This window comes from Erwinia sp. (assembly GCF_049696395.1).
Taxonomy (GTDB): Bacteria; Pseudomonadota; Gammaproteobacteria; order Enterobacterales; family Enterobacteriaceae; genus Erwinia.
The window spans coordinates 1-55347 of the sequence record NZ_JBAVTT010000047.1 but is presented as its reverse complement, the minus strand read 5'-3'; the positions used below and the strand labels follow the sequence as shown (position 1 = coordinate 55347).

General features: G+C 55.1%; 50 protein-coding genes. 23 read left to right on the top strand and 27 right to left on the bottom strand.

Annotation, left to right across the window (positions count from 1 at the left end):
* Both treB and treR read right to left on the bottom strand, forming a co-directional pair.
* The coding region (gene treB, locus WCC56_RS06570; protein ID WP_424691608.1) for a PTS trehalose transporter subunit IIBC at positions 1–896 on the bottom strand (896 nt) is incomplete at its 3' end.
* 225 nt (positions 897–1121) lie between these two features.
* Positions 1122–2069 carry a trehalose operon repressor TreR gene (gene treR, locus WCC56_RS06565; protein WP_424691607.1) on the bottom strand — a complete coding sequence of 316 codons (948 nt, stop codon included), beginning with the start codon at positions 2067–2069 and terminating at the stop codon, positions 1122–1124.
* A 178-nt stretch (positions 2070–2247) separates the two neighbouring features.
* Between treR and WCC56_RS06560 the strand changes: the two genes are divergently transcribed.
* Entirely contained in the window at positions 2248–2589 is a 342-nt protein-coding gene (locus WCC56_RS06560) for a hypothetical protein (protein ID WP_424691606.1), read from the top strand.
* A 568-nt stretch (positions 2590–3157) separates the two neighbouring features.
* Entirely contained in the window at positions 3158–3421 is a 264-nt protein-coding gene (locus WCC56_RS06555; RefSeq protein ID WP_424691605.1) for a hypothetical protein, read from the top strand.
* A 94-nt stretch (positions 3422–3515) separates the two neighbouring features.
* Here WCC56_RS06555 and WCC56_RS06550 read toward each other — a convergent pair whose 3' ends face one another.
* A complete protein-coding gene (locus WCC56_RS06550) occupies positions 3516–4409 on the bottom strand; it encodes a LysR family transcriptional regulator (protein WP_424691604.1) in 894 nt (297 codons plus the stop codon).
* Positions 4410–4541: 132 nt separating this feature from the next.
* Between WCC56_RS06550 and WCC56_RS06545 the strand changes: the two genes are divergently transcribed.
* From WCC56_RS06545 to WCC56_RS06535, 3 genes are all read left to right on the top strand, one after another.
* Positions 4542–5054 carry an SRPBCC domain-containing protein gene (locus tag WCC56_RS06545; protein ID WP_424691603.1) on the top strand — a complete coding sequence of 171 codons (513 nt, stop codon included), beginning with the start codon at positions 4542–4544 and terminating at the stop codon, positions 5052–5054.
* Between the two features lie 167 nt (positions 5055–5221).
* A complete protein-coding gene (mrdA, locus tag WCC56_RS06540) occupies positions 5222–7117 on the top strand; it encodes a penicillin-binding protein 2 (protein ID WP_424691602.1) in 1896 nt (631 codons plus the stop codon).
* Between the two features lie 216 nt (positions 7118–7333).
* Positions 7334–9487, top strand: a complete 2154-nt coding sequence (locus WCC56_RS06535) for a putative bifunctional diguanylate cyclase/phosphodiesterase (protein WP_424691601.1) — start codon at positions 7334–7336, stop codon at positions 9485–9487.
* 10 nt (positions 9488–9497) lie between these two features.
* Here WCC56_RS06535 and WCC56_RS06530 read toward each other — a convergent pair whose 3' ends face one another.
* The 5 genes from WCC56_RS06530 to WCC56_RS06510 are packed head-to-tail and all read right to left on the bottom strand — an operon-like array spanning position 9498 to position 15580.
* A complete protein-coding gene (locus WCC56_RS06530; protein WP_424691600.1) occupies positions 9498–10277 on the bottom strand; it encodes a heme ABC transporter ATP-binding protein in 780 nt (259 codons plus the stop codon).
* Positions 10270–11235 (bottom strand): FecCD family ABC transporter permease, encoded by a 966-nt coding sequence (locus WCC56_RS06525; protein ID WP_424691599.1) that lies wholly within the window; start codon positions 11233–11235, stop codon positions 10270–10272. Before WCC56_RS06525 ends, WCC56_RS06530 begins: the two co-directional genes overlap by 8 nt.
* Before the next feature lie 32 nt (positions 11236–11267).
* Entirely contained in the window at positions 11268–12086 is an 819-nt protein-coding gene (locus WCC56_RS06520) for a heme/hemin ABC transporter substrate-binding protein (RefSeq protein ID WP_424691598.1), read from the bottom strand.
* Entirely contained in the window at positions 12083–13120 is a 1038-nt protein-coding gene (locus WCC56_RS06515) for a hemin-degrading factor (protein ID WP_424691597.1), read from the bottom strand. Before WCC56_RS06515 ends, WCC56_RS06520 begins: the two co-directional genes overlap by 4 nt.
* A gap of 57 nt (positions 13121–13177) precedes the next feature.
* Positions 13178–15580, bottom strand: a complete 2403-nt coding sequence (locus tag WCC56_RS06510) for a TonB-dependent receptor domain-containing protein (RefSeq protein WP_424691596.1) — start codon at positions 15578–15580, stop codon at positions 13178–13180.
* Between the two features lie 263 nt (positions 15581–15843).
* On the opposite strand from WCC56_RS06510, the gene WCC56_RS06505 reads away from it, so the two are divergent.
* Together WCC56_RS06505 and WCC56_RS06500 are read left to right on the top strand one after the other, a co-directional pair.
* Positions 15844–16125, top strand: a complete 282-nt coding sequence (locus WCC56_RS06505; RefSeq protein WP_424691595.1) for a SelT/SelW/SelH family protein — start codon at positions 15844–15846, stop codon at positions 16123–16125.
* Positions 16126–16295: 170 nt separating this feature from the next.
* On the top strand, positions 16296–17510 hold the full coding sequence (locus WCC56_RS06500; RefSeq protein ID WP_424691594.1) for an MFS transporter: 1215 nt from the start codon (positions 16296–16298) through the stop codon (positions 17508–17510).
* A gap of 63 nt (positions 17511–17573) precedes the next feature.
* Here WCC56_RS06500 and WCC56_RS06495 read toward each other — a convergent pair whose 3' ends face one another.
* A complete protein-coding gene (locus WCC56_RS06495; protein WP_424691593.1) occupies positions 17574–18761 on the bottom strand; it encodes an MFS transporter in 1188 nt (395 codons plus the stop codon).
* Between the two features lie 110 nt (positions 18762–18871).
* On the opposite strand from WCC56_RS06495, the gene WCC56_RS06490 reads away from it, so the two are divergent.
* Positions 18872–19846 carry an AraC family transcriptional regulator gene (locus tag WCC56_RS06490; protein ID WP_424691592.1) on the top strand — a complete coding sequence of 325 codons (975 nt, stop codon included), beginning with the start codon at positions 18872–18874 and terminating at the stop codon, positions 19844–19846.
* A gap of 29 nt (positions 19847–19875) precedes the next feature.
* Here the strand turns inward: WCC56_RS06490 and yghX are convergent, their stop codons facing one another.
* Positions 19876–20763, bottom strand: a complete 888-nt coding sequence (gene yghX, locus WCC56_RS06485; RefSeq protein WP_424691591.1) for a YghX family hydrolase — start codon at positions 20761–20763, stop codon at positions 19876–19878.
* 237 nt (positions 20764–21000) lie between these two features.
* On the opposite strand from yghX, the gene WCC56_RS06480 reads away from it, so the two are divergent.
* From WCC56_RS06480 to WCC56_RS06445, 8 genes are all read left to right on the top strand, one after another.
* Positions 21001–22041: a dipeptidase gene (locus WCC56_RS06480; protein ID WP_424691590.1), complete on the top strand. Its 1041-nt coding sequence runs from the start codon at positions 21001–21003 to the stop codon at positions 22039–22041.
* Between the two features lie 182 nt (positions 22042–22223).
* Positions 22224–22295 carry a pyrroloquinoline quinone precursor peptide PqqA gene (gene pqqA, locus WCC56_RS06475; RefSeq protein ID WP_071822147.1) on the top strand — a complete coding sequence of 24 codons (72 nt, stop codon included), beginning with the start codon at positions 22224–22226 and terminating at the stop codon, positions 22293–22295.
* 55 nt (positions 22296–22350) lie between these two features.
* Complete coding sequence (gene pqqB, locus WCC56_RS06470; protein ID WP_424691589.1) at positions 22351–23262, top strand: pyrroloquinoline quinone biosynthesis protein PqqB; 912 nt, start codon at positions 22351–22353, stop codon at positions 23260–23262.
* Positions 23263–23272: 10 nt separating this feature from the next.
* The gene (gene pqqC, locus WCC56_RS06465; RefSeq protein ID WP_424691588.1) at positions 23273–24040 is read left to right on the top strand and encodes a pyrroloquinoline-quinone synthase PqqC; all 768 of its coding nucleotides are present in this window, start codon (positions 23273–23275) and stop codon (positions 24038–24040) included.
* Complete coding sequence (gene pqqD / locus WCC56_RS06460; RefSeq protein ID WP_424691587.1) at positions 24040–24324, top strand: pyrroloquinoline quinone biosynthesis peptide chaperone PqqD; 285 nt, start codon at positions 24040–24042, stop codon at positions 24322–24324. The genes pqqC and pqqD overlap by 1 nt, the downstream gene beginning before the upstream one ends.
* Positions 24311–25450: a pyrroloquinoline quinone biosynthesis protein PqqE gene (gene pqqE / locus WCC56_RS06455; protein ID WP_424691586.1), complete on the top strand. Its 1140-nt coding sequence runs from the start codon at positions 24311–24313 to the stop codon at positions 25448–25450. Before pqqD ends, pqqE begins: the two co-directional genes overlap by 14 nt.
* Positions 25450–27996, top strand: coding sequence for a pyrroloquinoline quinone biosynthesis protein PqqF (gene pqqF / locus WCC56_RS06450; RefSeq protein ID WP_424691585.1), 2547 nt, complete (start codon positions 25450–25452; stop codon positions 27994–27996). The genes pqqE and pqqF overlap by 1 nt, the downstream gene beginning before the upstream one ends.
* Before the next feature lie 127 nt (positions 27997–28123).
* The gene (locus WCC56_RS06445; protein WP_424691584.1) at positions 28124–29788 is read left to right on the top strand and encodes a methyl-accepting chemotaxis protein; all 1665 of its coding nucleotides are present in this window, start codon (positions 28124–28126) and stop codon (positions 29786–29788) included.
* A 37-nt stretch (positions 29789–29825) separates the two neighbouring features.
* Here WCC56_RS06445 and WCC56_RS06440 read toward each other — a convergent pair whose 3' ends face one another.
* A complete protein-coding gene (locus tag WCC56_RS06440) occupies positions 29826–30761 on the bottom strand; it encodes a LysR family transcriptional regulator (protein ID WP_424691583.1) in 936 nt (311 codons plus the stop codon).
* 96 nt (positions 30762–30857) lie between these two features.
* Here WCC56_RS06440 and WCC56_RS06435 point away from each other — a divergent pair, with 96 nt between their 5' ends.
* Positions 30858–32072, top strand: coding sequence for an MFS transporter (locus WCC56_RS06435; RefSeq protein ID WP_424691582.1), 1215 nt, complete (start codon positions 30858–30860; stop codon positions 32070–32072).
* Between the two features lie 106 nt (positions 32073–32178).
* Here WCC56_RS06435 and WCC56_RS06430 read toward each other — a convergent pair whose 3' ends face one another.
* The gene (locus WCC56_RS06430) at positions 32179–32391 is read right to left on the bottom strand and encodes a helix-turn-helix domain-containing protein (protein ID WP_424691610.1); all 213 of its coding nucleotides are present in this window, start codon (positions 32389–32391) and stop codon (positions 32179–32181) included.
* Positions 32392–32517: 126 nt separating this feature from the next.
* On the opposite strand from WCC56_RS06430, the gene WCC56_RS06425 reads away from it, so the two are divergent.
* Entirely contained in the window at positions 32518–32736 is a 219-nt protein-coding gene (locus WCC56_RS06425) for a helix-turn-helix domain-containing protein (protein ID WP_424691581.1), read from the top strand.
* A gap of 203 nt (positions 32737–32939) precedes the next feature.
* Here WCC56_RS06425 and WCC56_RS06420 read toward each other — a convergent pair whose 3' ends face one another.
* The 6 genes from WCC56_RS06420 to WCC56_RS06395 form a co-directional block, all read right to left on the bottom strand.
* Entirely contained in the window at positions 32940–33245 is a 306-nt protein-coding gene (locus tag WCC56_RS06420; protein WP_424691580.1) for a hypothetical protein, read from the bottom strand.
* 10 nt (positions 33246–33255) lie between these two features.
* Positions 33256–34521 (bottom strand): PTS sugar transporter subunit IIC, encoded by a 1266-nt coding sequence (locus WCC56_RS06415; RefSeq protein ID WP_424691579.1) that lies wholly within the window; start codon positions 34519–34521, stop codon positions 33256–33258.
* Positions 34522–34569: 48 nt separating this feature from the next.
* Positions 34570–34869, bottom strand: coding sequence for a PTS sugar transporter subunit IIB (locus WCC56_RS06410; protein ID WP_424691578.1), 300 nt, complete (start codon positions 34867–34869; stop codon positions 34570–34572).
* 80 nt (positions 34870–34949) lie between these two features.
* Positions 34950–35393 (bottom strand): PTS sugar transporter subunit IIA, encoded by a 444-nt coding sequence (locus WCC56_RS06405; RefSeq protein ID WP_424691577.1) that lies wholly within the window; start codon positions 35391–35393, stop codon positions 34950–34952.
* A gap of 229 nt (positions 35394–35622) precedes the next feature.
* On the bottom strand, positions 35623–36216 hold the full coding sequence (locus tag WCC56_RS06400; RefSeq protein WP_424691576.1) for an AAA family ATPase: 594 nt from the start codon (positions 36214–36216) through the stop codon (positions 35623–35625).
* The gene (locus WCC56_RS06395) at positions 36209–37150 is read right to left on the bottom strand and encodes a tagatose-bisphosphate aldolase (RefSeq protein ID WP_424691575.1); all 942 of its coding nucleotides are present in this window, start codon (positions 37148–37150) and stop codon (positions 36209–36211) included. Before WCC56_RS06395 ends, WCC56_RS06400 begins: the two co-directional genes overlap by 8 nt.
* Before the next feature lie 271 nt (positions 37151–37421).
* Here WCC56_RS06395 and WCC56_RS06390 point away from each other — a divergent pair, with 271 nt between their 5' ends.
* Together WCC56_RS06390 and ftnA are read left to right on the top strand one after the other, a co-directional pair.
* Positions 37422–38321: a sugar-binding transcriptional regulator gene (locus WCC56_RS06390; RefSeq protein ID WP_424691609.1), complete on the top strand. Its 900-nt coding sequence runs from the start codon at positions 37422–37424 to the stop codon at positions 38319–38321.
* 289 nt (positions 38322–38610) lie between these two features.
* Positions 38611–39120, top strand: a complete 510-nt coding sequence (gene ftnA, locus WCC56_RS06385) for a non-heme ferritin (protein ID WP_424691574.1) — start codon at positions 38611–38613, stop codon at positions 39118–39120.
* Positions 39121–39211: 91 nt separating this feature from the next.
* Here ftnA and WCC56_RS06380 read toward each other — a convergent pair whose 3' ends face one another.
* The 4 genes from WCC56_RS06380 to WCC56_RS06365 all read right to left on the bottom strand — a co-directional run bounded on the left by WCC56_RS06380 (position 39212) and on the right by WCC56_RS06365 (position 44283).
* On the bottom strand, positions 39212–40510 hold the full coding sequence (locus WCC56_RS06380; protein WP_424691573.1) for a c-type cytochrome: 1299 nt from the start codon (positions 40508–40510) through the stop codon (positions 39212–39214).
* Positions 40511–40525: 15 nt separating this feature from the next.
* Complete coding sequence (locus WCC56_RS06375; protein WP_424691572.1) at positions 40526–42304, bottom strand: GMC family oxidoreductase; 1779 nt, start codon at positions 42302–42304, stop codon at positions 40526–40528.
* A 3-nt stretch (positions 42305–42307) separates the two neighbouring features.
* On the bottom strand, positions 42308–43036 hold the full coding sequence (locus WCC56_RS06370; RefSeq protein WP_424691571.1) for a gluconate 2-dehydrogenase subunit 3 family protein: 729 nt from the start codon (positions 43034–43036) through the stop codon (positions 42308–42310).
* A gap of 323 nt (positions 43037–43359) precedes the next feature.
* Positions 43360–44283 carry a LysR family transcriptional regulator gene (locus WCC56_RS06365; protein WP_424691570.1) on the bottom strand — a complete coding sequence of 308 codons (924 nt, stop codon included), beginning with the start codon at positions 44281–44283 and terminating at the stop codon, positions 43360–43362.
* Between the two features lie 271 nt (positions 44284–44554).
* On the opposite strand from WCC56_RS06365, the gene WCC56_RS06360 reads away from it, so the two are divergent.
* The 3 genes from WCC56_RS06360 to abgT all read left to right on the top strand — a co-directional run bounded on the left by WCC56_RS06360 (position 44555) and on the right by abgT (position 48938).
* Complete coding sequence (locus WCC56_RS06360; RefSeq protein ID WP_424691569.1) at positions 44555–45871, top strand: M20 family metallo-hydrolase; 1317 nt, start codon at positions 44555–44557, stop codon at positions 45869–45871.
* A complete protein-coding gene (locus WCC56_RS06355) occupies positions 45871–47319 on the top strand; it encodes a M20 family metallopeptidase (protein WP_424691568.1) in 1449 nt (482 codons plus the stop codon). Before WCC56_RS06360 ends, WCC56_RS06355 begins: the two co-directional genes overlap by 1 nt.
* Before the next feature lie 86 nt (positions 47320–47405).
* Positions 47406–48938, top strand: a complete 1533-nt coding sequence (abgT, locus tag WCC56_RS06350) for a p-aminobenzoyl-glutamate transporter (RefSeq protein WP_424691567.1) — start codon at positions 47406–47408, stop codon at positions 48936–48938.
* 65 nt (positions 48939–49003) lie between these two features.
* Here abgT and WCC56_RS06345 read toward each other — a convergent pair whose 3' ends face one another.
* From WCC56_RS06345 to WCC56_RS06325, 5 genes are all read right to left on the bottom strand, one after another.
* Positions 49004–50275 (bottom strand): acid phosphatase, encoded by a 1272-nt coding sequence (locus tag WCC56_RS06345; RefSeq protein ID WP_424691566.1) that lies wholly within the window; start codon positions 50273–50275, stop codon positions 49004–49006.
* Positions 50276–50388: 113 nt separating this feature from the next.
* Positions 50389–51459, bottom strand: a complete 1071-nt coding sequence (locus tag WCC56_RS06340; RefSeq protein WP_424691565.1) for an MBL fold metallo-hydrolase — start codon at positions 51457–51459, stop codon at positions 50389–50391.
* Entirely contained in the window at positions 51447–53186 is a 1740-nt protein-coding gene (locus WCC56_RS06335; RefSeq protein ID WP_424691564.1) for an ABC transporter permease, read from the bottom strand. Before WCC56_RS06335 ends, WCC56_RS06340 begins: the two co-directional genes overlap by 13 nt.
* Positions 53187–53190: 4 nt before the next feature.
* Entirely contained in the window at positions 53191–54168 is a 978-nt protein-coding gene (locus tag WCC56_RS06330) for an ABC transporter substrate-binding protein (RefSeq protein ID WP_424691563.1), read from the bottom strand.
* Positions 54169–54190: 22 nt separating this feature from the next.
* Positions 54191–55264: an ABC transporter ATP-binding protein gene (locus WCC56_RS06325; RefSeq protein ID WP_424691562.1), complete on the bottom strand. Its 1074-nt coding sequence runs from the start codon at positions 55262–55264 to the stop codon at positions 54191–54193.
* Positions 55265–55347: the final 83 nt, after the last annotated feature.

Below are 55347 nucleotides of genomic sequence, written 5' to 3'. Positions count from 1 at the left end.
CTTCCGGTCATCACGAATTTGACTACCCAGGCTACGCCATCACCGATCGCTCGGCCAAAGGGCCCAATCAACGCATGGGCCAGCAACACCGCCAACAGCAGAGATAACAGCGGCACCAACACCAGATACAGATAAGCAGGAATGATCCTTTTAAGCTGAAGTTCGATCCAGGCGAGAGCCATTCCGGCCAGCATTGACGGGATGACCTGAGCCTGATAACCGACTTTTTCAATGGAGAACCAGCCAAAGTGCCAGGCTTCCGGCAGCTGTTGCCCCAGCAAATAAGAGTTCATCAACTGTGGGGAGACCAGTGTGATCCCTAAAATAATGCCGAGTACCGGTGTTCCACCCATCTTGTTCACCGTTGACCAGCAAACCGCTACCGGCAGGAACATAAAAATGGCCTCGCCCAACAGCCAAAGGAAATCGTAGATATTTTTCCAGGCCGGATGCATCTGAGCCAGCGTTTCTCCCCCTGACATCGGGATATCGCCAATAATATTGCGAAACCCCAGAATCAGCCCGCCGCTGATCAGCGCAGGCAAAAGCGGAAAGAAGATTTCAGCAAAGTGTGAAATGGCCTGCTCGCCCCAGCTCATATTCTGTCGTGCAGCCTTTTTTGCCTGCTCTTTATCAGCCTCATTGATCTGGCAGGTTTTGATTAACAGTTGGTAGTAATCTTCCACCTCAGGCCCAATCACTACCTGAAATTGCCCGGCATGGGTGAAACACCCTTTGACCATCGGTAAAGCTTCGAGCTGGTCTGTACGGGCCAGATTTGGATCATTAAGAACAAATCGCAAACGGGTTATGCAGTGACTAACCGTAGCAATATTTTCACGCCCGCCCACCAGCCGGATCAGGCTGTCGATAGCCTGTTGCTTGATTTTACTCATCAATAAGTCCTTTTATTTCGTTTTAAATACAGATAATTATATAAAAAACGTCCTTATCCCTTTTTCACTCCCCTGCTCAACCAAACCCAGAGTGAAGATGGCCGGAGCTTAGCGGCTCCGCTTTTTCAAATAAAAGGGAACGTTCCCAATCTGGAGTGGAGATCACAAAATGAATGATTCTTAAGCGTTTTCATTCTTGTTAAACATGGCGGGTGAGGGAGAAAATCAGGCGAGCTTGCTGGGAATCTGAAGGTCTTTAATGCCAGACTCGCCTTTTAACTGGGCCAGTAATTGTTGAGCTGCCTGTCTGCCTGCCTGGTCATAACCGAATTCCACGGCAAGGGTTTCAGGGAATAAAAAGCCCAGCAAAGGCGTGTTACCCATCGCGCAGAGTTGAATGCCGGTGATTTTTTGCTGCTGAAGATATTTGATAGCGCCCAGTGCAAGACTGTCTGAAGCGCAGACCAGCGCGGTGGTCTCAGCGGTGATCACATTGGCGACCAGATCAAAGCCATCCTGATAGCTCAACTCACCGAGAACGGCGTTGGGGGTAATTTTTAGCCTCGCACAGGCGGCGAGATAGGCCTGATAACGACTGGAACCCGTCGTGGCATCGCGTTGATCCACACCAAGATAGCTGATATGGCGATGTTGCTGCTGATGAAGGTGATTCAGTAGCAGATCGACCGCGCCCTGATCATCGTAACAAACGGAAGAAAATCCCGAGTATTTCCGCACCATCACCACCAGCTTATCCTGCCAGTTGCTGAGCATCGATTCGGTCAACTCATTGAAGCCAAACAGGATCACCCCATCCACCTGTCGCTGAGCCAGCATATGCAGATGCTCCCGGACCCGTTGCGGATCGAACTGGCTTTCCATCACAATCGGATCGTAACCCTGCTGATACAGCAAAGGTAACATGGTCCGCACAGCCTGATTTTCTGCCGGTGAATCCAGACGAGAAACGATAATGCCAACCACTTTATCGCTCTGGCCGCGCATCGCCCGGGCTGATTTTGAGGGAGTAAATCCCTGCTGCTGAATGACCGCCTCAACCCTGATGCGGGTTTTCTCACTGACGCTTCCTTCACCGTTCAACACGCGAGACACGGTAGACTTGCCTACCCCACTAAGTCGGGCAATATCCATGATAGTGAGGCGATTTTGCATGGGTGCGGGATCATCTGGTTGGCCAATTCAATAGCGCTGAGGGTAACTCATCTCTGCCTGAAAATCCGCATCAGAAGTCAGCAGTTATCGCCCGGCTCAACAAAGTCGATTTTTAGCTGGCAGCCTGCCTGGTCACACGTTAAGCTCTGCGCAAATTTTTACAGCCAGAACCTTCACCATGAAAACCAGACTGCTTGCCATCCTGATCTTAGTCGTCATCGCCATTGGGCTTTACCTTGCACTTAAGCCCCATAAGCAGAACCCTCACTATTTTGCTGCCGCCTGCGTGATGATCAATGACATCGGCCAGCCTAAGGATCAGCAGGAATTTATGGCGAAATTGCAGGCGGTGATCATTAATGAAAACTCCTCCTATGCCTTTGATAAAGTGGAGTTCGATCGCCACTCTGCTCAGGGTGCCAGCGATCGCTACTTTGCGTTGAGCAGCGCACAACAGGCAGAAACCCACAAAAGTCTGGAGGCCTGTCTGGCCGTGATGTTGCCGAAAGCCAAACCGTAATCGCCCAAAACGGACAGGTCAGGATGGCTAGCTGGCCTGTCATTTTTATCCCCCACCCCTGCAAACATAAATTTAATTTATTAGTATTAAAATACTACTGCATTAGGCTGATTTCTCGCCGCTATTATCAATGACGATAAACTGTAATGTTATTATTAATCTGTCACGTTCTTCTGTTTTTATCTCCACCGGGATTCTTCTTATTAATATTTACTGGACTTAATAACGCTCTGCCTGCCAACATGAATTCCTTTAAATTCAGTAATACCAGCGTCTCCTTTTCAGAATAACCCTGCCAACGACCCGCCAGAATTTTCTTTATTAATGACAGATTTCAATGCGTTATGAAAGTAACCCGGGTCTATTCCCGGTAGCCTGAAAAGGGAGTAAATATCAGCAATTCACATCAGATAATGGCGAAATGTTTACCCTGCCTTAACTACTGTGTCAGGGCATATTCTGTAAATTCCAGCCGGGCTGGCTAAGCGAGATAGAATACCAGTTAAACAAAACCAACCCAAAAATGACTGCCATGCCATCCAGACCTTTTTATGACGGAAGCGATCAAATGCCTGCTGAGTATTATTATGTGACACAGCAAAAAGATAAGTCCGATTTTTATATGCTGCATCGAGCCGGATGTCCTTCCCTGCCCAGAAAAGAGACGCTGAATTTTATCGGCAGCCTCTATGATGTCTCGCAGGCCGTGACCGTGGCGCAAATGCGTTATGGCAAGAATATCAAAGCCTGTTACCACTGCTGTCGCCAAAAAAACGAGGGCGATAAGCCCCTGCCAGAGAAGATGCTGTCTCGCCTGCATTCGGGCAAATGACTCCCCAGCCAACTTCTCCGACCCCCAACGCAGAAGCCACCGCTTTTCTCCAGCAGCATTTTTAGTCTGAACACGGGGACAAGACGTTAGTGACTCATAAAAACGTCTCGAATAGCTGCTGCCGCAGCCAGCGGTGGCCGGGCGCGGTGTGAGTTCGCTCGTGCCAGGCGACGGTTTTAGTAAACCCAGGGATCGCTAACGGCGGGGGAAGCAGCGTCAGCCCTTCGGTGTTAACGGCCAGCCGTTTTGGCACCACCGCGATCAGATCGCTGTAGCGCAGGATTTCCGGCAGCACCAGAAAACTGGTGACTGACAGCGTCACCTTGCGCCTTAATCCTGACGCCATCAACGCACTGTCTGTCACCCCGGAAAACAGCTCGCCTTCGTAGGACACCAGCGCATGATCCAGTTCGCAAAAGCGTTTTAAGGTCAGCTTCTTCGCTGTTGCCGGGTGTCCCTCTCGCAGCATACAAACATACTCTTCATCGAACAGCCTGCGTGCGTGGAGCTCTGTTGGCGTGCTCTCCGGCGTAACAATGGCCAGATCAATCTCTCCACGTTCCAGCTGCTGCTGCAAATGCCGGTTATCTACCGGCCTGACGGCAATTTTCAGCCCCGGAGCCAGAGTCCGTAATCTGGCGAGGAACGGAACCACGACGGCACGCAGCGCATAATCCGTTGAGGCTATCGTCAGCTGCATCTCACTTTGCGCCGGGTCAAAAGCGGAGGGTTGCAGCATACCGTCAATGTCCCGCAGAATTTTTGCCACCGGCTCCGCCAGCTCCAGCGCGCGCGGCGTAGGCACAATGCCGTGCTGAGCCCGGACAAACAGCGGGTCGTTGAAGCTGTCACGCAGCCTGGCCAACATCCCACTCACCGCCGGTTGCGTCAGCGACAGACGACTGGCGGCTCGGGTGACATTGCGCTCCTCCAGCAGAACAGAAAAAGCTTTCAGCAGATTAAGATCCAGCGTTCTGATATCAGCCACAGTGATAACCAAAATAAAAAACGGTGATTAGATTTATGTCAGTCTGACACGCATGCTGTGGGTTATCCACTCGCTGCTCACAGAACCTTTTACCGTCAGCGGGTAACTCACTACTGATAACAGGAAATCCCCATGCTGAACGCTATCATCTGGCCTGAAGGCTACCTGCCTGGCACCACCGATAACACCGTCTCTAACGAAATCATTGTGGCTGGTCTTACCGCTGCTGAAGTCTGGGCACAGCTGAACAACACCGCGCTGTGGGCCAGCTACTACAGCAACGCTGAAGAGATCCGGTTCCACGAGGGAACTGGCCCTGAATTAAGCGGCGGCGCACGCTTCCGCTTCACCACTTTCGGTTTCCCGGTTGAAGCTGAAGTGACCGAATACGTCCCTCCGGTGGCTGGCGAAGCGGCACGCATTGCCTGGCATGGTTGGGTTGAAGGGGGAGCGGATTCACGTCTGGACGTTCATCACGCCTGGTTGTTCGAAGATTTACCGGGCAACCGTGTTCGCATCCTGACTCAGGAAACGCAGAACGGTAAACCGGCGCAGGAGCTGGCACAAACCCGCCCTAACCCAATGCTGAATGCGCACCAGGAATGGATTGACGGACTGGCTTCAGCCGCGCTTAAAGCACAATAAACGGCAACAGGGCGCTACAGTTGGCCTGAGTTAAGATGTCCTTTCTGTAACATCTTCAACAAATGTCACACTTTAGTGCCCGCATATGCATCTTTCGTGTCGTGATTTGGCCGGTAATCTCTATCATGAATCGGGAAAACGACTAAAAATAATGCGATTGCCGGTTAATGAAATTTAGAGATTTTGAAGAAGAAGAAAAGCTTTTTGTTCGCAGGGCCTTAGTAGCCTTTGGAATAGTAGTGGCAGGTTTTATCACGCTGGTGATCAATCTGTACCACCTGCAGATTGAGCAGAATCAGTATTATCAAACCCGCTCCAATCAAAATGACATCAAAATGATCCCTGTCGCCCCGACGCGAGGGATCATTTTCGATCGTAATGGCATTCCGTTGGTGAAAAATGTCACCTGGTATGACATTGAAATCATTCCTTATAAAGTGCAGGACATGAAGGCACTGGTGGCTGAACTGACGCCCATTGTCGATCTGTCTCCTGACGATATCGAGACGTTCTATCACGCGCTGCGTGCCGGAAGTCGTTATAAACCCGTGGTGCTTAAAACCGAGCTGTCTGATGAAGAAGTGGCTCGTTTTTCCGTTAATCAGTACCGGTTTACCGGTGTAGACGTCAGCAGCTATGAAGACCGCCAATATCCTTATGGTCCTGACCTGGCTCATGTGATTGGTTATGTGTCTAAAATCAACGATAGCGACTATAAACGCCTTGATAAAGAAGGTGTTAGTGAGAACTATGCCGCTGACCACAACATCGGCAAGCAGGGGATCGAAGGCTATTATGAGTCGGTGCTGCACGGTAAGACCGGTTATCAGGAAGTCGAAGTGGATAACCATGGACGCGTGATCCGCGTGCTGAAAGAAGTGCCGCCTGTTGCGGGCAAAAACCTCTACTTAACGCTGGATCTGCATCTTCAGCAATATGTTGAGACCCAGCTGGTCGGCCAGCGTGCGGCGGTACTGATTGAGAACCCAAAAGACGGCCAGGTGCTGGCTATGGTCTCCAGCCCCAGCTATGACCCGAACCCATTTGTGAAGGGCATCAGCTACAAAGCCTACAAAGAACTTTTAGCAAACAAAGACCTGCCGCTAATCAACCGCGTGACGCAAGGTTTGTATCCGCCTGCTTCCACGGTAAAACCTTATATGGCGATGTCCGCCCTGCTGACCCACGTGATTACGCCGCAAACCACTTTCTTCGGCGCATCAACCTGGACACTGCCGGGCACACAGCGTAAGTATCGCGACTGGAAAAAAACGGGCCACGGCACGCTGGATGTGACCCGCGCGATTGAAGAGTCTGCGGATACCTTCTTCTATCAGGTGGCCTTTATGATGGGCATCGATCGTATTCATACCATGCTCAGCCAGTTCGGTTATGGTAAGCCCAGCGGCATCGATTTGAACGAAGAGTACAGCGGCCTGCTGCCAAGCCGTGAATGGAAGCAGAAGGTGCATAAAAAGGGCTGGTATCAGGGCGATACCGTGGCTGTCGGCATTGGCCAGGGTTACTGGATAGCCACGCCAATCCAGATGGTCAAAGCGCTGGATACGTTGATTAATAACGGTCGGGTCATTCAGCCGCACCTGTTGTATGAAGCTAAACAGGGGAAAAACATCACCCCGTGGAAACAAACGCTGCCTGAGCAACAGATTGGTGATGCCAAATCGCCTTACTGGAGTCTCGTCCGCCATGCGATGTTTGGTATGGCGAATGCGCCAAACGGGACGGGGTATAAATACTTCCACACCGCGCCTTACGGCATTGCGGCGAAGAGTGGCACCTCTCAGGTCTTCGGCCTGAAGCAAAACCAGGTGTATAACGCCAAAATGATCCCTATTCGTCTGCGCGACCATATCTTCTACACCGCGTTTGCACCGTTTAACGACCCGAAAGTGTCGATGGCGATCATCCTGGAAAACGGCGGCGTCAACGGTGTGACCGCAGCGCCTTTGGCAAGAAACATTCTGGACCATATCTTCCTGCCGCCAGATATTGCACCGATGCCGGTCACAGCTGACCCAAGCAGTAACGTTACCGCACAGTAACCGGCTCTGTTTCTGCCCCCATCAGCCCTTAGCTGACGGTGTTTACACACCGTCAGCCTCCTTCCAATCATTTCCTGTAATTTCCAAAACAACCCTGCGCCTAAATTCTCCATTAAAGAAGGTGTTACCTCGTGCCGATAAACGACAATGAGGTAATGTCTTATCTTCGTGAGGCCAGCGTTAACTGGCGACTGAATCGGTTTTGCTGGAAAGTAAATGACTAACGACATAAGCCTCCCGAACGGGCTGCAACGCCACTTTATCCGTCACGTTCTCACGCCGATGATTGTGGGGGTCCTGTTCACGTTTCTTGCCTGTGGCTTTACGGCCTGGTGGGTGACCACCAGCAGCAACGCCAGGGCTCAGGAAAAGCAGCAGCAGGTGATTGAAAACGTCTTTACTCAGCATCTGGCGGATTATCTGCACCAGCACCACAAGCTGCTGGGCTCCGGGCAACTGTTGCAGCAATTAAGCGCCAACCCGGCAGTAAGCCTCCCTTTTGGACACTGGCTGAATACGCTGGCCGGTGATGATGAGGTGTATCTGTTAGATGCACAGAACCGCCCTTTAGCGGTCTGGTTTGCCGGTGAAGAGGTCACGACCGAGCGTTACCAGGCGCTGAAAGACCAACTCAGCCCGTGGCTGGAGAGCCTTAACCGCCTCTCCCTCATTTCTTCGCCAGCCTTTACCGGCGACTTTATCCGGGTAAACGGCCGCGTGGCAGAAGTGGCGCTGGGAGAGGTAGCGGGCAGCGGTGGCAACAAACTGATCTTCCTGCGTTATCTGCATTACAGCTTTGTTGATTTTCTGGAACACCGTGGCGTAGTCACCGAGTTTCGTTTTACCCCCAGTTCGCAAGATCACCTCAACAGCGCCGGTTTTCTGTTGCAGTCGCACCTTAAAATCCCGGTGAGCTACGTCTCCTGGCAACCGATGCGGCCAGGCAGCCAGATGCTGATGATGACCGGCCCACTGGTGCTGCTGGCAATGCTGGCGATTACCCTGATGTGCATCAAGATGACCCGCCGCCTGTGGACCTCTTCCCTTAAACTCTCCGACTCGATAGAGAAACTGGCAGCCAGTGAAGCTCAGGCTAAACAGCTTGCCCTGCGTGATGTTCTGACCGGATTACCCAACCGCGCCGCAATGGAACACAAGCTGACGGAGCGGTTAAGCAAGCTGCCAGCAGAAGGCGAAAACGTGGGTCTGCTGTTACTGGATCTCGACCGTTTCAAAATGATTAACGACACCTACGGACACCACACCGGCGACGATTTGATTGTAGAAATTGGTCAGCGGCTGTCAGCGCTGCTGCGCCCGGAAGATGCCGTGGGACGACTGGGCGGCGATGAGTTTGTGGTCATGGTGAACGATCTGCAAAGCGATAAGCCGATCGCCCAGCTTTGTCAGCAGATTATTACGCACCTCACCGCGCCGGTCATCATACAGGGCAACCGCTTGTGGGTTGGCGTCAGCATCGGTATTGCGCTTGCGCCGCAGCATGGCATCGAACGGCAGGAACTGATGCGGAAGGCCGACATTGCTCTTTACGCAGCGAAAGCTGAAGGTCGCGGTCGCTACCATCTGTTTGTTCCGGCGCTGGGGGAAGCCCTGATGAAGCGCCAGCAGCTGGCAGAAGAGTTGCGGCTGGCGCTTGATAACGCCTGTGGTCTGGCGCTCTGGTATCAGCCGATTATGGATATCAGCGGCACCAAAATGCTGGGCATTGAGGCGCTGTTACGCTGGCAGCATCCGAAGCTGGGCCCGATTTCTCCAGCCGACTTTATTCCCATTGCTGAAGAGACCGGGCTGATTATTCCGCTGGGCGACTGGGTACTCCAGCAGGCCGTCAAGCGGGCAAAAACCTGCCCGCACCTGAATATGTCGATTAACGTGTCACCACTGCAATTCCTGGCGGGAGACTTTATTGCCCGCGTGAAAGATATCGTAGCGCTTTATGACGTAGACCCAAGGCAGATTGAACTGGAAATAACAGAAGGCGTGATGCTGGAAGACCAGCAACAGGCGCTGCATACCCTTCAGACGCTGCGTGCGGCAGGCTTCAGAATCGCGCTGGATGACTTCGGCACCGGCTACTCCAGTCTCAGCTACCTTACGCAGTTCCCGGTAGATACCCTCAAAATCGATCGCTGCTTTATCCAATTGCTGGGAATTCAGGAACATGCCGACAAGATTGTCTCTTCGGTCATTAAGCTGGGGCATTCACTGGGCTTAACGGTGACGGCGGAAGGCGTGGAAACCGAAGAGCAGCGGCTGGCACTGGCCGCTGCAGGCTGCGATAAGCTGCAGGGCTTCCTGCTCAGCCGCCCGCAACCAGCGGAGGTGCTGTTTGCGGCACAGGCTGTTTAATGCGTAAAGATTAACGGCGCAGAACGATTTGCGGAACCGCATCCTGACTGTGGTGGTGAACCTGCAGATCGGCCTGATACCAGCGCGTTAAGGTGGCTTCGGTCATCACTTCAGCAGGTGTGCCTGCGGCAACCAACCTGCCCTGATGCAATAACAGCAGACTGTCGGACCACAACGCCGCCAGATTCAGATCGTGCAGCACACAGCATACCGTCAGCTGGCCTTTGCGGGTTAACTGATGCAGCAGGCGTAAGGCGTGCTGTTGATGATACAAATCCAGTGCTGAAGTCGGTTCATCCAGAAACAGCCAGCCACGCGGGCCATCTTCATGCCAGAGCTGAGCTAACGCCCTGGCAAGCTGTACCCGCTGCTGCTCCCCGCCAGACAGATGACGATAATCCCTGTCGGCAAGCGTGTCGCTACCGGTTAATGCCATCACCTCTTCGACTACCGCTTTGGTGCTGTGGCTGGGCCAGGGCGCGCGGCCCATCGCCACCACTTCACGCACGGGCAGAGGAAACTCAACGTGGCTTTGCTGGCGCATCACGGCGCGGGTTTGCGCCAGACGCTCGCGCGACCAGCTGGCCAACGGCTGGCCCCCCAGCAGGCAACCTCCGGCCGCCGGTTGCAGGTAGCCAGTCAGCAGCCGCAGCAACGTCGATTTACCCGCGCCATTTGGGCCAATCAGCGACACCATTTCACCAGAGCGTAAACTCAGCGAGACGTCATCAATCAGCAGCCGATGCCCCACGCGCCAGCTGAGGTTTTGCCCTTCAAGCAGATCAGTCATGACGGCCTTCCTGGCGACGTAATATCAGCCACAAAAACCACGGCGCACCCAGCAAACTGGTCAACAATCCCACCGGCATTTCCGCAGGCGCTACCACGGTTCTCGCCAGCGTATCGGCAATCAGCATCAGGATCGCTCCGGCAAGTCCTGCGCCTGGCAACAGCCAACGATGGTCGCTGCCAATGCACATCCGCATCAGATGCGGCACCACTAAACCCACAAAACCAATCACGCCGCTAACGGCCACCGCAGCCGCCACCATCAACGCGCTGAGCACCAGCAAAATTCGCTGAGTGCGCTTTACATCAACGCCCAGATAATGCGCCTCTTCATCGCCCAGTTGCAGTAAGTTCAGCCGCCTTGCCTGCCACTGTGTGGCAACCATAACCGGCAGGACGATCGCCGCACTGACGATAACCGTTGACCACTGCGCCTGCCCCAGCGAGCCCATTCCCCATAAGGAGAGCTGGCGAAGCTGCTGATCGTTACTGATCCAGGAGAGCACACCGACCGCCGCGCCGCACACGGCATTGATCGCAATTCCCACCAGCAGCAGCCGTGAAAGCGTGCTGCTGCCGTAACGACTGAGGCTGAAAATCACCGCCGTAACCGCCAGGCTGCCAATAAAGGCCGCCAGCATCGGCCACCACAGCGCCAACATCGCCGGTAACGACAGGGGGATCACCACGGAAATCGCCACCATTAACGCGGCACCGCTGCTGATGCCTAACAGACCCGGATCGGCCAGCGGATTGCGGAACAATCCCTGCATCACGCCGCCAGAGAGCGCCAGCGCCGAGCCCACCAGCACTGCCAACAGCACGCGCGGCAGCCTGATGTTCCACCAAATCTGCCAGATCATGCTGTCGCTGGTCGCCTGCCAGACCCTCGGTAATGACAGGCGCATCGCCCCGACGTTGGCGGCGAACAACACGATCGCCACCATCAGAAGTGCCATCAACAGCAAACTTCGCGGAACGTTGTGCGTCCTCATTGCGCCAGTGCTTCCGCCGCTTTACGCAGTTTGGCAATCGCACCAGGCGTTTGCAGGCCAAAGCCCAGCAGCGCCATTTCATTCACTATCAGCACATTTTGCTGCTTACCGGCCGGTGTCAGCGCCAGGCCTGGCAACGTCCACAGGTTCTCTTCCCCGCCCATCGACTTCAGGCCGTCCGCACCAATCACTATCAACTGTGGCGCGCTGGCCACAATACCTTCCTGGGTCAGCGGCTGATAATGCGGAATATTGCCCAGCGCATTTTGCAGCCCGGCCCCCCGAATAGCGCCATCCGCTGAGGTGCCGCTGCCTGCGCCCATCGCTTTCATGCCGCTGTGGTTAAGGATATACAGCACCTTCACCGGCAACGGTTTATCAGAGATGCCAGCCAACTGTTTATCCAGCTTCTCTTGCAGCGCTTTGCCCTCATCTTCACGGTGCAACGCCGCGGCGATGGTGGCAATTTTGCTGTGAATGGCGCTGAGTTCAGGCTTGCCGGTGACGGTAATCACTTTGACACCCGCCTGTTCAACCTGCTGTAACGCAAGAGAAGGTTTGGACAGCTCGCTGGCGATCACCAACGTGGGCTGCATTGCCAGAATGCCTTCGGCATTGAGCTGACGCATATACCCCACGTCCGGCAGTTTGGTCGCCACGGCCGGTTGCAGACTGGTGGAATCACGGGCGACCAGGTTTTGCTGTGCATCCAGCGCATAGATGATCTCCGTGACGTCGCCGCCTATCGACACTACACGCTCCTCGGCCAGCAGTGAAAAAGGCAGCGCCAGCAGCGCAATCAGCCAGAGTTTCATGCCGCTTCTCCTGCACCCGTCAACTCGGCCAGCTGTTCACGCCAGCGGGTTTGTTCCGGCTGGCCTTCGGTACGCTGACCGAACAACTGGGCGATTTGCGTGCCGTCGGCGGCAAACAGTTCCAGGCTGGTCACGAAGCCGTTCGCCGTTGGCTTGCGGGTGATCCAGCTTTCGCTGATAGTGTTTTCCATCAGGTGCAGGGTGAAGGTCGGGTTGAAGATATTGACCCAGTTTTCCATCGGCATCAGCTTCTCAACCGCACCGGTAAAGATCTGCACGCAGCCACGGTTGCCGATAAAAATCATGATTTCATTGCCGTCGGTCTGGGCCAGTTTCAGCAGCTCGCTCAGCGTGCCGTTATCCACTTTCCGCGCCAGGTCGCTGGCAACCGAACGGAAAGCCTGCTGACGGGAAATATTGTGGCGTTTCAGTAAGCCGAAGAACTGATGCACATCCGTCATGGCACGCCATTCCTGCTCGATTACCGCAGCATCGGGTTCGCTGGCATGGCTGACAGGCTCAACTGCCGTCACCTTCAGAGCCGGGGTTTCGTCCAGCCTGAAGGCCGCAATCAGCGAGGCCCACTCCGGCATATTGGTCTCAGCCATGGTGTAAATTTTCAGGACCGCATCGCCGTGCGCATCAAAAATCTGAATGCTGTGACGGTCTCCGCGTTCGGTTTTTTCTACCAGAGAAAAAGCGCTTTTCCACTGGGACGGGAACAGACGCTGATCAAGCGCACGCGGGTTAAGGATCAGCCCTGCGTGGCCGCCAAGGTGCAGGTTTTCATACCGTCCAACCTGCTCATGTACCGCATAAGCATTACGGGTGATCGATTTGGTTTCGCCAACGGCTTCCAGCGCCGGGAGCAGTTCGCTGAAGTCAGGACGCAGCGCCACCGCCTCGTTCAACGTTCTGGCGTGGGTCAGTTCCGCTTCACTGAGGGTCATCAGATCCGCCAGGTCACGGGCATACTTTTTCGGGTATTCAGCTTTTAACGACAGATAACGCTGATAAAGGGTAGTGCTGTCCATTTGCTCTCCTTGAAGCCCCGCACTCGGTGCAGGGCAATGGGTAATAACACAGGGTAATCAGAAGTCGACGTTTACGCCCAGTTGGAACGTCCGGCCAGGCATGACCGCCAGCGCTTTATCATAAGCATCCTGGTTGGTGCTCTCCGTCAGCTCACGGCTGCTGAGGTAGTCCCAGTATTTACGATCAGTCAGGTTATAAATCCCGCCGCTGACTTTGACATTTTTGCTAGCCTGCCAGTAAGCGGTCATATCCACCATACCGTAACCCGGTACGCGCAGATATTCCTCACTGGACTCCGTTAACGAGGTGCCGGCATTGTTGGTATAGGATTCACGGTTGGTGGCCGTGGCTTTTTTCCCTTTCACGAAGGTCGCTGTCACTGCCGCGCCATAGCGTTTAGCAGGATCATCCCAGGCTACACCCACGATCGCTTTCATCGGCGCTACGCTGTCCAGATCTACATAACTGTCGCCGGAGTAGCTGGACTTCGATTTACCTTCGCTGTACCCCAGCGCAAAGGTCGCGCTCAGGCCGTTAACCTCTTCAAACCAGGTGCCAAAGTTCACTTTGGTGGTCACTTCACCGCCATAGATATAGGCTTTATCACGGTTTTCTGCCTGGTAAACAGTGTAGATATTTGAAGGAACATTGGTAAAACGGGCCGGGCTGGCTGCGCGGGAATAACGCGTGTAAGCAATAAAGTTTTCATAGGTGTTGTAGAACATCGCGGTCTTCAGCGTAATGCCGTCAACCACCTGCCCTTTCATCCCCCATTCCACGTTGTTGCTGGTTTCGGTTTTCAGGTCGCTGTTACCAATCAACGCATACTGCGCCGTTCCGGCATAGCTGGATCCCAGGTTCCAGGAGCCATACAGCTGGCTGGGGTTAGGGAACTGCGCGCCACGCTTATACTGAACATAGGTCATCAGCGATGGCGTGATGTCGTAGTTAAAGCTCAGAGACGGCAGAACCTGCGTGTCGGAGTTCTCTTTGCCATACAGAGTATTCAGCTCAGATTCATCCAGCACGGCGCTGCCGGTAGTCAGGCTCGACAGGTTTTGTGGCTTGGTGGTTTGATGCGCAACGCGCAAGCCAGGCACGACAGAGAAGCCGTGACCGTCCAGATCGAACTGGATAGTATCCTGCACAAATCCACCCAGCGCGTAGCTGCGGCTGTCGGACTCAGGTTGCATGATCGCGGTATAAACGCTTGGCGCGGGTTCTTCACGGAACGGACGTTGGGTTTCAGTCACGCGTCCGTTAAGACCTGCGCTCAGCTCATGGCGACCCAGCGTTTTGCTCAGCTGGGTTTCAAAGCCGTAAGTCTCCACATCGTAATTCGAGTAGACACGTTCCGTGCTGCCGGTGCTGGTTGGCATCAAGGTGTTGTCGTGCGCCTGAGTCTGCTGGTAATAGACTTTGTTGCTGAGGGAGTCGATAAAGGCATTGGCTGGCGTCCACTCATCCTTCAGGCTGACGCCCCAGCGGCGGGTATTACTTTGCTGCTCTGCAGTGCCCAGAATGCTGCTGCCCGCCGTGTTCCAGGTATCGTAGTGCGTGTGGTTGGTTTTGTCGTAATAGTCGACGGTGCCGGTGAGCTTGTGCTCATCGTTCGGCTGCCAGATCGCCGAGCTCATCAGCGCATTGGAGTGCCAGTTAGCCGGGTAAGCATCAATCGTGCCGCTGTTATTTCGGGTTTGCTGGCCGTCGCGGCGGCTGTAAACAAACACGCCGCGCAGGGTTTCATCGCCTGCTGCTGCGGTAATACCGTTATGCCAGCTGCGGTTGGCCGAGTCGTAATCTGTCTGATAACCGAAGGAGGTCGACTTGTACGGCGAAAGGTAATCATCGGCAGATTTAGGCTGGAAAGAGACCGAGCCGCCAATAGCGGTATTGGCGTTGGCCGTTGAGGTCGCGCCTGATTCAATATCTACCTGGCCGTACATATACGGGTCCAGATAATCACGACCGATGCCGAAGGTGTTCAATCCGGCGCGGCTGACGTAGCTCCGGCCAGTGGCATCCGGCTGGGGAATACCGTCTACGTCCAGTCCCACCCTGTTACTTTCCAGGCCACGAATGTTGTAGCCGGTGTAGCCGCTGCGATCGAAGCCACTTTTCCCTGATGAAGAACCGCCGCTGACGCCAGTCGCGCTGATCAAGGGCTCATAGCGCATCACCGATCCAAAGTCGTTAGTGCCCTTTTTCTGCATCTCTGCAGCGGTAATAGTGGTTTTGCTGCCCGCCTTTTTTTCACTCTGTGGTGCGGTAACCGTCATCACGGCTTCCGACTGAGTGGTTTTTTTCTCTGAAATTGCCAGTGGCGTGCCGGTGGCAGTGGCTTCAGGGAGCAAAGCGGGAGAGCTGGTTTCAGCAGCGATGCTGAAACCGGTGGTGACCAGCGTGCCAAACAGCACGGTTTTCTGGACAAACCCCTGGTAATTGAAAGCGTTGCGCATTTAGTAAGCCTTTATTCTTTATTAGTATCGACTCATACATTGCGGCCGCAGCCCAACCAGGCTGCGAAAGAACGTGACGCATCCGGCGCTGTGTAGGTCATTCCCTGACAACCATTAAACGCGAATGATAATGAGATCGATTCTCTATATCAATAACCTCCACAATTAATTCACAATGTTAAGAAAGTGATCGAAGTGTAAACTTGACAGCCAGCTAACAGACGCCGGAAGATTAGCGCCTGTTTTTAGAGAAGGACTTTGCGATGAATACCGCCCCTGTTATCACCATTCATTACTGTTCTCAGTGCAACTGGCTGCTGCGAGCGGGCTGGATGGCACAAGAGTTACTGCACACTTTCAGCACCGATTTGGCCTCGGTAAACCTGGTGCCTGGCACCGGCGGGATTTATCAGGTGTTAATTGATGGGCACATTATCTGGGATCGCAAAACCGAGGGTGGCTTCCCGGAAGCGAAAGAGCTAAAGCAGCGTGTGCGTAACTTCTGCTTCCCGGAGCGGGAACTGGGCCATATTGATACCAAATAGCGCCTGAATGGCGCTTCGTCCTCCTTGTGTCATCCAGCGCGTTCACTGTAAACTGCGCGCTGCGTCACAATAATAAGATAAAACCTTCACTTACCTCCCTGCCTGAAGACCTGCGCTCCTGCCCGTGGCTGGAGTAACTTCTCATCGTTAAATTAAGTGCACCCTTTTCTATGGATACAGTAGATTCAGCTACACCTGTGCGTGGCGTCGGCCCGCTGCTCTTTTCCCTTGCGCTGGGCGCCTTTGCCATCGGCCTGAGTGAGTTCGTGATCATGGGACTGCTGCCGCAGGTTTCCAGCGCAATGAATGTCAGCCTGGCGGAAGGCAGTAAATTCATCAGCTATTACGCCCTTGGCGTGGTGGTTGGTGCCCCGTTGTTTTCACTGAGCACCGCGCGGTTGTCCCGTAAGCATCAGCTGATGATTTTCATCTCCCTGTTTCTGGTGGGTAACATCAGCAGCATGCTGGCGAGCAATGCGCATATGCTGGTGATTTCACGCTTCCTCAGCGGACTGCCGCACGGAGCTTTCCTCGGTGTAGCCGCGCTGGCTGCGGCTTCTCTGGTGGAAGAAAACCGCCGTGGACAAGCAGTGGGCAGAGTGATGCTGGGCCTGACGCTGGCGTCCTTGCTGGGCAACCCAGCGGCGACACTGCTGGGCGAGCACCTGGACTGGCGCTGGGCATTTGCCTGCGTTTCGGTCCTGTCGCTGGTTGATGCGCTGCTGATCTTTAAGCTGTTCCCCGTGCAGAAAGACCTTGAGCAGAGTTCACCGTTGAAAGAGATCCGTGGGTTGGCAAACCTTCGTCTGTGGCTGACGCTGGGAATTGCGGCGATCGGATTTGGCGGAATGTTTGCGGTGATCAGCTATATCACGCCGATCCTGACCATGGCAGCGCACCTCTCCACCTTCTGGCTCCCTTTTGTGCTGTTCGCCTTTGGTCTGGGTATGGTGTTGGGAAATCTGGCCGGTGGCCGGATGGCTGACGGCAAAATCATGCTGTCGATCTTCAGCATTCTGGCGTGGAGCGTGGTGGTTCTAACCCTCTTCCCATTGATGATCGGCACCGTTACCGGTCTGATGCTGGGCTCGTTCCTGGTCGGCACCAACCTGGCACTCTGCGCACCGCTACAGGTGCGTCTGATGCAGGTAGCTGGCAAGGCGCAAACGCTGGCCGCCACGCTGAACCATTCGGCATTTAACATCGCCAATGCGTTGGGCGCATTCCTTGGCGCTTATGTGGTGCAGCAAGGGTATCCGATGACGCAGACCGCCACTTACGGCGCTATTCTGCCGGTGCTGGGGATGATGATCTTTATCGTTGCGCTACTGAAAGAAGTGGCCGATCGCAAAAATACCGGCGTTGGATCGACTGATTTGATCTGATGCGGTGAATGGCCAGGCGCGCTGCCTGGCCATGCGGTTCCCTTCAGAACCGTTCAACACGGCTTATGCTACGGCGGGTTTGGTTCTTAAGGCCGCATAAATGGTCAGCGTGCCAATTAATAACGCCACAGCACTGCCCATAAAGACGCCTTTAGCACCGGTAATAGTAAAGATCATCCCGCCTGCTGCAGCCCCAATAGTAATGGCTAACTGAATAGAGGCGACCAACAACCCGCCACCGCTTTCAGCCTCATCCGGCATGGTACGAGTGATCCAGGTTGACCAGCCAACCGGCACGGCACCAAACGCCATGCCCCACAGCGCAACCAGCACCGCATCCACCAGCGGAGCCGATCCCATCACCACCAGACCAACGCCCAGCAGCCCCATTGCCAGCGGCATACCGATCAAGGTGCGGTGCAAGTTACGCTCCAACAGCAGCCCGGCAATCAGGGTTCCGGCGAAGTTCGCCACCCCAAAGCCCAGCAGGATAACGGACAGACCGTTGACGCCTACGCCAGTGACACTTTCCAGGAAAGGACGTAAATAGGTGAAGAACGCGAAGTGCCCGGAGAACACCAGAAGGATCGCCAGCAACGCAGTCTGCATGCCTGGACGACGGATCAAAGAGAAGAGCGAACTGCCTTTACCAGAATGATGAGCGGCCATTTTTGGCAGGGCTACCATCTGCCAGACCAGCGCCAACAGGCCGATCGCCGATGCGGCTACAAACACGTTACGCCAGCCAATCAGATGGCCAAAATAACTGCCCATCGGTGCGGCAACGATAGTCGCGACGGACACCCCACTAAATACTATCGACAGCGCTCGCGGGATCATCGCTTCCGGCACCAGTCGCATAGTGGTAGCGGCGGCCAGCGTCCAGAATCCCCCAATAGCGATGCCTAACAACACCCGACCAACGAGGATAAAGGTCAGATCAGGTGCAAAGGCCACCAGCAGATTCGAGACGATCAGCATCACCGAAAACACCAGCATCACTAAGCGGCGATCCAGATTACGGGTCGCTGAGGCGATGAAGAAACTGGTCAGCAAAGCGAACACTGCCGTAATGGTCACCGCCTGTCCGGTCACGCCTTCAGTAACGCCAAGACTCGCGGCCATTGGCGTTAACAGGCTGGCGGGCAGAAATTCTGCCGTCACCAGTCCAAACACGCCAAGCGCCATCGAAAATACCGCGCCCCACTGGGGCTTTTCCTCTGCCATGCCGGCCTGTTGGAGTGTGTTCATTGCATGCATTCCGTAAGAAGAAGTGAGCGTACAGAGTAAAGGGCTGGACCCGGATGGTCTATGATGTAAAATCCGCAATTATTGATTATCCGTCCGGAAGGTGCATAACCATGATCACAGAAACCCACGATCTCGCCAGCGAACTGTTGCTGGGCATGCGCCTGATGGGCGTACAGTACAAGCGTATTGAGCTGGCTGCCCCGTTCGGCGTGGGCTTTATCCATGCCCCCGGACGTGCACAGTTTCATTTTGTCAGCCGTGGGCCAGTGATGCTGCGCACCCAGGGCGGCAACCTCTACTCCCTGAATACCGGCGATGCACTGCTGCTGCCCCAGGGAACCGATCATATGCTGCTCTCTTCGCCGGATGTGCCCTGTCAGGACGTGCGCTCGTTTGAGTCCACGCCGGTTTGTGGCAATGTCTGCTGCGTAAAATCCTGCCCGCAGGAGCTGCCAGAAGCCTCTTCCGTGCTGATTTTCAGCGGCACGATGGAATTCGATTTGGGCGGCATGCAGATGTTAATCACCGCCATGCCGGAAGTGCTGCTGGCCGACACGCTGATCCATAAATACCCTGAAGTACAGTCAATGCTGGACGCGATGGAGCGCGAGTCGCTGAGCCGCAGAGCGGGCTACGCAGGCATTCTTTCCCGGCTGGCAGATGTGGTCGCGTCGTTTATCGTGCGCGGCTGGGTAGAGTCTGGCTGTGGTCAGGCCGGTGGCTGGCTGGAGGCGCTGCGCGATCCGCGTCTGGGTAAAGCGCTGGTTGCCTTACACCGCGAGCCGGGTAAAAACTGGACGGTGGCGCAGTTAGCCGCTGAGATGGGCAGCTCCCGTTCGGTGTTTGCCGAACGCTTCCTCGCCGTTACCGGTATGACGCCAGTGCGCTATCTGACAGAGTTACGCATGCAGCTGGCCGTGCAGTGGATAGGACGAGATGGCGAAGCGATTGAAACCGTCGCGTGGCGGCTCGGCTACGGCTCGCTGGCCGCTTTCAGCCGGGCCTTTAAGCGCACGGTAGGCAAAACGCCTGGCGCCTTGCGCACTGAGATAGGTGGGCGGCTGGCGGCTCAGGATGTGGCCTGATGAAGCAGCATTGGATAATCACCTAATGGTTACACCAGATACTTATTGAACCAGCCAATCGTTCTTTCCCAGGCCAGGTCGGCCGCTTTTTTGTCATAACGCGGGGTGGAGTCGTTATGGAAGCCGTGATTCACCTCCGGATAAATATGCGCTTCGTAAACCTTGTTATTCGCCTTCAGCGCGGCCTCATAAGCGGGCCAGCCTTCATTGATGCGCGTATCCAGCCCGGCGTAATGAATCAGCAGCGGAGCGTTAATGCGTGACACCTCTTTTGCATCAGGCTGGCGCCCATAGAACGGCACGGCTGCGGCCAGCTCCGGATAGGCTACGGCAGCGGCATTGGCCACACCGCCACCATAACAGAAGCCGGTAATCCCTACCTTTCCGGTCGTTCGCTCGTCCTGCATCATAAATTCGATAGCGGCAAAAAAGTCGTTCATTAATTTAGTGGGATCAATTTTCGCCTGCATCTCCCGCCCTTTCTCATCGTTGCCAGGATACCCACCCAACACACTCAGTCCATCCGGAGCCAGCGCGATAAAGCCGGCTTTTGCTACCCGCCGGGCCACATCTTCAATGTAAGGATTCAGGCCACGGTTCTCATGCGCCACGATCACAGCAGGCAGCTTCCCGGTGGCTTTAGCTGGGCGCACAAGATAGCCACGCACGGTTTTATTGCCGTTGGGCGAAGGGTAATGAATGTATTCGGGCAGAATGTCCGGGTCGGTGAATTCCACCTGTTCGGCTAAGGCATAGTTGGGGCTGAGCGAAGTCAGCAGCGTGGCCGCGGTCAGCCCACCGACGGCGAACTTGCCGGCCAGTGAAAGAAACTCACGCTTATTTATTTTGCCGTGAACGTAGTAATCGTAAATTTCGAGCAGTTCCGGGGAGAAATCTTTCGCGGTCAAACGGGACATATCAATGCTCCTTACACGCCAGAGAAGGGAAATGATGCTCAGTAACAGTCATTCACATTGCGCCCTTCGTCAAGCCGCCTTCACTGATGTGCAGACCTAATCAGCAGATCTCACCTTATCTTTACGTTTTATCTTCATTTCACCGCACATTTTAACGACGCAGCCGCGGGTAAACTGCGTATGATCGTCATCAGTTTCCCCTTTTTGCCACAGCCACCGAGCCCTGAACTGACTGCCATGACTGAGACTGCTTCCCTGACGCCGATTTTTGACGGCCACAACGATCTGCTGCTGCGCCTGTGGATGCCTGCTGAGCAGGATCCGGTGACGCAGTTTTTGCACGGCACGTTACCCGGCCATCTGGATATGGCACGTATCCGTCAGGGCGGCTTTGCCGGTGGCCTGTTTGCCGTCTTTATCCCGCCAGTAGAGTTTGTACAGCAGAGTAATAAAGCTTACAGCGAAGCGCTGCACGATCCGTTGGCCATCACCGAAGCTCAGATTGCGTTGCTGCACAGGATTGAAGCCGACTCTGCAGGCAAAGCCAAAATTTGTCGCACAGCGGCCGAAATCCGCCACTGTATCGAACAGGGTATTCTGGCGATGGTGCTGCATATTGAAGGGGCCGAAGCGCTGGACGATCGGCTCAGCCAGTTGGATAGCTGGATTGAGGCTGGCCTGCGTAGCATCGGCCCATTATGGAATTTAGCCAACCGTTTTGGCGTTGGCGTCACCGGCAGTTTCCCCGGCTCGCCCGATACTGGCGAGGGTCTGACGCCGTTAGGCCTGGAGCTGCTGCGGACCTGTAATCAGAAAAAGCTGCTGATCGACCTGTCGCATATGAATGAGAAAGCCTTCTGGCAAACGGCGAAGCACAGCACCGCGCCGCTGGTTGCCACCCATTCCAACGTCCATACAATCTGCCCTCAGCCCCGTAACCTGACTCCCACCCAGCTGCAGGCGATTGCCGAAAGCGACGGGTTTGTTGGCGTAAACTTCGGCAACGCTTTCCTGCGAACCGATGGCAAACGCGACAGCGACACGCCACTCGGCGAAATTCTGAGGCATCTCGAAGGATTGATGGAACGGCTGGGGGAAGATCGCGTGGGTCTGGGATCGGATTTCGACGGCATCAGCGTGCCTGAAGCGCTAAAAGACGTGGCCGGACTGCCTCGCCTGGTTGAAGCGATGCGCTCAGCAGGCTATTCGCACCAGTTGGTCGAAAAAATTAGCTGGCGCAACTGGTTAGCTGTTTTACAGAAAACATGGGGAGAATGAACCACCTGGAACATTTTGGTGGGTTTTCTCTTAGTACCCCTGCTGCTTACAGGGTTGATATCAACAAGGCTTAGGCGCAACATTTGCACGCCAAATCTTTCGATATTTGACAACAAGCGTATTACCTGCCGAACTGACTGAGCAGAGTTCTGTAATTTTCATAACACCCTGAGGATCCCACTATGTGGACTAAACCTAAATTTGTTGATTTGCGCTTAGGTCTGGAAGTGACGCTGTACATCTCCAACCGTTAATCCCTTATGCCCACAGCCTGCTGTGGGCATCTTCTCTTTTATAGCTGGTCTACACATGCAGATTAACGTTCTCGGTTCTGCGGCGGGTGGTGGCTTCCCTCAGTGGAACTGCAACTGCAGGAACTGTCAGGGCGTGCGTAATGGCACCCTGAAAACCTCAGCCCGTACGCAATCCTCTATTGCCCTCAGTGATGATGGCATCAATTTTGTGCTGTGCAACGCTTCGCCAGACATCGCTCATCAGCTGGCTGCTACGCCTGCGTTGAGTAAAAAAGAGGTGCTGCGCGGCACGGCTATCGGCTCGATTATCCTGACCGACAGCCAGATCGACCACACTGCCGGATTGCTCAGCCTGCGTGAAGGCTGCCCGCATCAGGTGTGGTGTACACCAGAAGTACATGACGACCTGACGACCGGTTTCCCGGTGTTCACCATGCTGACGCACTGGAACGGCGGGCTGATTCATCATGGCATCACGCCTGGTGAAGCCTTCTCGGTTGCCGTTTGTCCGGCGCTGAAGTTCACGGCTATTCCGCTGTTGAGCAACGCTCCACCGTATTCGGCCTACAGAGGTAAGCCGCTGCCTGGCCACAATATCGCGCTGTTTATTGAAGACACCCGCACCGGTAAGACGCTGATGTACGCGCCCGGCCTGGGTGAGCCGGACAGCGAGCTATTGGGCTGGCTGCAAAAGGCCGACTGCCTGCTGATTGACGGCACGTTGTGGCAGGACAATGAGCTGGCGAACACCGGCGTGGGCCGCAATACCGGTAAGGATATGGGGCACCTGGCGCTGGCGGAGGAACAGGGGCTGATTGCGCTGCTGGCCTCATTGCCGGCTGAACGCAAAATTCTTATTCATATCAATAACACCAACCCGATCCTTGATGAAGAGTCCGCAGAACGTCAGATGCTGACGGCGCTGGGCATTGAAGTCAGCTGGGACGGCATGGTCATTGACGTTTAACGAGAAACAGATGAAACCCGATAATTTCCCGGCCCAGCCGATGACGCCTGAAGCCTTTGAACAGGCGCTGCGCGATAAAGGCGCTTATTACCACATCCATCACCCTTACCATATTGCGATGCATAACGGTCAGGCCACGCGTGAGCAGATCCAGGGCTGGGTAGCGAACCGCTTTTATTACCAGACCAGCATTCCGTTAAAAGATGCGGCGATCATGGCGAACTGCCCGGACCCGAAAACCCGCCGTAAATGGGTGCAACGTATTCTGGATCACGATGGCAGCGAAGGGAGCGAGGGCGGTATTGAAGCCTGGCTGCGCCTGGGTGAAGCCGTTGGTCTGGATCGAGATGTGTTGCTCTCCGAGCGGATGGTGCTGCCCGGCGTGCGCTTCGCTGTTGATGCCTACGTCAGCTTTGCCCGCCGCGCCGTCTGGCAGGAAGCGGCCTGTAGCTCCCTTACCGAGCTGTTTGCTCCGCAGATCCACCAGTCCCGCCTCGACAGCTGGCCGCAGCATTACAAGTGGATTGAGGCTGAAGGGTACGGGTATTTCCGTGGCCGTTTAAGTCAGGCAAACCGCGACGTTGAGCATGGCTTACAGCTGGCGCTGGCGTATTGCACTACCGTTGAAAAGCAGGAGCGTATGCTGGAGATCTTGCAGTTCAAGCTGGATATTCTCTGGAGCATGCTGGATGCGATGACCCTGGCTTATGAGCTGCATCGCCCGCCTTACCACACCGTGACCGACAAAATGGCCTGGCACAAAGAGAGATTACTGTAATGGACATTACCGAGCAGCAGATCCCCTCCTTCCGCCGCGGCTACCGGTTGCAGTGGGAACAGGCGCAGGACTGCCATGTGATCCTTTACCCGGAAGGCATGGCAAAACTGAACGAGAGTGCCACGGCTATCCTGCAACTGGTGGATGGCGTGCGCTCTGTGGCCGCCCTGATCGCTGAACTTAACGCGCAGTTTCCGGAAGCCGGTGGCGTGGGCGACGACGTCAAAGAGTTTTTCGGTCAGGCTTACGAACAAAAGTGGATAATTTTCCGTGAACCAGCTTAATCCTCAGGTCAATCCGCCGCTCTGGTTGCTGGCTGAACTGACCTATCGCTGCCCGTTGCAGTGTCCCTACTGCTCTAATCCGCTGGACTTTGCCCAGCAGGAGAAAGAGCTGACTACGGATCAATGGATTGAGGTGTTTAAACAGGCGCGCCAGATGGGCGCTGTTCAGCTGGGCTTCTCCGGCGGAGAACCGCTGGTGCGTAAGGATCTGCCTGAGCTGATCCGTGCAGCAAGGGATCTGGGGTTCTACACCAACCTGATCACCTCCGGCATTGGCCTGACAGAGAAGAAGATCGATGCTTTTGCCGAAGCGGGTTTGGATCATATTCAGATCAGTTTCCAGGCGAGTGACGAGACGCTGAACGCCGCGCTGGCCGGATCGCAAAAAGCGTTCCAGACCAAGCTGGCCATGGCGAAAGCGGTGAAAGCGCACGGCTATCCGATGGTGCTGAACTTTGTGCTGCACCGCCATAATATCGATCAGATCGATCGGATCATCGAGCTGTGCATCGAGCTGGAAGCGGACGACGTGGAGCTGGCAACCTGTCAGTTCTACGGTTGGGCGCAGTTAAACCGTGAAGGCCTGCTGCCAACCCGTGAGCAGATCGCCAATGCCGAAGCCGTTGTGCATCAATACCGCGAGAAGATGACCGCCAGCGGCAACCTCGCTAACCTGCTGTTCGTCACCCCGGATTACTACGAAGAGCGGCCAAAAGGCTGCATGGGCGGCTGGGGAGCCATCTTCCTTAGCGTGACGCCTGAAGGCATGGCTTTGCCTTGCCACAGCGCGCGCCAGCTGCCCGTTGAGTTCCCTTCGGTACTGGAAAACACGCTGCAGGAAATCTGGTACGACTCGTTCGGCTTCAACAAGTACCGCGGTTTTGACTGGATGCCGGAACCTTGCCGCTCCTGCTCTGAAAAAGAGAAGGATTTCGGCGGCTGCCGCTGTCAGGCCTTTATGCTGACCGGCAATGCGGACAATACCGACCCGGTCTGCTCGAAGTCACCGCATCACGGCAAGATCCTCGAAGCCCGTGAGCAGGCAAACTGCACCAATATACAGATCAGCCATCTGCAGTTCCGTAACCGCACCAACTCTCAGCTGATCTTCAAGACTGAGGCCTGATGAGTCAGGCAGCGTCCGGCAGGCAAATCACGCTAGCGAACGGATTGCGGGTTAATCTACTCCACGATCCCTCTGCCAGCCGGGCCGCTGCTCTGCTCCAACTTTCCGCAGGAAGCCATGAAGGGCCAGAACAGTGGCCAGGACTGGCGCATCTGCTTGAACACGTTCTGTTTGCTGGCAGCGCCCATTACCAGGGCGATCAAAGGCTGATGGCCTGGGGGCCGGCCAACGGGGCCCGGCTCAACGCCACCACTCATGCCCATCACACCGCCTGGTTTTTTGATATCGCCGTCGGAGGCTTTGAGCAGGGTTTGCTGCGCCTGGTGGATATGCTCGCCAGGCCATTGCTAACCCTCGGGTCGATTGCTCAGGAAGTGAAGGTGATCGATGCCGAGTTCCAGATGCTGACCCGCCACACGGACACATTATGCGAAGTCGCACTGAGCCAGGCTGTTGCTGAGCCCCATCGCCTGCATGATTTTCATGTCGGCAATCTGCCTGCTTTTGGTACCGATACGTTGGCCTTGCAGCAGGCGCTAAGGGAGTATCATCAGCGCTTCTTCCGGGCTGATAAGCTGGCGTTGTGGCTGCAAGGGCCGCAGTCTCTGGAAGCGCTGGCTCAGCTGGCTGAGCAGATTGCGGAGGCGTTCTCTCCTCAGCCAACGGAAGGCGGAGCCAACAGACGTCAGGAAGATCATGCGGAGGCTGCTCATCAGGAGGCTGAATCTGCTGCGATGCTTCCGGAAGCCAAACCTGCCTCCCCTTTAACGCTGACGGCTCAGCGCCACTATGGTCTGCACAGTCAGTCAGCCTGCCACCTGCAACTGAGCTTTGTCGTCTCTTCCTGCCACAGGAACATGCTGTCGGTGTTCAGCCAGTTATTGACGGATAAAGCGGAGCACAGCCTGCTGGCAACGCTGCGTGACCTTGGGCTGGGTGAGGCGATACAGCTGCTGGAGCCTTACCGCAGCCAGCAACATTCGCTGATCGGCGTGCGGGTTGAACTGTGCGAGGCGGCCAACCCGGCCAGCATTGAAGCGGTGTTCAGCCACTGGCTAAAAGACTCAGCCAGCCTGAGCAGTGAGGCGCTGGCGCATTACGCCAGGCTGGCACGGCGCCACTTCGCCCAGCTTTCCGGCCTCGACCAACTTCGGGCGCGGGCCTTCGGTTTTACGCCGCCAGAGAGTGAAGCCCACCTGGTTGAAGACTGGCAAAAATTACTGACCGAGCTTCAGCCAGCGGCGATGACGCGGTTGTGGGTTGCCCCTTCGGTAAACGTTAACAGGACTAAGGTTCAGGGATTTACCCTGGAAGCTGGCGCTATAGCCTGGGGCAAAGAGCCACCCGGCCGCGTACCGAAGATGGCATTTTACTCGCCAGGCGAACCGCTACGGCTTCCTGAGTTACCCGCAGAAACCGCCCCGCTGACTTGCATTGCCGCTTCCGGTCAGCCTTTGCTGTTGCTTCATCCACTGGCTGGTAAACCCTTCTCCCGCAGGAGCGCAGCGCTGATCGAAGCCGCGCTACAACCGGTTATTGGCCTTTGCCAACATCATGGCGGCGAACTGAGCTTTGCTCAACGCCAGGGAATAGGGCTGATCCAGCTAAGCGGTTCACCAACGTTGATGCAGAACAGATTGGCCGCGATTATCGACGTGCTTAGCCCGCCTTCAGCTGCCGTGATTGCCCAGGGCGAAAGGCTGTACCGCAAAGATTGTCAGTCAGAACGTGCCGATATTGCGATCCGCGTGCTACTTGCAAGGCTTCCTGAAGTCCTGACAGAAATCGCCCTCGATCGGCCGCTACTGCGTCAGTCTGCTGAGCGTTCCTCTCTGACAGGGTCCTCGTCAGAGCAGATCGTTGATGAGGTCATCCTGCGTTCCCCGCCCTGGCAGGCAACACTTTACGGTGGTGAGAGTAGTTTGCAGTCTGCTCTTTCTCAGCTTTTATCTGGCTGGCCTGCAAAGTGCGTTACGCCGGGGGAAGCTCACCCCAGTTCAGTTCCTCAGCATGCTCACTATGCCTTCCCCACCGCCAGTAAAGAGGCCGCCGTCCTGCTGTTCTGTCCGCTGACAGAAAACAGGGCAGAATGCCTGGCCGCCTGGCAAGTGCTTGCGTCGCTGTTCGAACCGCGTTTCTTCCAGAAACTGCGCGTTGAGCTGAATATTGGCTATGTGGTGAGCTGCCGTTTCCATCAGTCCGCTGGCGTGGCTGGAATTCTGTTTGCTTTACAATCCCCCACGCAAACTCATCAGCAACTTTCACAGCTTATTACCGACTTTATTGCCGACATGGTCGACATTATCGACACAATCACTGAAGATACCGTCAGCGAGAAAACGTCACTGTTGCTGAATGCGCTCCCAGCCACCTACCCCAAATCACACGCACACGCTCTTAATCACTGGCAGCAAATGCAGCTGACTTTACCGCCCCTGTCCGCGGATATTTTCGCGGCGCTGTCTGTTGAAAAAATTCAGCAGTATTACTCCGCATTAGCCACAGAAAAACAGCGCTGGTACTGGCTGAATAACTCAGCAAAATAACCTCAACCTCTGCAATAACAACGCCCTTCCCTCAGGCCCGGATCCTCTTTCAGCAACGGTTTAAAGTTAAACCACTTTGTACCGATAACCTTTCTATCAGGTTAACCCTCCCTACAGAGTGCGCACTATGCTTAAAAATATTAAAGTCGTCACCAGCATCATCATTATGTTGATTGTGTTCAGTGCGTTACTGCTGCTCTCCAGCGGGCTGTCGTTTAACGCCATTAATCAGGATAAAAACAACTTTATCCGCGCCAGCGTCCTCACCCAGCAACAGGGGCAACTCAGCGATGCCTGGCAAACGCTGATCAAAACGCGCGTCACCATTAACCGTGCCGCCATCCGCATGCTGAAAAAACAGACCGATCCCGCCTCGCTGGCTGGGATCACCAAGCTGCTTGCCACCGCCAGCACTACGCTGGACGATGCCGCTTTCCATTTTTCCAACTATACAAAAGCTCAGCAGCAGAGCGGCCAGAATCCTGAGTTAGCCGCGACCGTGGCCAAAAATTATCAGCAGATGTTCGACACGATGAAAATGTCGATTCAGTATCTGGGTGCCAACAATTACGAAGCTTACGGCAATCTTGAAGCGCAGAAAGCGCAGGACGATCTTGAAAACAGCTACGACAGCTGGCGCGAGCAGAACAGCCAGCTTTTAGCGGTTGGGATGAGCGAAAACCAACAGGGCTTTAACCACATGATGTGGACACTGGCGACCGTGGTGCTGGTGCTGGTACTGCTGGTAGTCTCCGTTTGGGTGGTCATTAAACGGGTCCTGCTGACACCACTGAAACAGGTGCTGGCGCATATCCAGCGTATCGCAGCTGGCGATCTTTCTAAAACGCTGGTAGTGGAAGGTCGCAGCGAAATGGGCACGCTGGCGAGTAATCTGTCTGAAATGCAGCAGTCACTGATTGTCACCGTGGGCCATGTGCGCGACAGCTCCAATGCCATCTTTACCGGTGCCAGCGAAATCTCGCTGGGTAACAACGACCTCTCTTCCCGTACCGAGCAGCAGGCTGCTTCACTGGAGCAAACCGCTGCCAGCATGGAACAGCTCACCGCAACGGTGAAACAGAACGCCGAGAACGCCCGTCAGGCTTCACAGCTGGCGAAAAGCGCGTCCGTCACGGCTGAGAAAGGCGGCAAAGTGGTGGATGGCGTGGTGAAAACCATGAGCGAAATTGCCGGAAGCTCGAAGAAAATTGCCGATATCACCAGCGTGATCGACGGGATTGCCTTCCAGACCAACATCCTGGCCCTTAACGCGGCGGTGGAAGCGGCCCGTGCAGGTGAACAGGGGCGTGGTTTTGCGGTGGTAGCCGGAGAAGTGCGTAACCTTGCTCAGCGTAGCGCGCAGGCCGCCAAAGAGATCAAAACGCTGATTGAAGCCTCAGTGAATCGCGTTAACGCCGGTTCCTTGCAGGTAGAGACAGCGGGCGAAACCATGCACGATATCGTCAACGCGGTGGTCCGCGTGACCGATATTATGGGTGAAATTGCTTCCGCTTCTGATGAACAGAGTCGTGGTATCGATCAGATTGGCCTGGCCGTGACCGAGATGGACCGGGTGACTCAGCAGAACGCCTCGCTGGTGCAGGAATCTGCTGCGGCTTCGGCCTCTCTTGAAGAGCAAGCCAGCCGCCTTTCTCAGGCGGTTGCCGTGTTCAAAATCGGCCAGCAAACGCTGTTGCCTGCCGCCAGCAAACTGCTCAAAGCGGCACCAGCTGCCCTGCCTCGTAAGGCGCAGGCGGTCAGTACCGACCAGGGTAACTGGGAAACGTTTTAATCTGCCTGCCCGGCCTCTGCGACCCGCATGAGGCCGGTTATTTTGCCGGTACCTGAGTGCCGCCGATCTCCGGCAGCACTTCCCGCATCAGCGCCAGAAACTGCCGCAGCTTGGCTGGATAAAAGCGCGCGTAAGGGTAAACCAGATACACCGGTAAAGGGGCCGCGTGCCACTGCGGACAAAGATGGTGTAACCGCCCCTCTTCAATATCCTCTTTCACCGCCCAGGACGAAGCGATCCCCACGCCCATTCCCGCCAGCACTGAATTGCGTAACGCATACAAACTGTCGGTCAGCAGCTGAGGACGAATATCGATGCGCTGCGTCTCGCCCTGTTCGTTGTCCAGCACCACTTCCTGACGGTAAAAAGTACTCAAAGCTACCCACGGCAGTTCAGCAAGCGCCGCCGGATGGTCCATAGAGGAGTGATGGCTGACTAGCGCTGGTGATGCCACCACAATGCGCGGAACCTCTGCGACCAGCAGCGCCACAACCGAAGGATCGGTGAGCGCGCCCACATGCACCGCGCAGTCTATCCCTTCGGCAATAAAGTCCGGGCGACGATCGCTCAGCATCCATTCAACGGTCATTTTCGGGTAGCGTTGCAGGTATCCCTGCAAGGGAGCGATCATTTGATCCTGACCAAAAGCATGCGGAACCAGCACCCGTAGCACGCCTCTTGGCTCTTCCGCCGCACCGCGCAGATCGTCCTCTATGGCCTGCCAGCGTTCTACCAGCTCCTGCGCGTGGGCGAAACAGCGTTCGCCATCATCGGTCAGCTTCATCACATGGGTGGTGCGCTGCAACAGCTTCACCCCCAGCAAGCGTTCCAGAGACTGCAGCCTGCGGCTGACGGTAGGCTGAGTGGTTTCAAGACGCACTGCAGCCGCAGACAAACTGCCTGATTCCACAATGCGCACAAAGGTTTGCATCAGCTCTATACGGTCAATGCCTGACAGAAGGGTTTCTTTCATACGTTGAACGTATAACAGTTTTACCCCTCAAACGACTACCCTTTGATCACCGTTCGGGTAAAAATGTGATCATCATCGCACAACAGAGTTAATCCCATGTCCATGACACAGACCGTAGAGACCGACGAAAAGGGCATTACTGGCCGTACCGTCCTGATGCTCGCTACCGGCGCAGGCTTCTCCGTAGCCTCTATTTATTACAGCCAGCCGATGCTCGGTATCCTGGTTAACGAACTGCACGCTGGCGTCAGTACCGTTGGACTGGTCCCCACGCTGACGCAGATTGGCTATGCGCTGGGCATTCTGCTGCTGGCGCCGCTGGGCGATCGTCACGATCGCCGCCAGATCATTATTCTGAAAGGCGTACTGCTGACGCTGGCCTTACTGCTCAGCGCCTTTAGCGGCGGCATCACTATGTTGCTGGTGGCCAGCCTGGCGGTAGGCATTGCCGCTACGATGGCTCAGGACATTGTCCCGGCGGCGGCAACGCTCTCTCCTGCCGCGCAGCGAGGTAAAACGGTCGGCACTGTTATGACCGGGTTGCTGTTAGGCATTCTGCTTTCCAGGGTGTTGAGTGGGTTTGTAGCGGAATACTTCGGCTGGCGCAGCATGTTTGGCGCAGCAGCGGTGATGGTGGTCGCTATCACCCTGGTGATCTGGCGAAACCTGCCGGCGATCCCGGCCAGCACCACCCTGAGTTACCCGGCGCTGTTGAGCTCCATGCGTCATCTGTGGACGGAATACAAACCGCTGCGCAGAGCGACGCTGGCTCAGGCTTTGCTCTCCGTTGGCTTCAGTGCATTCTGGTCTACGCTGGCGGTGATGCTGCACGATGTTTACCAGCTGGGTAGCGCCACCGCCGGGATGTTTGGTCTGGCAGGCGCTGCCGGAGCCTTAGCGGCGCCGTTAGCCGGTTCACTGGCTGACCGCCGTGGCCCGGAGTTGGTTACGCGGATTGGCACAACGCTGGCAACCGTCTCGTTCGCTCTGATGTTCTTGCTGCCGCTGCTGCCGGCTCCTTACCAGCTGGCACTGATCGTCATCTCGGCCATTGGTTTTGACTTCGGCGTGCAGTCCACGCTGGTTTCGCACCAGTCGATTATCTTCAGCCTGGAACCTGCGGCACGCAGTCGGTTGAATGCGCTGATGTTCACCGGGGTGTTTATCGGCATGGCCGTTGGCTCTGCGCTGGGCAGCGTGATTCTGGAAAGTGCTGGCTGGCAGGGCGTGGTGGCGCTGTTAACGGTGGCCGGATTTGGCAGCATGGTGGTACGCTGGTTAAGCAAAGGCTTACACCAAAAGCAGGCTTAATGACGCTTGCAGAACGGCCGGAATCGCCAGATTTGGGACGAGCTTAGTTCCCAGGCAGTGAGCCTGCTGAGGAAGATGAAGCGGTCAGTAGCGAAAGCGCTGGCCGTTATCTTTTTTTATAACGCGTGGGCCAAATCTGCTCAGGCCGGGCATCCAGGGCGGCGGCAATCAGCAGCTCACCTTTGGGCCAGGGACGGCGCAAAGCGTTAGATAAAGTGGAAGAAGCTAAACCCGATTCCCGGGATAAAGCCGATAAAGTGGTGCCTCTTTTCTTTAACGCCGCAATAATGTCTGCGGGATGCCAATCCTCTTTGTTCATTGCTTTTCCCGATTTGCCAGATAAAAATCTCACTTGTAGACGATGAGTCACAATCATATCACGTTATTTTTCGATTGTGACTAATAGTCCGTGGACTAATAGACTGCAAAGCGCAATGCTGAGCGCATGGAAAAGCTAAACACCACCAAAGTTCTTTTTGGAAAAAGAGTTAAACAACTCAGACTGCAGGCAGGCTTGTCGCAAGAAGCATTCGCACATAAATGCGGGCTGGATCGCACCTATGTCTCTGGAATTGAGCGAGGTTTACGCAACCCGACACTGGAAGTCATCGCCATTCTCGCGAGTGGCTTAGGGACTGAACTTAAAAATCTGATCGAATTTTAATCGCAAAGGCCAAATATTTTTATTTTTTTATACTGAGCTATTTCATCCTGTTGCAAGTAAGTTTTAAAATAAACCCCCTTCTCAATGCTTAAAAATTACCTTTTCAGTTTTTACTTAAGAAAATAATTATTTTTTTCGGATTTTACCTGTCACTTTTTTTTAAAAAAAACTGAGCGGCACGCTGGCCGCTCGTCATGGTTGTGCTAAAAGCCGTAGCGGATAGCATCCTTACTTTGTTGCATTAATCCGTCGATCTTCACCGAGTACAGCTCCACTCCTGCACCGTCTCCAGTTTGTGAACATTCCCGACGTTTCGCATTGTAGGCTTTCATCAGCTGAGCCTGAGCAAAACCGGGTTTACCATAACAAGTTACGCTCTGCTCCCAGCAGGCAATCGCGCGGTCTGTCTCCTGCTGTTCCTGGTAACGTTTCCCCAGCTCGTTAAGCGCAGTGGCGCACTCTTTGGCCGGAAGCCCTTGTTGCATGATGTCGTCTATTGCCTGGTCCATAACGCCTCCATTAATGGAAGAAGTTGAGAATGTGGCCGAAGATCAGCCCGACACTGATCACGTCAGAGTCACTGAAAGTGACGTTTGCCATGCCGAACTGCCCCAGCAACGGCAGAAGTAGTGCAGGCAGTAAGGTGATGAACAGACCGTGGAATATCCCGCCAATTATCGCCCCGCGACGTCCGCCAACGGCGTTAGCAAATATCCCGGCTGTACCGCCTGCAAAGAAGTTGGTCAACATGCCAGGCAGGATCATCGCCAGTCCTACCCAGGGGAACAGCAGCATGCCGATCACTGAGCCAAGGGTGGTGGAGATAAAACCGATAATCACCGCATTAGGCGCATACGGAAACAGGACCGGACAGTCGAGTGCCGGAACGGCATTCGGCACGATACGCAGCGCGATCCCACGGAAGGCCGGAACAATTTCCGCCAGCAGTAAACGTACGCCAGAAAGCAGGACATAGACCCCAACGACAAACTGAATCGCCTGCAGGAACGAGTAGACCAGATAGTTGACGCCATTAGAGGAGGCCGCGACCACTTCGGGACCCGCAACGATCGCCGGGATCAAATAGATCGGGATCATCACCACCATCATCGACAGGTAAGTATCCTGCAGGAAAGAGAACGCCTGTGGCAGCTCCAGATCCTCGGTGCTTTTGCTGACGTTGCCGGTCACTTTCGCTACGCCAGCCTGTACGATGTAGCCAATGGTACAGAAATGGCCGAGCGCAAAATCATCGCCGCCGGTGATCTTGCGGACAATCGGCTGAGCGATAGCAGGCATAAAGACGGCCATCATCCCGGCGATGACTCCGCCTGACACAATCAGCTCAATGCCACGCAGTCCGCCCATGTAACCAATGACTGAACAGACTGTAGCCATCCACAGCGAAGCCTGTCCGGTCAGAAAGATATATTTGTAGCGGGTGAAACGGGCAATGGCAATATTGACGATAAAGGCGATCACCATAATCAGTGCCGTTTCACGCCCCAACGTTTGCTGGGCAATACCGGCAATGGAGCCAACATCGGTGACCACACCGCGCATATGGAAACCTTTCTGGAATATTTCGCCCAGGAAGGTCAGGGTGCCGACAATAATATTGGCACCTGCCAGAATGACCAAAAAGCCTAATAAGGTTTTTAACGTGCCGGTAATCACCTGCCCCGGGCTTTTCTTCAGCGAGATCAAACCGATCATGGCGATCAATGAGATCAGTATTGACGCCTGTCCCAGCACATCATGGACAATAAAGGTAAGGAAAGACATGATAGTCCCCTGTTTCTGTCACAGTAAACGGATAAGTTTATAAATAGATCAGAGCATGTAGCCTTTTTCTTTTAGTATCGGCTCAAGCTTGGTTCTTATTTCATTTTTATCGACCAGACGCTTCAGGTAAATAACGGTGGCGTTAATGGTGTAATGCTGGAACTGGGAACGGAAGTTCTCACCGGTCATAATAATATCGGCGCGGGATGAGGTGGCGCTGGAGATATCGCAATGGGAGAGATCTGCTTCTATACCAAGATCCTTTAACGCCGCTTCAATACTCATTTCGCACGCAAAGCTGCTGCCCAGCCCTGCGCCACACACTGCAAGAATAGATAACTTTTTCATCAGGTATTCCTTGGTTGATCATCTGTAAGTTTCTTGCCGCTACCACTCAATGCGATTTTTTGGTTCATCATGTCGCTCACTCAAAACTGGCTTAGAATCTCCAGTACGGCCTGTTTAGTTCGGGCATTCTTTAATTTATCTACCACATCATCCTCACAGAAAAGGTGGGAAAGACTGGCAATCATTTCAATATGTGAATGACTGTCAATGGCCGCCAGAGCAAATACCACATAAACAGGATCATTATCAGGGCTATTAAAACGCACCCCTTCTGAAACAATGATTAACGACAGTGCTGTTTTAATAACACCTTCCTCAGGACGGGCATGTGGCATCGCAATGCCTTCTCCCAGAACATAATACGGCCCTATTTCCCGGTGCATATCATAGATAGCATTCAGGTAACGGGGCTCTACCGATCCGTTGTCTATCATCGGCTCTACCGCCAGCTTCACGGCGTGTTGCCAGTCATTCACCTCGGTAAACAGTGAAAGATTATTTTCGTTAATCCAGTCAGTCAGCATAGTGTTCCTTATTAATAAAATAAGCGTTAATTCAATATACTTTCCGGACAATGAATAAAACGTGATCCAGTTACCTATTTTTAAATTAAATAAAAATAATTAGATGCAAAAAGAAGAATTAAAAAATAAGCAATAAGATCACGCTGGTTATTTAACGAGAACCAGTAAGATTTCATTTAAAATAAATGATGATGATGTTTTACCTGCTAATTAACCAGGCCAAAACTTATCAATTATAATTAACTGTTGTTAAAACCTCGCGGGTCCAGGCAATAATACTTTCATTGCTGACAGGTTTAGTCTGGTCGGCAACATACACCGGACTTAATTGCATCGGTTCGGCCCGTTCAGCCAACGCAACCAGTTCAGGAATATACTCGGCCCCTGGATGACCGGGTAAACGATCCGCCAGCCGGGACGCATAACGCTCGGCCGCCAGTTCGCCGGGAAGCTGACACCAGATTTCGGCCAGTGAAGTGACGTTCGCCTGCTGTAAGAAAGCCACCAGACTCTCTTTAGGCTGAAAGCCAAACCACGCATCAACAATAAAGGTGCAGCCTTGTGGCGCTGCGGCAATCACAGACCAGATAGCCTGATAGCTGGCAATGCCAAGCCGACGATTAAGCGGACGATCCAGCTGCCCGAACTGCTGCATAAACGGCTCTTTAATGCCGTCCACCGACAATACAGGCCAGCCGCTCGCCTGCGACAACGCACGCGCTATGCTGCTTTTTCCCGAAGCAGGGATCCCGTTAACCATCACCACGCGCTTACCGGTGCTGACCGGTGCGGTGTGGCTGGCAGTTGCCGTTCCATCAGACATGATCGACCTGCTCCTCGCTTTTCACTTCAGCCGCCGTGGCTGTAAAATATTTCCCGATTACCGCCTGGATCTCACGCAGTCTTGGCACTGCTAAAGTTTCCAGCTTTTCACGCGTGACAGTGCGGTCCAGCGAGATGCAATCTTTCCATAATGCACGGCCTGCAATCACACCGGAAGCCCCATTGCTCATCGCATCGGCAACCTGGCCCAGGAAGGTGGCATGGTCAACACCGGCGGAAAGCACGGCCCATGGCACATCGCCGGAGATTTCAGTGATAGCGGCGCAAGCCTGAGGGGATCCTGGATAAGGAATTTTCAGCACTTTCGCGCCGCAATCCAGCGACATTTTGGTGCCTTCATAAATCAGCGAGGGGACTTTGCTTTTATAGTCTGCATCGCTTTCGCCTTCTAACTGATAGGTCAGGAACTCGACCACCAGCAGCAGATCTTCTTTGCTGAAGTCTTCAATACAGTGACGGAGAATAGCGAGGTTGTGGTCGTTGGCTTCGGGACGATCGGCGCGCAGGTAAACCATAATTTTGCCGCCGTTACCGCCCAGTTCACGTACGCGGCGGGCAGTGATGCCTTCCACCAGGCGCGAATTGCGGTAGCCTTCGGCGGTGGTATCCCATCCTGAAGCGTCCAGCCCGATCAACAGTGCCGTATCTCGGGCAATGATGCCGTCATCCACTAAATCAGGGACTGCACAAACCGGGTCCACTAAGACACAAGAAGCCTGGCTCGCCAGATACTGAGTGATGTCCGCTTTAATGCGACCCAGCTGCTGTTCGGAAATGGCTTTCTGTTGATCCGGGTCGGAAGAGAGCAGGCTGCGCATGGCGCCACGCTGATCGCAGGCAATGACCAGCATTGCTCCATTGCTGCCGCAAATCTGTTGATAACCACGCAGTTCGGACGTTGACATGTGTGACATTATTTTGTCTCCTGGACAGTTTTTTCAGTTTTAGAACACGGTTACAGCCTCATTTTTCAGTGTGCGACTTCATCCCCTTCCCCCGTGGAGCATCAGTGCTGATGCGGCGTCCTGTCAGGGTTTTTGCCGGGTATACGCATTGCAATTTTTCAGGTGGTGAGCAATAATCCCTCAACCGATGAACTGAGTGTAATACATTGCAGAAAGGAATTTCAAGCTGAAAGAACCTCTTTTACAAGACGCCGCGACAACGCGGGCGATGATGCATATGGTGGCGAAGTTGCACTATCAGTCAGATATGGCTCAGGTGGACATTGCTAAAAAGCTGGGCGTATCGACGGCTACCATCTCGCGACTGCTGAACAAAGCCAGAGCGGCGGGGATCGTGCGGATCGAGGTCGTTGAACTGACTTCGCCTGATGAGATCACTGCCGATCTGATCCAGCGTCTGGGGCTGAAAAGCGCCGCTGTTGTGGAGCCACCCCCGACCAATATTTTGGGCTCGCTGGCCACGCCGTTGGCGGGGTTACTCCAGCAGGCCGATCTAGCTTCGGGTGCGGTTATCGGCATTGGCTGGGGGCGTGCGGTGCGGGAAGTGACGATGGGTGGCCTGCCGAAAATCCCTGGCGTGATGACGGTGGCGATGAACGGTGGGATGCAGCAGGCGGCGGCACATTTTCAGATTAACGAATTTGTTCGTCAGGCCGCGGAGCAGATGGGTGGGATCCCCCATTTTTTGCATGCGCCCTACCTGACTTCACCGATGTTACGCGAGGCATTTCTGGCGGATGGCGGCGTTCAGCAAATTATTTCACTGTGGGATAACCTCGATGTGGCAATTGTCGGTGTCGGCTTAACGCACCATTTGCCTGCCCCTTCTGAAACCACTACCGCCACGGCTAATGAGCAGGCGTTAAGCCAGGCTGCAGGCGATGTGTTGCGCCATTACGTCACGGAAAGTGGGGAGATCCTGCATTGGGAAGGCGAAGAGCGAATGATCGCCGCTTCCCCCGCTCAGCTGCGCAACACCACATTGAGCATTGGTGTGGCTGCCACACCGGAAAAAGCGGCCGGGATCATTGGCGCTGTTCGCTCCGGGATGATCAATTCGCTGGTGACCGATGTCACTACCGCGCAAGCCATCCTCGATCGGTTGATGGTGGAGCCGTAAAAACGCCCCCTTATTGAGTAAGGGGGCGTTATTTTTCACAGGTATTAAACCTGAACTTTTAAGAGAATTTTTTCCATTAAATAACAATAAGAATGGTTATCAAAACCATTTGGAATATTGAATAATTGATATTAATGCGAGAATGGTTATCACTTAACTATCATAGTGTTACGAACACACAATATTAAGATAAAAAACGTAACTAACGGTTTTTATTTAAGCAACATCCGTGCATACTTGCGGTCACTCACTCTTCTAATAATATCCCATCATCGCTAATGGAGCCTTTATGCTGACTGCTGATATGACCGCCAAACTGAACGATCAATTAAACCTGGAGTTTTACTCTGCCAATCTTTACCTGCAGATGAGCGCCTGGTGTGCTGACAAAGGTTTTGAAGGGGCTGCGGCCTTTATGCGTGAACATTCCGTTGAAGAGATGCAGCACATGCAGCGTCTGTTTAACTACCTGAGCGACACTGGCGCGATGCCAGTGCTGGGCAGCATTGCGGCACCGCCGGTAACCTTTAACTCGCTGAATGAAGTGCTGGAGCAGGCCTACGAGCACGAGAAGCTGATCACCAGCAAGATTAACGAGCTGGCTCACGCTTCCATGACCACCCAGGATTACTCTACCTTCAACTTCCTGCAGTGGTATGTCTCTGAGCAGCACGAAGAAGAGAAGCTGTTCAAATCCGTGCTGGATAAACTGGCGCTGGTTGGCACCGGTGGACAGGGCATGTTCTTCGTGGATAAAGACCTGATGAAGATGAGCACCACCAGCAACCCACAGGGTTAAGCTTGACGGCTCCGGGTACAGCTTGAGTACCAAAAAAAACGCCTGATAAATTTTATCAGGCGTTTTGCTTTTTAGCGGCAGGCGCAGAGTATTACTGAGGCTTCTGCTGCTTATCCGGGTCCTTGCGCTCAACGGTGGACACCGTAGGACGCAACGCCTTCACCTGCTCAGCTTTCACTGCCGGCGCACTATTCCCCCAGCTGCTGCGGACAAAGGTCGACAGATCCGCCACCTGCTGATCGTCCAGACGCCAGCCGAAGTCCGGCATAGTTAAACCAGTCACCGCTTTGTGCGTTACCGCCGCTTTTCCGCCGCGCAGGACAATACTGATCAGGGAAGCAGGATCGTCGCTTAACAAGGCCGGATTGTGGGCCAGCGCAGGGAAGGTTTTGCTGTAGCCTTTGCCATCTGTCCGGTGACAGGCAGCGCAGTTATCCATATACAGCTGCGCCCCCGGCTTGCTCATATCGCCCTTCACTAACGCCACTTTGGTGCTCTCGTCCTCTTTTGGTGCCACAGCCTGAGGATCGGAAGACTTGAGGCTTTTCAGGTACACCGCCATCGCCTTCACATCCTCATCGCTCAGGTGCTGGGTGCTGTGCTCGATCACATCCGTCATCGACCCAAAAGCCGCACTGTTAGCTGTCCAGCCTGTTTGCAGGAAGCTGACGATCTCCTGCTGTGACCAGCTGCCAATCCCGGACTTCACATTGCCGGTCAGATCCGGTGCGTGCCAGCCTTCCAGCGTCCCGCCGGTCAGATAGGCCGCCTCTTTCTGATCCAGCGCCTTCTCCTGGAAACCGATGCCGCGCGGCGTATGACAAGTCCCGCAGTGCTCCAGTCCCTGAATCAGGTAAGCGCCGCGGTTCCACTCCGCACTCTGACTGCTGTCCGGCTGATACTGCTTCTCGTCCTGAAACGCCCAGTTCCACACAATCAGCGGCCAGCGCATATTCAGTGGCCACGGAATATCGCTGTCGCGATCGGCCTGCTTAATCGCCGGGACTTCTTGCATAAAGTAGTCGTACAGCGCATGCATATCCTCATCACTAATTTTGGAAAATGAGGTGTACGGCATCGCCGGATACAGCTGATGGCCGTCTTTTGCCACGCCGCCACGCACCGCTTTGGCAAAGTCGTCATAGGTGTAATCACCTATGCCGGTCTCCTTATCAGGGGTGATGTTAGTGGAATAAATTGCGCCCACCGGGGTCACCATTTTCAGCCCACCGGCAAAATCTGCACTGCCAGCCGAGGTGTGGCAAGCCGCGCAGTCTCCAGCCTGAGCCAGATAATGCCCCTTGCTGATCGGCGATTCTGCCGCCGAAACGGAGGCCGAAGCCAGTCCGGCAAACAGCAAAGAAGCTAACCATCCAGAATGCTTGATCATCTTTTCTCTTCCCTGTTAAGCCTGAACCAGCGGTCCGGGATTGGCCAGATACTGCGTACGAATGGCATTGGCCGCAAACAGTGCCGTTGCCCCCACGATCCCGGTCGGGTTATAAGCCAGGTTCTGCGGGAAGCAGCAGGCTCCCAACACGAACACATTTGGCACATCCCAACTTTGCAGGTATTTATTCACCACGCTGTTTTTCGGGTTATCGCCCATGATCGCGCCACCAGTAGTGTGCGTGGACTGATAAGGGCGCACGTCGTAATGCGCGTTCATCCCCATAAACCCGACTTCGTAATGATCTGGCGCCATCGCTTTCACAATGCCTTCAGCTTTCTCTTTGATGAAGTTGGTCATCTTCAGTTCGTTCTGCTGCCAGTCGAAGGTCATACGCAACAGCGGCTGTCCGTGAACATCGCGATAAGTAGGATCAAGATCGAGATAGCACTGCTTGTAAGGCATCACCGATCCGGAAGATCCGACCCCCATCGAATGCAGGTAATGATCCTTAATCGACTGCTTCCAACCCGATCCCCAGCGAGGCGCGCTTTTCGGCGTACTCATCTGTTGAATAGGACGGCCGCCTGTGGTGGTGGCAGAGATCGTCGCCCCACCCACAAAACCGAGGCTGCCATGGTCGAAGTTCTCGGCGTTGAAGTCATCCATAAACACGCTGGTTGCGCCGGTTGCGGCAAACGGGTTGAAGATTTTTTCTTTGTTGTAGAACAGCTTGATCCCGCCGTTCATCTGGTAGGCATAGTTCTTCCCTACTACCCCTTCGCCGGTCATCGGGTCGTAAGGCTTGCCGATTTTCGACAGCAGCAGCAGACGCACGTTATTCAGCTGGAAGGTACTTAACACCACGATGGAAGCAGGCTGTTCAATTTCCTGGCCCTGCGCATCGATGTAAGTCACGCCGGTGGCTTTCTTACCGGTGGAATCGGTATTTACCCGGATGACCTGCGCCTGAGTGCGCAGTTCAAAATTCTTATGCTGATACAGCGCCGGAAGCACCGTGGTCTGCGGCGAAGCTTTGGAGTAGTTAAAGCAGCCGAAACGTTCGCAGAAGCCACAATAGTTACAGACGCCAAGCTGCACGCCGTAAGGGTTTGTGAAGGACTCGGTACAAATTGCGGCAGGCATGGTAAACGGATGATATCCCAGTCCCTGAGCAGCCTGAGCAAACAGTTCACCACCATACTGGCGCTTTTGTACTTTGGTTGGATAAGGATTCTGACGTGGCGATTCAAACGGGTTTCCGCCTTCCAGCTTCTCGCCGTTAAGGTTGCCAGCACTGCCAGAAGTGCCGCAGATTTTCTCGAATTTATCGAAGTACGGTTCCATTTCGGCATAGGTAAACGGGTAATCCTGCACCGTCATATCCTGCGGAATAAAGGATGCGCCGTAGCGTTCAATTACCGTGCTGCGCATCTTCAGGTCGGCTTCCAGCGGACGCCACAACATGCCGTTCCAGTGCACGCCAGCCCCGCCAACGCCATCGCCAGGCAGAAAAGAGCCAAAGCGACGATACGGCATGGCGGTATCTGCCGTGGCATGTCGGACCGTGACGGTTTCTCTTGCCGCGTTCTGGAACAGCTTCAGACGGATGCCGTAAGTCAGTTCATCGGTGTTACGCGGGTAAGCAAAATCAGGGTAGGTATCGCGTTGTTCGCCACGCTCAAGGGCGAGAATATTCAGCCCGGTTTTTGCCAGCTCCATCGCCATCAGGGATCCGGTCCAGCCGAAGCCGACGATCACCATATCCACGGGATCTTTTTTGATTGCTGCCATTTTTTAAACGCTCCGTTTGCCTGAAATACTCACCGGTCCCAGCGGATAAGGCTGGTTTGGATGGTCCATTTGATCCTGGTAATCGGCGCGGGCGCCGGGGAAACCAATCATCTTCCAGGAGGCCAGCGTTTGATTACCGCCGTGCATCGGGTCGGCCAGGTAGCCTTCCTTGGTGTTTTCCAGCAGTTGCTCGAAAAACAGCTTGCCCGGCACGTTATCAAAGGTCAGTTTTCCGCCATCCAGATCGTGCAACAGTGCTTCCTGCTGCTCGTGATCAAGGTCGGCAAACGCCTTGTGAAACTGCTGCTGGCAGTGCTGATTAATGGCTTTGATCCCCTGACGATAAGTCTCGCGCGGGACAAGGCTGGACTGGTATCCCAGTTCAGGCACGGCACTGGCAAAAGGCGGGTGCATGTACCACAGGTGGCCATAGCCGTAAGGCAGCTCCATCTGTTTATCGATATAAACCGGAACACCTTCGCTGACGGCACCGGGGCCATTGCTGTCGCTGGGGATCAGACGATCGCAGGCAGCGAGAATAAAGCGCCACTCGTCGTTATTGAAATAGGTGGGAACATAATGGGCGGAAACGCCCTGAGACTGAGGCTCAGCGGCTGGCGCCGAGAGGGCAACGACACTGCTTCCTCCAGCCGCTGCGAGGGGGATCAGCGAGAGGGTTTTCTGCAGGAAACGCCTTCGTGAAGGCACCTGCGCTTCTGTTTTTTTTTCCATGACGACACATTTCCCATGCAAGCGCGCCGGAGTCACCCCGACACAATAGTTACCTGTGTAATAGTTTTAGTGCTAACGGTTAGCGGTGTATAAAATAACCGTTAAATTTATTGTGTAAAAGTGAATGGTAAGTTAAAAATGTTAAATAATGTTTCATGTATGGTAGGATTTGCACCCGACGCACGCTGAAAAACCATGTCAACAAATTGAATAGTAAGCTTATTTTCAAAAAATGCTGTTTATGCATTTTGAGCATAACAGTGGTACAGGCTGGCTCACCAGCCAGTGCTCAGAAAGGAAGTCAGGGAGGAGTATTTCGAGGATTACTGCTCTTCAAGCGGGAATTTAACGCCCTGGCAATGCATCCTGAATAGCCTGGCAAGATGTGCGCCCATCGGCGTGAGCGTGGTGTCTTTACGTTGAATCAGATAGAACGTCGCCTTGGGTAATTGCTCTTTGATGTTCAACGACACCAGATGATTACCGAGGATGGGGTCGGAAATCACATCCAGCGAGAGAATGCTGACAAAGTCGCTTTGTGCCACCAGGCTGGTGCAGGCCATAAAGGTTTCGCAGGTGACGCTGATGGCAGGCGCCATCCCCATATCGGTAAACAACTCATGCAGCAACCGGTAATAACTCCCCTTTGGCGTCGGCATCGTCCAGTCACAGTGTTGCAGCTCCGCCAGCGACGTGGCGTGCTCAAGAGGGTGCCCTTTACGCACCACAACCCGGTATTCACGCTCCATCAACCGTTCGTAGCTCAGCTCGTTGTCGAGGTGGCTTTGATAGTAGGTATTGATGGTGAAATCCAGCTCGCCCTGACGCAGCTCGGGGATCATCGACACCAGCTGCCCTTCCACAATCCTGACCTTCACTTTTGGGAACTGGCGATGAAACTGAGTTATCACCTGCGGCATGATGGTACGGGCGATACTTCCCCCCACACCGATGTTTACCGTGCCGCCCGCATGGCCCAACCGCTGTTGAATATCCTCCTGAGCCACCCGCAACTCTTCGAGGATCAGGCTGGCATGTTGAAAGAAATTATCGCCTACATCGGTGAGCTCAATGCCTTGCCTGCGGCGGATAAACAGCCGTGCGCCAAGCACTTCCTCCAGTTCCTGAATCGATTTAGTTAACGCAGGTTGCGATAAATTAGAGGCGCGAGCGGCCCCGCGGATACTGCCAGCGCGGGTCACATCAACAAACGCGCGGAGCTGATGAAGCTTGATGGATGCAGGCACAGAACCTCGGCGAGAGTGATAACTATCGTTTATCAATGCAAAGATATTGTCATCTTCTTCCCCCTGCTGCCACTGTGTACAGTCAAAAAAAGACACATTCTCCACCCGGCCCTTCTGATGGCCCTTTGGTTCCCCCGGCAACACCGTTTTTGACTGACTATGGCGCGCCTGTTTTGCGCTAACACCCAGACAACTGTTTACCTGTCCCTGATAAATTTCGGGCCTGTTTTGCTGCCTGCAAAATTTATCCTGTCATTCTGAGGAAGAAAAAATGGAACAAGCTGTTGCTGATTTCGTCCGTGAAATCGCCCCCACTCTGCAAACCCGACGACGCGACCTGCACAAATATGCCGAGTCCGGCTGGTTAGAATTCCGCACCGCAACGCTGGTCGCCGAAGAGCTGCACCGGCTGGGATACCCGCTTAAGCTGGGAAAAGAGGTGATCAATGCCGAAGCCCGCATGGGCCTGCCTTCTGCTGAAGTGCTGGCACAACAAGAGCAGCGAGCGCTGAGCCAGGGCGCACTGCCTCAATGGCTGTCACATTTTTCCGGCGGCTTTTGTGGCATCGTCGCCACCTTAGAAACCGGTCGTCCAGGTCCGGTAATGGCTTTCCGGGTGGATATGGATGCGCTGGACGTGATTGAACTGCAGGCAGAAGAACACCGTCCGTTCGCCGAAGGGTTTGCCTCCTGCAACGAGGGCATGATGCATGCCTGTGGTCACGATGGTCACACTACCATTGGCCTTGGTCTGGCTCAGGTGTTGAAGCAGTTTGAGCCGCAGCTTTGCGGCACCATCAAGCTGATTTTCCAGCCAGCCGAGGAAGGCACGCGCGGCGCTAAATCGATGGTCGCTGCGGGCGTGGTGGATGATGTCGACTTCTTTACCGCTATCCATATCGGTACTGGTGTGCCAGCGGGAGAACTGGTTTGCGGCAGCGATAATTTTATGGCGACCACCAAGCTGGATGTCACCTTCCGTGGCGTAGCTTCCCACGCGGGTGCGCGGCCTGAAGAAGGCAATAATGCCCTGCTGGCTGCGGCTCAGGCCACGCTGGCGCTGCATACTTTACCGCAGCACAGCGGCGGCAGTTCTCGCATCAACGTTGGCGTGCTTCAGGGCGGAACCGGGCGCAATGTCGTGGCGGATCGTGCCTTTATGAAGGTGGAAACCCGTGGCGCAACCAACGACATTAACGACTTTATCTACCAGAAAACGCTGCAGGCGTTGGCAGGTGCCGCCGCGATGTATGGCGTTCAGCATGAAGTCACGCTGATGGGCGCAGCCCGCAGCAGCAAACCGACTCAGCCGTGGGTCAACTTTATTCGCCAGCAGGCCAGCCGCATTCCGGAACTGACATCGCTGGTCGATCAACGTGGCCAGGCGGCCGGGTCGGAAGATGCAACGTACATGATGGAGCGGGTGAAAGAGCTGGGCGGACAGGCTTCCTACATCATCTTCGGCACCGAATTAAGCGCCGGGCACCACAACGAGAAGTTCGATTTTAATGAGCAGGTGATGACCACGGCGGTGAAAACCCTCGCCGCGCTGGCGCTGAATATTCAGGACTTCAGGGAGGAGGCGTAATGTCTGCCGAATTCAGCGCCTTTGTCGCGCATTATATCGATCGCAATCAGTCCCGTTTCACCGCGCTGAGCGATGCGATCTGGGATCATCCCGAAACCCGCTTTACCGAAACCTTCTCCGCCAATTTGCTGGCTACCGCGCTGGAAGAGGAAGGGTTTGCCGTAGAACGCGGCGTGGGCAATATCGACACCGCGTTTATCGCCAGTTTTGGCAGCGGCAAACCGGTGATTGCGCTGCTGGGTGAGTACGATGCGCTGGCCGGTCTCAGCCAGCAGTCAGGCTGTGCTACACCAGATCCGCTGGTTGAAAACGGCAACGGCCACGGCTGCGGCCACAATTTGCTGGGCACAGCCGCGCTGGCTGGTGCCTTTGCGGTGAAAGCCTGGATGACCGAGCAAGGATTGCCGGGCACCGTGCGCTTTTATGGTTGCCCGGGTGAAGAAGGCGGTTCCGGCAAAACCTTTATGGTGCGTGAAGGACTGTTTGATGACGTTGATGCGGCGTTAACCTGGCACCCTGAAGGCTTCAGCGGCATGTTTAATACCAGCACGCTGGCTAACATTCAGGCCGCCTTCCACTTCAAAGGCGTTGCGGCCCACGCGGCCAACTCTCCTCACCTTGGTCGCAGCGCGTTGGATGCGGTGACGCTGATGAACACTGGCGCTAATTTCCTGCGCGAGCACATCATTCAGGAAGCCCGTCTGCACTATGCGGTGACCAATACCGGCGGCAGTTCCCCCAATGTGGTGCAAGCCGATGCGGAAGTGCTGTATCTGATCCGCGCGCCAGAGCTCGATCAGGCCCAGGATATTTATCAACGCGTCATTAATATTGCCAAAGGGGCGGCGCTGATGACCGACACCACCCTGAGCCTGCGCTTTGATAAAGCCTGCTCTAATTACGTCCCTAACCGGGCATTAGAACAGGTGATGTACGGCTACCTGTGTGAGTACGGTATTCCAGACTACAGCGCTGGTGAAAGGCAGTTCGCTAACGAAATCCGTCAGACCCTGAGCAAAGAGGATTTGCAGAACGCGAAGCTGAACATTGCCCGCACTGGCGGCCAGGCAGGCAAAGCCTGGGTAGCCGCACTGGGTGACAAACAGCTGATGGATGAGGTTGCGCCCTACTGCGAATCTGAAGAGGTGATGTATGGCTCAACGGATGTGGGTGACGTCAGCTGGATTGCCCCTACCGCGCAGTGCTTCACGCCCTGCTTTGCACTGGGAACGCCGCTGCACACCTGGCAACTGGTGGCACAAGGCCGTACGCCAATCGCCCATAAAGGCATGTGTCTTGCAGGTAAAACCCTGGCAGCCACCGCCATTGCGTTGCTCAGCGATAAAACGCTGTTGGATAAAGCCCAACAGGAGTTCCGTCAGGCTCGTGAACAACGCCCTTATAGCTGCCCGATCCCGGCTGGTGTGAAACCCTCACCGCTGGCTTAGTTCCACCGTCCGACCCAGAGGCTGGGCTCGATCCCAGCCCTAAAATTATAAGCATTAGCAAACACAACTGAGACCGAGGGTAAAGCATGAGTGAAGCAACCAGCCCGGGGAAAAGCCCAGGCAAGATTTTTTACTGGATTGAGCGAGTCGGCAATAAGATCCCCAACCCCTTCCTGCTGTTCGTCTATCTGATCGTCGTGCTGATGATCTCTACGGCGGTCATCTCCTGGCTGGGCGTCTCGGTGAAGAACCCAGCGAATGGCGAGATAATCCACGTAAAGAACCTGCTAAGCGTGGCCGGGATCCAGTGGATCCTGCCGAACATCATCAAGAACTTCAGCGGCTTTGCGCCACTGGGATCGATCCTGGCCTTAATGATCGGGGCCGGGCTGGCGGAGAAAGTCGGCCTGTTACAGGCGCTGATGCATAAGATGGCTTCGTTTGTCAGCGCGCGTTATGCCAGCTATATGGTGCTGTTTATCGCATTCTTCAGCCATATCTCGTCGGATGCCGCGCTGGTGGTGATGCCGCCGTTGGGTGCACTGATGTTTATCGCTGTGGGGCGTCATCCGGTTGCGGGCCTGCTGGCCGCTATTGCTGGCGTGGCCTCCGGCTTTACGGCCAACCTGCTGATTGTAACCACTGACGTGCTGCTCTCCGGCATTAGCACTGAGGCCGCAAAAGCGGTCAGCGACACGGTGCACGTCAGCGTGGTGGATAACTGGTTCTTTATGGCCTCTTCCGTTGTCGTGCTGACCCTTGCTGGCGGCCTGCTGACCGATAAGTTTGTTGAACCGCGCCTGCCTGCATGGAAAGGCAACAGTCACGAGCACCTGGCAAAACTGACGCCGATACAGAACCGGGGCCTGATGATGAGCGGCATCGCAGGGCTGATTTTTGCTGCTCTGGTCGCTTTTCTGGTGGTGCCGGAAGGCTCCCCGCTGCGGCAGCCTGGCACTGGCTCGATCATCCCTTCGCCGTTTATTCAGGGCATTGTGCCGCTGATCATTCTGTTCTTTTTTGTGGTGGCAATAACCTACGGCGTGGTGACTAAACAGATCCAGCGTCCGGATGATATTCCGCAGCAGTTGATCGAACCGATGAAGAGCATGGCTGGCTTTATCGTGATGGTGTTCCCGCTGTCGCAGTTTGTGGCGTTCTTTAACTGGAGCAACATGGGCAAGTTTATGGCGGTGGGGCTGACCGATATGCTGGAGTCCGCCGGGATGACGGGCGCTCCGGCCTTTATCGGGCTGATGTTCCTGTCGGCTTTCCTGTGCATGTTTATCGCCAGCGGCTCGGCCATCTGGTCGATTCTGGCCCCGATCTTCGTCCCGATGTTTATGCTGCTGGGCTTCCACCCGGCCTTTGCGCAGATGATTTTCCGCATTGCGGACTCTTCCGTCCTGCCGCTGGCTCCGATGTCACCGTTCCTGCCATTGTTCCTCGGCTTCCTGCAGCGCTACCGCAAGGATGCGCAGTTGGGCACTTATTACGTGCTGATTATGCCGTATCCGCTGGTGTTCTTTAGCGTGTGGATCCTGCTGCTGCTGGCATGGTACGCGCTGGGCCTGCCAATCGGCCCTGGCGTCTGGCCTGGTATGCCTGCGCAGGGATAATTTCCACCAGATGTAAATGTGAAAAGGGCAACGAATGTTGCCCCTTTTTGTTTTCAGCAAGACGACTATGGGTGCGCAGCAACCACCGCGTCATGCAGGTTCAGGCGCTGCCAGAAGTTCTGCTCTGGCGTGTTGCCGGAAAGCGGGTAACCCCCAGCAATGGCGGTAGATACCATCAGCTTGCGGCGCTGCGCGTCGGTCAGGTCTGGCAAGGGGCCTTTCAGCAACACTTCTGCCCCTTCTGGCACTACCACCGGTGAATACTTCACTTTCTGCTGCGGCAAATTGTAGGTCATAGTGAAGCGGTAAAAGGCTTTCATTTCTGGCGCGGTATAAGGATCGGCTTCCCCGGCGGGTGTAGCACAGACTTCCAGTGAAGTGCCACACTCTTTTTCCAGCGCATGACGAAGCTGATCCCGCGCTTCAATAAACAGGCCGCGATACTTCGCATCATTCAGGTAATGGGCCACGTTTCTTTGTGCCACCATGCGCGATCCCATCAGATCAATCGGGTAATGTACGCCCAATACCATGCGGGAATAGCCGTAGCGGGCCGCACGATCGACAAGGGGAACGAAGCGCTCTGGCAGCATCTCACCCAGCAATAACGCATCGGTATACGCCGTGTTGGTGTGGCCGCTTGGATAGGATCCCTGGGTGGCGCTGTAAGGCTTGTTGTCTTTGATCACCGCCGTGTCCGGCACAAAGTGGATAGTGTTGCCTTCAATCAGGAACGGGCGCGGATTGTTAAACTGTTTTTTGGCGGCGCTGGTGCTTACTTCACTGGCTTTAATCAGCGCGGCTGCTTTACCGATCTCGCCTTTGTTATAGGCATTCAGGAAGGCCTGACCCAGTTTAGGCCCCAGCGCATCGGCCAGGAAGAACAGATGGTCCTGCCCTTCTGCATCGATCAGCGCCTGAGTGCGCTGCCCCTGCGTGGCATTCAGGTTAACGTTCTCCACCGTTTTCAGGCTGGCATCGACAGTGCTTTTTGGCAACGCGGGGAAGGCCGCTAACAGCTGCAAGCCTGCCTGCTGATTCTCTTTCTTCTGGAAGTCGTAGCCACTCTCTTTCAGCCACTTTTTATCCGCAAGCGTCTTGCTCTGTTTACTGTCTTCCAGCCGATCGCGCGTCAGCGTATCCTCATCGCCCTTCAGAGCCGTAATCAGCGCCTGCTGAATAGCCGCATCAAAAGCCACAAACTGCGGGCTGTCGCTGGCTGGTGTGGTGGTATCGGCGATAGCGCGAAGTGGTTCCAACGTCAGGGTTGCCGGTTTAGCCAGGCTCAACTGGCTGAAGACCAGCGCGCCTGCCAGCAGAGAGTAACGATATCGCATTGCCGTTCCTTATGAATTTGAAGGGGTTAAGTGCCTGTGAGGCAGAGTAGAAGACAATTATGGCAGAAATGTGGCAAGGCATATTCTGTTACCCTTTACCCGCACGGAACAGGCTAAAAGGCGATTTCCCGCGCCCAGTTCAGCGGAGCAGAGGAACGGGCAGTCAGTTGCTGAACGTCGCTGGCTGGCGTAAAAGCCGCAATCACCTGCCTGGCACGCGTGCTGCGGATCAACTCCAGCTGATCGTTCAGTGGCGGATGAACGTTCCACGGAATCGAGCGCGCCTGTCCTGCTTCCAGCATTTCACGGGCACGGGTGCCAGCCGCCATATGGCTGCTGAAAATAAAACGGAAACCGGTCCTGCGGCTCAACTGCGCGGCCAGCCCACTGTCAGCAATGGCATCGGTGGCAATAATGACCTGCCCCTGAGTGTAATCTGGCTGTTCAGGCTGATGGTGTAACACTTCAAGCAGCTGAAGCTGAAGCCGCGAGCAGATGCTATTCGGTTCACTCAGTAAGCTTGCCACCTCTTTACGGATCTCCGGGCATAGCAAAACCTTAATCCCCCGCGCCATTAGCCTGAGCGCCATTTCCGGCCCTTTGCCGTTAACCGGCACCGGCAGCACTGCGCCACCTTTTACCGCTGAAGCTATCTGCTCAATCTGCTCGGAAAGCGGTTCCGTGCGGTCGCCATAAGAGGCATCCGTGATCAGCAAGTCTGCCGCAGGCGGAGGATCAAATGGCAACAGCAAAGATTCCCGACTCCAGTCGCCCATATAGGTCAACCCGCCGCTGTCCGGCAGATGAAACCAGACGGCTCCGGGCGCATGACCACTGCGGCCACAGAGCAGAGGGAGCGGCCCCACTGAAACGTGGCCTTTTAACGGCAGCACATAACGGTCGCGAACGTTTACCCACGCTTCCGGAATGTGTTGCCAGGTCTGCTTAGTGGCATAAACCGGCGGATTGCCCATCTCCTCTCGCGCCTGCAGTGAACCAATATGGTCGCCATGCGAATGTGTCAGACAAATGGCATCCACCCGGCCAATGGCAGCGATATCTGGCCGTACGCCAGACTGTGGGCCTTCACCCAGATCCAGCAACAAACGGTAGCCATGATTCTCTACCAGAAACGCCGCAGGGAGTTTGTCCCCCACGCCACTGATCACCGTTACGCTTGCCATGGCAGAACCCCTTCAGGAAGTTTTCTCACCAGCCGGGTGGCCAGCAACATAAACAGCAGCACGATTACAATCATCAGACAGCCCACCGCCGCCGCTAAGGTTGAAGAGCCGCCTTCATCCAGAAAGACGATCATTGGCCCCAGCGTTTGCGTTTTCGAGGTGACCAACAGGATCGACACCTGGATTTCGTTCAGCGCGGTGAGAAACACCAGCACCGCTCCGGCAATGGCCGAAGGCGCCGCCAGCGGCAATAAAATGTCCCACATGCGGCGCAGGAAACCGGCCCCGGCTAATTGCGCCGCTTCATCCAGCGACCGCTCAATCTGGGCAAATCCTGCCAGCGTGGGACGCAACACCAGCGCCAGGAAATTAGACAGATAAGCTGCCAGGATGATCCACACCGTGCCGTACAGACTGACGTTGATCAGCGGCAAAGGTTTCAGGAAGAACAGAATGGCCGCGATTCCGGTCACAATCCCCGGCAGGGCATAAGCCAGCTCGCTTGAAAGATGCAACAGCCCGACTAACCGCGTTCGTTGCCAGGTCAGGAAGAAAGCCATAAACAGCGCGACAAACGTCAGGATCACTACCGCCAGCAGCGTAAGACCAAGACTGGTAAAGAACGCCGTGCGGATGGCCGGATAAGCAAAGAGCGCGTTGCGGTAATTTTCCAATGTCAGAGATTGCAAGGTCAGCGCCTGACCAAAGCCGCTGGTCAGTGAGGTGGTGACCAGCGCCGAAAGCGGCATCACCAGCGTCAGCACTATCGCCACCCATACCAGAACTTCTACCGGAAAACGCCAGCGGTTCAGCGGCTGTTGTAACTTTCGCGGTGTGCCAGTGACGCGAACATCATGACGCCCGCCAAGGAAACCGCTCACCAACAGACCGGCAAGGGTGATCACCGCGATCAAAATCGACAGCACGGCCATGTCCGGCAGCGCGCCGGGGCCCGAATTATTCAGCTGCTGATAAACAAGGGTGATCAGCGTGGGGACGCGTCCGGGGATCCCCAGCATCGCCTGAATGCCGAAGTTGCCAGCAGCGGCGACAAAGGAGAGCGCCGCACCAGCAAAAATAGCCGGGCGAGCCAGCGGCAGGATCACCGTTAACATCACCCGCAGCGGAGAAGCGCCAGTGACCCGCGCCGCTTCCACTAACTCGGCTGGCAAACGGCGTAATCCTGCCCGCACCGACAAAAACACCAGCGGCGCATTGTGCAGCCCCAGCAACAAGATAATGCCCCACATCGAATAAAGCGGTTGGTGGCCTTGCGCCTCCAGCGAGATCCCCAGCGCCTTCAGTCCCATCACCATCAGACCAGAAGGGGATAACGCCTGAAGCCAGGCCAGTGCGGTGACCTGCGGCGGGATCATCAACGGCAGAATAAAAGCAAATACCCAAGCCTGCTTCGCCCGCATGTTGGTCAGAGCCACCAGCCAGGCGGCCAGCGTACCCAGCACCACCGCCATGGCTGTAGCCGCCACAGCGATAGTTAAGGTATTACCCATTGCCCGCAGCACTCGTGGCGTGCCGACAACTTGCAGTAATCTGGCCAGATCCGGCACGCCTTCAGGGGCTACCGCCGCCCAGACCAGGCGGCTAAGCGGCGCTATCGACAACAGCCCAATCAGCAGCGTCAGCAGCCAGAGCACGCCGAGCTCACTGCCGGGCCAGCGCCCGCCCTTTGCTGGTGATTTGCGTGCTAACACCTGCAGGACGCTCATCTGCTTATCCGCCAAACATGTCGCTAAACTTCGCTCGGACCTGCCGATCGTCGGCCACCGCTTTATCCGCATCCAGCGTCAGCAGTTTGATGCTGCCGAGGGGAGCAAACCCTACCGGAGCGGCCACTCGGTCATCAATCGGACGGTTGCCCTGTTGGGCTACCAGCTGCTGCCCTTTCTCCGACAGCATAAAGTCCACGAAGGCTTTCGCCGCCGGAACATTCTGCGCACCAGAGAGAATCGCTACCGGTTCAGTCACAAATGACGCGCCCTCTTTTGGGTAGATCAGGTCGATTGGCGAGCCCTGTTTTTTCGCGCGGATAATATCGGCATCGGTGATCACCCCGTATTTATCCATGCCGCTGGCTACCGCTTTCAGCGCCGGGCCATTGCCCCCTTCAGGCGTGACGCCATTCTCTGCCAGCTTCTGATAGAAGCTCCAGCCAATGTCCGGCGTGTTAATTACCGTGTGCAGATGGTAAAGCGCAGCGCCAGAATAGAGCGGGCTTGGCACGGCAACCTGGCCTTTGTTATCCGGCGTGGTTAACGCCATCCAGCTGTCGACCGGTTTGGCATTTTTGGTGTTGTAGCCAATCACCGTGGCGATGATTTTGGTGCCAAACCAGGTTTTGTCTTTGTCATAAAAGTGGGCGCTGATGTGGCTGACCGGCGCATCCGGATAGGCCATTAACATCTGGTCTTTTTTCAGTGCGCCCAGATTGATGGCATCAGCCACCAGCAGAACATCCGCCTTAACCTGACCGCTCATTTTCTCGGTGCGCAGCACGTTCATCAACTGCGTGGTGCCATTTCGCGTCCACTCCACCTCAATGCCTGGGTTTGCCGCTTTAAAAGCATCCATCGTTTGCTGGGCAATTTCCGGTGCCTGCGAAGTGTAGATAACCAGTTTTCCGTCCGCCGCGGTGGCGGTAAAGGTGCTGGCTGCCAGCCATAAAGCCAGGGTGATTTTAGGTGTGCGCATATCCCTGAAGTCCTTAAAAATATCAATGAGTAGAAGGAATGACCCAACCGTCCGTTAGCGTCAGCATCAGGCGGTCGCCACAACGCAAAGAGGACGTGTCGGTCAGGTGGAAGGTTAAAACGGTCTGACTGTCGGCTTCGGCCACCGCATCCAGCTGGCTGAAACCACCACGGTAAATTAACCGACGGATCAGTACCGGAAAGGCCGATTCGTCGGGCTCAGCAAGGCGAAGATCGGCTGCGTGCAGGCAGGCTTTTCCCGCAGGAACATCGGCCTGAGCAGGCGAAGCGCGCAGGTTGAAACGCGCACCAAACAGGGAAACCCAGGCCCGGCCCTGATGGTCCGGCTCAATCTCCTGCAAAGGAACCACACGCCCATCGTCAATAAATCGTGCCACCATCTCGTTCGCAGGTTCGCGGTACAACGTTTGCGGCGTGGCAAACTGCATCACCTTCCCGGCTTCCATCACCACCACCCGATCGGCAATTGCCATCGCTTCCTGCTGGTCGTGGGTGATGTAAATCAGCGTGGCCCCGGCGTGCTGATGAAAACGGCTGAACTCTTCTTCCATCGCCGCGCGCAGATGCACATCCAGGTTAGCCAGAGGCTCATCCAGCAATACCACCTGCGGGCGGGCAACCAGGCAACGGGCCAGTGCCACGCGCTGCCGCTGTCCTCCTGAAAGCTCCGCCGGATTGCGCTCGTCAAAGCCCGACAATCCCACCGTCTCCAGCGCGGTATGCACCCGCAGCCTGCGCTCTTCCCGCCCGATCCCTTTGACCTTAAGGCTGTAGTCGACGTTTTGCGCCACGGTCATATGCGGCCACAGCGCATAGCTCTGGAAGACGATGCTCAGGTCACGTTTTTCTGGCGGCAGATGGTGATCAACGGAGGAGTAGAGCTGGTCGCCAACGGTAATCGTCCCGCTGTCGGGCGATTCAAACCCTGCCAGCGTGCGCAGCAGCGTAGTTTTGCCACAGCCGGATGGGCCCAGCACGGCAATAAATTCCCCGTGGTGGATCTCCAGCGTGACCTCGTTCAGCACCGTTTGCGTGCCGAAGGTTTTGGTAAGGCGTTGGATATGGATTGCAGACATAACGTTTGTGGTCTCCCGTCTGTGCGGTTCGTCACAGTAACGGCTTAAAACACTATCCTGCGGAGATGACAGAGGGGTGACAG

What these genes read in the sequence shown, in the direction of transcription:
- treR (WP_424691607.1), bottom strand. Translation starts at nt 2,069, where the DNA reads ATGCAAAATCGCCTCACTATCATGGATATTGCCCGACTTAGTGGGGTA.
- WCC56_RS06560 (WP_424691606.1), top strand. Translation starts at nt 2,248, where the DNA reads ATGAAAACCAGACTGCTTGCCATCCTGATCTTAGTCGTCATCGCCATT.
- WCC56_RS06555 (WP_424691605.1), top strand. Translation starts at nt 3,158, where the DNA reads ATGCCTGCTGAGTATTATTATGTGACACAGCAAAAAGATAAGTCCGAT.
- WCC56_RS06545 (WP_424691603.1), top strand. Translation starts at nt 4,542, where the DNA reads ATGCTGAACGCTATCATCTGGCCTGAAGGCTACCTGCCTGGCACCACC.
- mrdA (WP_424691602.1), top strand. Translation starts at nt 5,222, where the DNA reads ATGAAATTTAGAGATTTTGAAGAAGAAGAAAAGCTTTTTGTTCGCAGG.
- WCC56_RS06535 (WP_424691601.1), top strand. Translation starts at nt 7,334, where the DNA reads ATGACTAACGACATAAGCCTCCCGAACGGGCTGCAACGCCACTTTATC.
- WCC56_RS06530 (WP_424691600.1), bottom strand. Translation starts at nt 10,277, where the DNA reads ATGACTGATCTGCTTGAAGGGCAAAACCTCAGCTGGCGCGTGGGGCAT.
- WCC56_RS06525 (WP_424691599.1), bottom strand. Translation starts at nt 11,235, where the DNA reads ATGGCACTTCTGATGGTGGCGATCGTGTTGTTCGCCGCCAACGTCGGG.
- WCC56_RS06520 (WP_424691598.1), bottom strand. Translation starts at nt 12,086, where the DNA reads ATGAAACTCTGGCTGATTGCGCTGCTGGCGCTGCCTTTTTCACTGCTG.
- WCC56_RS06515 (WP_424691597.1), bottom strand. Translation starts at nt 13,120, where the DNA reads ATGGACAGCACTACCCTTTATCAGCGTTATCTGTCGTTAAAAGCTGAA.
- WCC56_RS06510 (WP_424691596.1), bottom strand. Translation starts at nt 15,580, where the DNA reads ATGCGCAACGCTTTCAATTACCAGGGGTTTGTCCAGAAAACCGTGCTG.
- WCC56_RS06505 (WP_424691595.1), top strand. Translation starts at nt 15,844, where the DNA reads ATGAATACCGCCCCTGTTATCACCATTCATTACTGTTCTCAGTGCAAC.
- WCC56_RS06500 (WP_424691594.1), top strand. Translation starts at nt 16,296, where the DNA reads ATGGATACAGTAGATTCAGCTACACCTGTGCGTGGCGTCGGCCCGCTG.
- WCC56_RS06495 (WP_424691593.1), bottom strand. Translation starts at nt 18,761, where the DNA reads ATGAACACACTCCAACAGGCCGGCATGGCAGAGGAAAAGCCCCAGTGG.
- WCC56_RS06490 (WP_424691592.1), top strand. Translation starts at nt 18,872, where the DNA reads ATGATCACAGAAACCCACGATCTCGCCAGCGAACTGTTGCTGGGCATG.
- yghX (WP_424691591.1), bottom strand. Translation starts at nt 20,763, where the DNA reads ATGTCCCGTTTGACCGCGAAAGATTTCTCCCCGGAACTGCTCGAAATT.
- WCC56_RS06480 (WP_424691590.1), top strand. Translation starts at nt 21,001, where the DNA reads ATGACTGAGACTGCTTCCCTGACGCCGATTTTTGACGGCCACAACGAT.
- pqqB (WP_424691589.1), top strand. Translation starts at nt 22,351, where the DNA reads ATGCAGATTAACGTTCTCGGTTCTGCGGCGGGTGGTGGCTTCCCTCAG.
- pqqC (WP_424691588.1), top strand. Translation starts at nt 23,273, where the DNA reads ATGAAACCCGATAATTTCCCGGCCCAGCCGATGACGCCTGAAGCCTTT.
- pqqD (WP_424691587.1), top strand. Translation starts at nt 24,040, where the DNA reads ATGGACATTACCGAGCAGCAGATCCCCTCCTTCCGCCGCGGCTACCGG.
- pqqF (WP_424691585.1), top strand. Translation starts at nt 25,450, where the DNA reads ATGAGTCAGGCAGCGTCCGGCAGGCAAATCACGCTAGCGAACGGATTG.
- WCC56_RS06445 (WP_424691584.1), top strand. Translation starts at nt 28,124, where the DNA reads ATGCTTAAAAATATTAAAGTCGTCACCAGCATCATCATTATGTTGATT.
- WCC56_RS06440 (WP_424691583.1), bottom strand. Translation starts at nt 30,761, where the DNA reads ATGAAAGAAACCCTTCTGTCAGGCATTGACCGTATAGAGCTGATGCAA.
- WCC56_RS06435 (WP_424691582.1), top strand. Translation starts at nt 30,858, where the DNA reads ATGTCCATGACACAGACCGTAGAGACCGACGAAAAGGGCATTACTGGC.
- WCC56_RS06430 (WP_424691610.1), bottom strand. Translation starts at nt 32,391, where the DNA reads ATGAACAAAGAGGATTGGCATCCCGCAGACATTATTGCGGCGTTAAAG.
- WCC56_RS06425 (WP_424691581.1), top strand. Translation starts at nt 32,518, where the DNA reads ATGGAAAAGCTAAACACCACCAAAGTTCTTTTTGGAAAAAGAGTTAAA.
- WCC56_RS06420 (WP_424691580.1), bottom strand. Translation starts at nt 33,245, where the DNA reads ATGGACCAGGCAATAGACGACATCATGCAACAAGGGCTTCCGGCCAAA.
- WCC56_RS06415 (WP_424691579.1), bottom strand. Translation starts at nt 34,521, where the DNA reads ATGTCTTTCCTTACCTTTATTGTCCATGATGTGCTGGGACAGGCGTCA.
- WCC56_RS06410 (WP_424691578.1), bottom strand. Translation starts at nt 34,869, where the DNA reads ATGAAAAAGTTATCTATTCTTGCAGTGTGTGGCGCAGGGCTGGGCAGC.
- WCC56_RS06405 (WP_424691577.1), bottom strand. Translation starts at nt 35,393, where the DNA reads ATGCTGACTGACTGGATTAACGAAAATAATCTTTCACTGTTTACCGAG.
- WCC56_RS06400 (WP_424691576.1), bottom strand. Translation starts at nt 36,216, where the DNA reads ATGTCTGATGGAACGGCAACTGCCAGCCACACCGCACCGGTCAGCACC.
- WCC56_RS06395 (WP_424691575.1), bottom strand. Translation starts at nt 37,150, where the DNA reads ATGTCACACATGTCAACGTCCGAACTGCGTGGTTATCAACAGATTTGC.
- ftnA (WP_424691574.1), top strand. Translation starts at nt 38,611, where the DNA reads ATGCTGACTGCTGATATGACCGCCAAACTGAACGATCAATTAAACCTG.
- WCC56_RS06380 (WP_424691573.1), bottom strand. Translation starts at nt 40,510, where the DNA reads ATGATCAAGCATTCTGGATGGTTAGCTTCTTTGCTGTTTGCCGGACTG.
- WCC56_RS06375 (WP_424691572.1), bottom strand. Translation starts at nt 42,304, where the DNA reads ATGGCAGCAATCAAAAAAGATCCCGTGGATATGGTGATCGTCGGCTTC.
- WCC56_RS06370 (WP_424691571.1), bottom strand. Translation starts at nt 43,036, where the DNA reads ATGGAAAAAAAAACAGAAGCGCAGGTGCCTTCACGAAGGCGTTTCCTG.
- WCC56_RS06360 (WP_424691569.1), top strand. Translation starts at nt 44,555, where the DNA reads ATGGAACAAGCTGTTGCTGATTTCGTCCGTGAAATCGCCCCCACTCTG.
- WCC56_RS06355 (WP_424691568.1), top strand. Translation starts at nt 45,871, where the DNA reads ATGTCTGCCGAATTCAGCGCCTTTGTCGCGCATTATATCGATCGCAAT.
- abgT (WP_424691567.1), top strand. Translation starts at nt 47,406, where the DNA reads ATGAGTGAAGCAACCAGCCCGGGGAAAAGCCCAGGCAAGATTTTTTAC.
- WCC56_RS06345 (WP_424691566.1), bottom strand. Translation starts at nt 50,275, where the DNA reads ATGCGATATCGTTACTCTCTGCTGGCAGGCGCGCTGGTCTTCAGCCAG.
- WCC56_RS06340 (WP_424691565.1), bottom strand. Translation starts at nt 51,459, where the DNA reads ATGGCAAGCGTAACGGTGATCAGTGGCGTGGGGGACAAACTCCCTGCG.
- WCC56_RS06335 (WP_424691564.1), bottom strand. Translation starts at nt 53,186, where the DNA reads ATGAGCGTCCTGCAGGTGTTAGCACGCAAATCACCAGCAAAGGGCGGG.
- WCC56_RS06330 (WP_424691563.1), bottom strand. Translation starts at nt 54,168, where the DNA reads ATGCGCACACCTAAAATCACCCTGGCTTTATGGCTGGCAGCCAGCACC.
- WCC56_RS06325 (WP_424691562.1), bottom strand. Translation starts at nt 55,264, where the DNA reads ATGTCTGCAATCCATATCCAACGCCTTACCAAAACCTTCGGCACGCAA.